Origin of the sequence: Marinitoga sp. 1138 (genome assembly GCF_013363265.1) — a bacterium.
In the GTDB taxonomy this organism is placed as follows: domain Bacteria; phylum Thermotogota; class Thermotogae; order Petrotogales; family Petrotogaceae; genus Marinitoga; species Marinitoga piezophila.
In genome coordinates, this window is the sequence record NZ_LBFA01000006.1 from 230,686 (window position 1) to 288,356 (window position 57,671).

56 protein-coding genes and 2 tRNA genes (2 of these 58 only partly in view) are annotated in these 57,671 nt (G+C 29.3%); 42 read left to right on the forward strand and 16 right to left on the reverse strand.

The genetic code is table 11. The features are described 5' to 3' along the window. Positions 1-34, reverse strand: partial view of a GGDEF domain-containing protein gene (locus tag XO11_RS02995; protein ID WP_075780354.1) — the beginning only. Its footprint begins 1,439 nt before the window's first position; only the first 34 of its 1,473 coding nucleotides appear in the window; the start codon lies at positions 32-34; the stop codon falls past the left edge of the window. A gap of 151 nt (positions 35-185) precedes the next feature. On the opposite strand from XO11_RS02995, the gene XO11_RS03000 reads away from it, so the two are divergent. Together XO11_RS03000 and XO11_RS03005 are read left to right on the forward strand one after the other, a co-directional pair. Continuing rightward, on the forward strand, positions 186-1,301 hold the full coding sequence (locus XO11_RS03000) for a DUF362 domain-containing protein (protein WP_175418148.1): 1,116 nt from the start codon (positions 186-188) through the stop codon (positions 1,299-1,301). A 2-nt stretch (positions 1,302-1,303) separates the two neighbouring features. Then, positions 1,304-2,041: a PfkB family carbohydrate kinase gene (locus tag XO11_RS03005; protein ID WP_075780356.1), complete on the forward strand. Its 738-nt coding sequence runs from the start codon at positions 1,304-1,306 to the stop codon at positions 2,039-2,041. 49 nt (positions 2,042-2,090) lie between these two features. On the opposite strand, the gene XO11_RS03010 is transcribed toward XO11_RS03005, so the two are convergent. Further along, complete coding sequence (locus tag XO11_RS03010) at positions 2,091-2,459, reverse strand: hypothetical protein (protein ID WP_254873291.1); 369 nt, start codon at positions 2,457-2,459, stop codon at positions 2,091-2,093. A 474-nt stretch (positions 2,460-2,933) separates the two neighbouring features. On the opposite strand from XO11_RS03010, the gene XO11_RS03015 reads away from it, so the two are divergent. From XO11_RS03015 to XO11_RS03030, 4 genes are all read left to right on the forward strand, one after another. After that, the gene (locus XO11_RS03015; protein ID WP_175418149.1) at positions 2,934-4,883 is read left to right on the forward strand and encodes an ABC transporter ATP-binding protein; all 1,950 of its coding nucleotides are present in this window, start codon (positions 2,934-2,936) and stop codon (positions 4,881-4,883) included. Positions 4,884-4,918: 35 nt separating this feature from the next. Then, positions 4,919-5,878 carry an ATP-binding cassette domain-containing protein gene (locus XO11_RS03020; RefSeq protein WP_014296105.1) on the forward strand — a complete coding sequence of 320 codons (960 nt, stop codon included), beginning with the start codon at positions 4,919-4,921 and terminating at the stop codon, positions 5,876-5,878. Next, positions 5,856-6,152, forward strand: a complete 297-nt coding sequence (locus XO11_RS03025; RefSeq protein ID WP_148265133.1) for a hypothetical protein — start codon at positions 5,856-5,858, stop codon at positions 6,150-6,152. Before XO11_RS03020 ends, XO11_RS03025 begins: the two co-directional genes overlap by 23 nt. Positions 6,153-6,434: 282 nt before the next feature. Further along, a complete protein-coding gene (locus XO11_RS03030; protein ID WP_075780360.1) occupies positions 6,435-7,241 on the forward strand; it encodes an ABC transporter permease in 807 nt (268 codons plus the stop codon). Between the two features lie 128 nt (positions 7,242-7,369). On the opposite strand, the gene XO11_RS03035 is transcribed toward XO11_RS03030, so the two are convergent. From XO11_RS03035 to XO11_RS03065, 7 genes are all read right to left on the reverse strand, one after another. After that, complete coding sequence (locus XO11_RS03035) at positions 7,370-8,050, reverse strand: YjjG family noncanonical pyrimidine nucleotidase (protein ID WP_014296108.1); 681 nt, start codon at positions 8,048-8,050, stop codon at positions 7,370-7,372. A gap of 1 nt (position 8,051) precedes the next feature. Further along, positions 8,052-8,648 (reverse strand): class I SAM-dependent methyltransferase, encoded by a 597-nt coding sequence (locus XO11_RS03040; protein WP_014296109.1) that lies wholly within the window; start codon positions 8,646-8,648, stop codon positions 8,052-8,054. Between the two features lie 18 nt (positions 8,649-8,666). Continuing rightward, positions 8,667-9,797, reverse strand: a complete 1,131-nt coding sequence (dxr, locus tag XO11_RS03045; RefSeq protein ID WP_368494255.1) for a 1-deoxy-D-xylulose-5-phosphate reductoisomerase — start codon at positions 9,795-9,797, stop codon at positions 8,667-8,669. A gap of 37 nt (positions 9,798-9,834) precedes the next feature. Next, positions 9,835-10,605, reverse strand: coding sequence for a DUF3919 family protein (locus tag XO11_RS03050; protein ID WP_014296111.1), 771 nt, complete (start codon positions 10,603-10,605; stop codon positions 9,835-9,837). Continuing rightward, positions 10,598-11,893, reverse strand: coding sequence for a cell wall metabolism sensor histidine kinase WalK (locus tag XO11_RS03055; RefSeq protein ID WP_217671806.1), 1,296 nt, complete (start codon positions 11,891-11,893; stop codon positions 10,598-10,600). The genes XO11_RS03050 and XO11_RS03055 overlap by 8 nt, the downstream gene beginning before the upstream one ends. 118 nt (positions 11,894-12,011) lie before the next feature. Then, a complete protein-coding gene (locus XO11_RS03060) occupies positions 12,012-12,704 on the reverse strand; it encodes a response regulator transcription factor (protein ID WP_175418152.1) in 693 nt (230 codons plus the stop codon). Between the two features lie 64 nt (positions 12,705-12,768). Further along, entirely contained in the window at positions 12,769-13,659 is an 891-nt protein-coding gene (locus XO11_RS03065; protein ID WP_014296114.1) for an HD-GYP domain-containing protein, read from the reverse strand. Positions 13,660-13,780: 121 nt separating this feature from the next. Here XO11_RS03065 and XO11_RS03070 point away from each other — a divergent pair. The 28 genes from XO11_RS03070 to XO11_RS03205 all read left to right on the forward strand — a co-directional run bounded on the left by XO11_RS03070 (position 13,781) and on the right by XO11_RS03205 (position 40,755). Then, positions 13,781-13,855 (forward strand) — tRNA-Thr (locus tag XO11_RS03070). 119 nt (positions 13,856-13,974) lie between these two features. Next, complete coding sequence (gene tilS, locus XO11_RS03075) at positions 13,975-14,925, forward strand: tRNA lysidine(34) synthetase TilS (RefSeq protein WP_014296115.1); 951 nt, start codon at positions 13,975-13,977, stop codon at positions 14,923-14,925. Next, positions 14,912-16,819 carry an ATP-dependent zinc metalloprotease FtsH gene (gene ftsH / locus XO11_RS03080; RefSeq protein WP_075780365.1) on the forward strand — a complete coding sequence of 636 codons (1,908 nt, stop codon included), beginning with the start codon at positions 14,912-14,914 and terminating at the stop codon, positions 16,817-16,819. The genes tilS and ftsH overlap by 14 nt, the downstream gene beginning before the upstream one ends. Then, a complete protein-coding gene (locus tag XO11_RS03085; RefSeq protein ID WP_014296117.1) occupies positions 16,794-17,216 on the forward strand; it encodes a thioesterase family protein in 423 nt (140 codons plus the stop codon). Before ftsH ends, XO11_RS03085 begins: the two co-directional genes overlap by 26 nt. A gap of 30 nt (positions 17,217-17,246) precedes the next feature. Next, entirely contained in the window at positions 17,247-17,975 is a 729-nt protein-coding gene (locus tag XO11_RS03090) for a response regulator transcription factor (protein ID WP_014296118.1), read from the forward strand. Between the two features lie 89 nt (positions 17,976-18,064). Then, complete coding sequence (locus XO11_RS03095) at positions 18,065-19,330, forward strand: cell wall metabolism sensor histidine kinase WalK (protein ID WP_217671808.1); 1,266 nt, start codon at positions 18,065-18,067, stop codon at positions 19,328-19,330. Beyond that, on the forward strand, positions 19,305-20,624 hold the full coding sequence (locus tag XO11_RS03100; RefSeq protein WP_014296120.1) for a pyrimidine-nucleoside phosphorylase: 1,320 nt from the start codon (positions 19,305-19,307) through the stop codon (positions 20,622-20,624). Before XO11_RS03095 ends, XO11_RS03100 begins: the two co-directional genes overlap by 26 nt. Then, on the forward strand, positions 20,624-22,486 hold the full coding sequence (locus XO11_RS03105; RefSeq protein ID WP_014296121.1) for a phosphodiester glycosidase family protein: 1,863 nt from the start codon (positions 20,624-20,626) through the stop codon (positions 22,484-22,486). The genes XO11_RS03100 and XO11_RS03105 overlap by 1 nt, the downstream gene beginning before the upstream one ends. A 27-nt stretch (positions 22,487-22,513) precedes the next feature. Beyond that, complete coding sequence (fusA, locus tag XO11_RS03110) at positions 22,514-24,595, forward strand: elongation factor G (protein WP_014296122.1); 2,082 nt, start codon at positions 22,514-22,516, stop codon at positions 24,593-24,595. Between the two features lie 233 nt (positions 24,596-24,828). Then, a complete protein-coding gene (locus XO11_RS03115; RefSeq protein ID WP_014296123.1) occupies positions 24,829-25,140 on the forward strand; it encodes a helix-turn-helix transcriptional regulator in 312 nt (103 codons plus the stop codon). A 79-nt stretch (positions 25,141-25,219) separates the two neighbouring features. Then, positions 25,220-25,705 carry a Na+/H+ antiporter subunit E gene (locus tag XO11_RS03120; protein WP_083635636.1) on the forward strand — a complete coding sequence of 162 codons (486 nt, stop codon included), beginning with the start codon at positions 25,220-25,222 and terminating at the stop codon, positions 25,703-25,705. Continuing rightward, the gene (locus XO11_RS03125; protein WP_014296125.1) at positions 25,702-25,950 is read left to right on the forward strand and encodes a cation:proton antiporter; all 249 of its coding nucleotides are present in this window, start codon (positions 25,702-25,704) and stop codon (positions 25,948-25,950) included. Before XO11_RS03120 ends, XO11_RS03125 begins: the two co-directional genes overlap by 4 nt. Next, a complete protein-coding gene (gene mnhG, locus XO11_RS03130; protein ID WP_014296126.1) occupies positions 25,947-26,291 on the forward strand; it encodes a monovalent cation/H(+) antiporter subunit G in 345 nt (114 codons plus the stop codon). The genes XO11_RS03125 and mnhG overlap by 4 nt, the downstream gene beginning before the upstream one ends. Next, entirely contained in the window at positions 26,278-26,523 is a 246-nt protein-coding gene (locus XO11_RS03135) for a hydrogenase subunit MbhD domain-containing protein (protein ID WP_014296127.1), read from the forward strand. The genes mnhG and XO11_RS03135 overlap by 14 nt, the downstream gene beginning before the upstream one ends. Continuing rightward, positions 26,523-27,278 carry a Na(+)/H(+) antiporter subunit B gene (locus tag XO11_RS03140; protein ID WP_041638790.1) on the forward strand — a complete coding sequence of 252 codons (756 nt, stop codon included), beginning with the start codon at positions 26,523-26,525 and terminating at the stop codon, positions 27,276-27,278. Before XO11_RS03135 ends, XO11_RS03140 begins: the two co-directional genes overlap by 1 nt. Beyond that, the gene (locus XO11_RS03145; RefSeq protein ID WP_014296129.1) at positions 27,279-27,623 is read left to right on the forward strand and encodes a sodium:proton antiporter; all 345 of its coding nucleotides are present in this window, start codon (positions 27,279-27,281) and stop codon (positions 27,621-27,623) included. Then, the gene (locus tag XO11_RS03150) at positions 27,616-29,016 is read left to right on the forward strand and encodes a complex I subunit 5 family protein (RefSeq protein ID WP_014296130.1); all 1,401 of its coding nucleotides are present in this window, start codon (positions 27,616-27,618) and stop codon (positions 29,014-29,016) included. Before XO11_RS03145 ends, XO11_RS03150 begins: the two co-directional genes overlap by 8 nt. Position 29,017: 1 nt before the next feature. Then, positions 29,018-30,859, forward strand: a complete 1,842-nt coding sequence (locus tag XO11_RS03155; protein WP_175418153.1) for a proton-conducting transporter membrane subunit — start codon at positions 29,018-29,020, stop codon at positions 30,857-30,859. Further along, complete coding sequence (locus XO11_RS03160) at positions 30,856-31,767, forward strand: respiratory chain complex I subunit 1 family protein (RefSeq protein WP_014296132.1); 912 nt, start codon at positions 30,856-30,858, stop codon at positions 31,765-31,767. The genes XO11_RS03155 and XO11_RS03160 overlap by 4 nt, the downstream gene beginning before the upstream one ends. Before the next feature lie 38 nt (positions 31,768-31,805). Further along, on the forward strand, positions 31,806-32,351 hold the full coding sequence (nuoB, locus tag XO11_RS03165) for an NADH-quinone oxidoreductase subunit NuoB (protein WP_041638792.1): 546 nt from the start codon (positions 31,806-31,808) through the stop codon (positions 32,349-32,351). Next, the gene (locus XO11_RS03170; protein ID WP_014296134.1) at positions 32,335-32,850 is read left to right on the forward strand and encodes an NADH-quinone oxidoreductase subunit C; all 516 of its coding nucleotides are present in this window, start codon (positions 32,335-32,337) and stop codon (positions 32,848-32,850) included. The genes nuoB and XO11_RS03170 overlap by 17 nt, the downstream gene beginning before the upstream one ends. Continuing rightward, positions 32,847-33,959 (forward strand): NADH-quinone oxidoreductase subunit D, encoded by a 1,113-nt coding sequence (locus tag XO11_RS03175; protein ID WP_014296135.1) that lies wholly within the window; start codon positions 32,847-32,849, stop codon positions 33,957-33,959. The genes XO11_RS03170 and XO11_RS03175 overlap by 4 nt, the downstream gene beginning before the upstream one ends. Positions 33,960-33,972: 13 nt before the next feature. Beyond that, positions 33,973-35,826, forward strand: coding sequence for an FAD-dependent oxidoreductase (locus tag XO11_RS03180; protein WP_014296136.1), 1,854 nt, complete (start codon positions 33,973-33,975; stop codon positions 35,824-35,826). Between the two features lie 114 nt (positions 35,827-35,940). Then, on the forward strand, positions 35,941-37,446 hold the full coding sequence (locus XO11_RS03185) for a bifunctional ADP-dependent NAD(P)H-hydrate dehydratase/NAD(P)H-hydrate epimerase (protein ID WP_014296137.1): 1,506 nt from the start codon (positions 35,941-35,943) through the stop codon (positions 37,444-37,446). Next, positions 37,439-38,536 carry a DNA-directed RNA polymerase subunit sigma-24 gene (locus XO11_RS03190; RefSeq protein WP_014296138.1) on the forward strand — a complete coding sequence of 366 codons (1,098 nt, stop codon included), beginning with the start codon at positions 37,439-37,441 and terminating at the stop codon, positions 38,534-38,536. The genes XO11_RS03185 and XO11_RS03190 overlap by 8 nt, the downstream gene beginning before the upstream one ends. After that, positions 38,523-39,176 (forward strand): thiamine diphosphokinase, encoded by a 654-nt coding sequence (locus XO11_RS03195; protein WP_014296139.1) that lies wholly within the window; start codon positions 38,523-38,525, stop codon positions 39,174-39,176. Before XO11_RS03190 ends, XO11_RS03195 begins: the two co-directional genes overlap by 14 nt. 128 nt (positions 39,177-39,304) lie before the next feature. After that, a complete protein-coding gene (locus XO11_RS03200) occupies positions 39,305-39,727 on the forward strand; it encodes a MarR family winged helix-turn-helix transcriptional regulator (protein ID WP_014296140.1) in 423 nt (140 codons plus the stop codon). 26 nt (positions 39,728-39,753) lie between these two features. Beyond that, positions 39,754-40,755, forward strand: a complete 1,002-nt coding sequence (locus XO11_RS03205; RefSeq protein WP_014296141.1) for an NAD-dependent epimerase/dehydratase family protein — start codon at positions 39,754-39,756, stop codon at positions 40,753-40,755. Between the two features lie 8 nt (positions 40,756-40,763). Here the strand turns inward: XO11_RS03205 and XO11_RS03210 are convergent, their stop codons facing one another. The 3 genes from XO11_RS03210 to XO11_RS03220 are packed head-to-tail and all read right to left on the reverse strand — an operon-like array spanning position 40,764 to position 44,389. Next, the gene (locus tag XO11_RS03210; RefSeq protein WP_014296142.1) at positions 40,764-41,615 is read right to left on the reverse strand and encodes a methyl-accepting chemotaxis protein; all 852 of its coding nucleotides are present in this window, start codon (positions 41,613-41,615) and stop codon (positions 40,764-40,766) included. Between the two features lie 5 nt (positions 41,616-41,620). Then, positions 41,621-42,388: an MBL fold metallo-hydrolase gene (locus XO11_RS03215; protein WP_175418154.1), complete on the reverse strand. Its 768-nt coding sequence runs from the start codon at positions 42,386-42,388 to the stop codon at positions 41,621-41,623. 24 nt (positions 42,389-42,412) lie between these two features. After that, positions 42,413-44,389, reverse strand: coding sequence for a hypothetical protein (locus tag XO11_RS03220; protein WP_014296144.1), 1,977 nt, complete (start codon positions 44,387-44,389; stop codon positions 42,413-42,415). Positions 44,390-44,519: 130 nt separating this feature from the next. On the opposite strand from XO11_RS03220, the gene XO11_RS03225 reads away from it, so the two are divergent. From XO11_RS03225 to XO11_RS03235, 3 genes are read left to right on the forward strand one after another with little or no spacing between them, the layout of a single operon-like run. Then, a complete protein-coding gene (locus tag XO11_RS03225) occupies positions 44,520-45,686 on the forward strand; it encodes a chromate transporter (RefSeq protein WP_075780372.1) in 1,167 nt (388 codons plus the stop codon). A gap of 19 nt (positions 45,687-45,705) precedes the next feature. After that, complete coding sequence (locus XO11_RS03230; RefSeq protein WP_014296146.1) at positions 45,706-45,978, forward strand: acylphosphatase; 273 nt, start codon at positions 45,706-45,708, stop codon at positions 45,976-45,978. 13 nt (positions 45,979-45,991) lie between these two features. Beyond that, positions 45,992-47,212 carry an alkaline phosphatase family protein gene (locus tag XO11_RS03235; RefSeq protein ID WP_014296147.1) on the forward strand — a complete coding sequence of 407 codons (1,221 nt, stop codon included), beginning with the start codon at positions 45,992-45,994 and terminating at the stop codon, positions 47,210-47,212. Here the strand turns inward: XO11_RS03235 and XO11_RS03240 are convergent. Further along, positions 47,198-48,304, reverse strand: a complete 1,107-nt coding sequence (locus XO11_RS03240; RefSeq protein WP_175418155.1) for a hypothetical protein — start codon at positions 48,302-48,304, stop codon at positions 47,198-47,200. The genes XO11_RS03235 and XO11_RS03240 overlap by 15 nt on opposite strands. Before the next feature lie 101 nt (positions 48,305-48,405). Here XO11_RS03240 and XO11_RS03245 point away from each other — a divergent pair. The 5 genes from XO11_RS03245 to XO11_RS03265 all read left to right on the forward strand — a co-directional run bounded on the left by XO11_RS03245 (position 48,406) and on the right by XO11_RS03265 (position 51,926). Continuing rightward, positions 48,406-48,481: transfer RNA gene (locus XO11_RS03245), tRNA-Pro, on the forward strand. A gap of 106 nt (positions 48,482-48,587) precedes the next feature. Continuing rightward, positions 48,588-50,603 (forward strand): hypothetical protein, encoded by a 2,016-nt coding sequence (locus XO11_RS03250; RefSeq protein WP_014296149.1) that lies wholly within the window; start codon positions 48,588-48,590, stop codon positions 50,601-50,603. Between the two features lie 105 nt (positions 50,604-50,708). Further along, the gene (locus XO11_RS03255; RefSeq protein WP_014296150.1) at positions 50,709-51,269 is read left to right on the forward strand and encodes an RNA polymerase sigma factor; all 561 of its coding nucleotides are present in this window, start codon (positions 50,709-50,711) and stop codon (positions 51,267-51,269) included. Next, on the forward strand, positions 51,266-51,472 hold the full coding sequence (locus XO11_RS03260; RefSeq protein WP_014296151.1) for a hypothetical protein: 207 nt from the start codon (positions 51,266-51,268) through the stop codon (positions 51,470-51,472). Before XO11_RS03255 ends, XO11_RS03260 begins: the two co-directional genes overlap by 4 nt. Position 51,473: 1 nt before the next feature. Then, entirely contained in the window at positions 51,474-51,926 is a 453-nt protein-coding gene (locus tag XO11_RS03265) for a SoxR reducing system RseC family protein (protein WP_014296152.1), read from the forward strand. A gap of 33 nt (positions 51,927-51,959) precedes the next feature. Here the strand turns inward: XO11_RS03265 and XO11_RS03270 are convergent, their stop codons facing one another. From XO11_RS03270 to XO11_RS03280, 3 genes are all read right to left on the reverse strand, one after another. Beyond that, positions 51,960-53,210 (reverse strand): MFS transporter, encoded by a 1,251-nt coding sequence (locus tag XO11_RS03270; RefSeq protein ID WP_014296153.1) that lies wholly within the window; start codon positions 53,208-53,210, stop codon positions 51,960-51,962. 17 nt (positions 53,211-53,227) lie between these two features. After that, a complete protein-coding gene (uvrB, locus tag XO11_RS03275; RefSeq protein WP_175418156.1) occupies positions 53,228-55,201 on the reverse strand; it encodes an excinuclease ABC subunit UvrB in 1,974 nt (657 codons plus the stop codon). An 86-nt stretch (positions 55,202-55,287) separates the two neighbouring features. Then, positions 55,288-57,671 carry the 3' portion of a PQQ-binding-like beta-propeller repeat protein gene (locus XO11_RS03280; RefSeq protein ID WP_175418157.1) on the reverse strand. Its footprint extends 982 nt past the window's final position, so only the last 2,384 of its 3,366 coding nucleotides appear in the window; its start codon lies off the right edge, out of view — the gene reads right to left on this strand; its stop codon occupies positions 55,288-55,290.

The window sequence follows — 57,671 nt, forward strand, 5'->3', positions numbered from 1 at the left end:
TTATAGCCATAGTATTTAAAATACTCTTTTTCATAACTCACCTCAAATATTTGAATATATTTTATATTTAATATTATATCATAAATATAATTTCACAAAAAATCAAGGTATATTATCCATAATATTCAACACATATTTTATGTTATAATTGATATTGAATGGATTTAAATACTGGAGGTGTTAATATGTCATCAAAGGTTTATTTTACCAATTTAAGAACAAGACCTGGAATGAATTTGCTTGATAAACTCGAAAGATTGGTGAAAAAAGCTGGAATTGAAAATATAGATTTTAAAAATAAGTTTGTAGCAATAAAAATTCATTTTGGAGAACCTGGAAACCTTGCTTATATACGACCTAATTACGCTGCAAGATTGGTAAAAATTATAAAGTCATTGGGCGGAAAGCCTTTTTTAACTGATGCAAACACGCTATATACTGGAAGACGTTCAAATGCTTTAGACCACTTAGAAAGTGCCTATGAAAATGGTTTTAACCCACATACTCTTGGTTGTCATGTTGTAATTGCAGATGGTTTAAAAGGGACAAATTATAAAGAGATTCCAATAAATCTTGAATATTGTAAAACCGCAAAGATTGGAACTGAAATTGCAGAAAGTGATGTAATAATTTCCATGGCCCATTTCAAAGGACATGAACAGGCTGGTTTTGGTGGAACATTAAAAAATCTTGGAATGGGTTGTGCATCACGTGGTGGAAAACTCGAATTACATTCTACTTCAAAACCTGTTATAAAAACCAAAAATTGTGTGGGTTGCGGTATTTGTGTAAATAGCTGTGCTTATGACGCTATTCATTTAAACGAAAATAAAGTTGCTGTAATTGATTATGACAAATGCGTGGGATGCGGTCAATGTGTGGCTGTTTGCCAATATAATGCAGCTCAGGTAGTATGGGATGAGGCTTCAGAAATTATGAATAAAAAAATTGCTGAATATACTTATGCTATTGTAAAGGATAAACCTGCATTTTATATTAATTTTATTATGAACGTCTCTCCAGATTGTGATTGCTGGTCACATAATGATTATCCACTTGTTCCTGATATTGGAATTGCTGCATCTTTTGATCCAATTGCTCTTGATATGGCCAGTGTTGATCTTGTAAAAAGTGCTCCGGTACTTCCTGGAAGTAAAATTTATTCACACGAACATCAACAAGAATTTGTAGGCGAGGATAAATTTAAATTTGTTCACCCAAATGCCGATTGGGAAGCTGGTTTAATTCACGGAGAGAAAATAGGACTTGGATCAAGAAATTATGAATTAATTGAGGTATAATTATGAAAATAGATGTATATGGCGCTATATTTTATGACATTTATATTTACGGAGAAGAACCACATAAAAGTGAGATTTTAGAATTTCCTGGAGGTTCCGGTTTTAATATTGCCTATACTTTATATAAATTAGGAAATGAGGTTTATTTCAATGGAGTTATAGGAAATGACTTTAAGGGAAACTTTTTAAAAGAAAAAACACCTTTTAAGAATATAAAGGAAATTAAAAATCAGGAAACAGCTGTTTTCATTTCCAAAAACGATATTCCACTGGCAGTAAAAAGAAAAATAAATGATATTGAATTTTCTGATTTTGAAAAACATGGCGAAGTTGCTGTAATAACAAGTGAAATATCTATAAAAAATATTGAAAAAATATTAGCTTTAAACTATGATTATATATTTATAGATATAGGACCAAGACCTTTTTTAATTAATGATATTTCCTTTTCTGAAAATGTCTTTATTTTAGGAAATGAAAATGAAGCTAAATTATTTAATAAAAAAATTGATATTATAAAAGCAGGAATACGCGGCGTTTATTATAATAATAAATTATATCCTTCAAATGGTAAAAAGGCAAAATACACCACCGGACTTGGAGATATTTTTGATGCTTTTTTTATCGATAATTATATTAAAAATTTCGATATTGAAAACTCTGTATATAATGCTATAACCGCTGTTGAAAAAGTACTTGATATACCTACTCCATATCAAAAAATTGAATCCTGCACATAGAAGTGCAGGATTCTTCAATCTGATAACCCTTCCAGAAATTCTGGAAGGTCTATTTTAAAAACCTCTCAATAATATTATCAAGTAAAATTCTTTCATCATCTTCAAAAAAATAATATCCTAAAGCAACACGCTTATAACCTAAACCATATTTAAGGGCAAAATCGCGAACCTTCCCTTTTGGATAAGGAGTAATTGGCCATTTAATATCGTATCGAACGCAATTTTTTAAAAACATATCAAAAACTTTCATTTCCTCATCGCTGAGCTTAAAATAATTAAAAACAAATTCCTTAAAGTTCTTTGGTTTCTTAAAAAGCTCAGTGATGAGTTTTTTTCTTGCTAAATAAAATGGTGAAATATTATATTCCGCATCTTCAACATCTTCAGAATTCAATAATTTCCTTTCAGTTTTCTTCAAATACTCTTTTAATCTCCAACTTACAAAAAGTTAAAACTATTTTTACTAATCTTTTTTGAAAGTAAGAAACTTTAAAATTAACATTCTCTTGTAACATAATAAAAAATTAAGAAAAAGACAAAATAATGAATATAAAAGTATTTTAAAAAACGAAATAAAATCCCGGATTTTTCGATGTTACATGAGTTAATTAAAATGTAATAAAAATCAACTTCTGAAATACTGATAAAAAGCGGATTTTTATTTTTGAAAAAACACTTGCAAGTCATGTTAGAAATGGTAAAATTCAAAATAAGAGGTGAAATTTAAATTATCTAAATAAATTTCATTAAATAAATGCTTTATATTTCTTTAAATATATAAATCGGCCTGACCTCTAAAAAATGGAAGAGAAATAAAAAAATTACAAAAATTTAAATATTAACTGACAAATACACGTTTTTGTTTTTTATATTCTCTTGAAAGGAGTTGAATATGAAAAAGATAAAAAATATTATAAATTTCATATATTCAAGATTAGGAAATAAAATAAAAAGGAACGTATTTTTAATAATAATAGTCTCACTAATTGCAAATATTCTTGCCATTATTTTGCCATTGTTCCAAAAAAATATAATAGACGCTATTGTTAAGAGTAATTTAGAAAATGGATTAATATTTATTTTTCTTATATCAGGATTAACCATTTCGTTGATATATATAATTGAATCATTATTATTAGAAAAACTATTTAGAAATTTGAAGGGACGCGTACAATATGAATTATTGACTTCCATAACAAGACAAAATAATAAAATTATTGACCAAAGAGGACCTGGCGCATATATGACAGGTCTTTTTGGTAATTCAGAACAGATATCTATGCTATTAAAAAAGAATTATTTTTCTATGATTATAGGTATTATAGTAAGTTTATTTGCATTGATAATTTCGGCAAAATGGACATTAACTTTTCCACTATTAATTGTAGGTTCTTATATATTGATTTTTTCAATAATAAAGATAACAAACAAAATTCATATAAGTAATTTCAATAAAGCAAGAGAATTGGTATTTGAAACAAATCCAAAAGTACTGGAATTTATTGAAAACAAAAGGAGTATAAGCGGATATGGAAATATATTAAAGCTTGAAAATAGGATATATAAATTATTTGAAGAAAGAGATAATTATTTTAAAAAAGCATCATATGCATCAATATTTGGTAATTCATCAATAGTAGCAATAAAAAATATAGTATTGACAATATTTTTTATACTTTCAATGTTTCAAATACAGAAAGGAAATCTTGAATTATCAGCATTTATAGCAATATTATCATATTTCCCTATAGTGTTTAAACCCATAGATTCAATTCAGGAAATATATTCCAATATAAATAAATTCGAAATGTTTTACAAACGTATAGAAGACAATCTTTTAAAGAAACCTAAATTGGATTTACCTGAGAACAATAAAATAAAAATAAGCAATTGTTCATTTTCATATTCTAATACAGAAATAATAGAAAATCTTAATTTAGAGATAAATAAAAAAATAGGGCTTGTTGGATTATCAGGAGAGGGAAAGAGCACAATATTAAAAATGATTTTTGGAGAAATTTCACCGCTTAGAGGATATGTGGAATTTGGAAATAAAGATGTAAGAAATATACATAAACCTTTTGTTTATTCCAGTATAAGATATTATTCACAGGAAATGGAAATATTCGATGAAGATTTAAATTTTAATGTAACCCTTGGAAAAATTGGACTATCTAAAAATGAATATATGGAAAAATTAAAAAATTATGAAGCACAATTATTTAAACTTATAAAAAAAATAAAGACAATGAAAGAGCCTTTAAATTTAAAAAATCTTGATTATGAATATATAAATATGATATATGAAATCTTTAATATTAATGATTGTTATGTAGAGAAAGAAAATCTTCTATATGAAATAATTGAAAAAATAAAAGATAACAAAATTAATGTCTCATTTGTGGCTGAAATATTATTCTCGCGTGATTACTACATACTGGAAAAATATGAAAATATAATAAAAGAATTGGAACTTGAGAAATTGGGAAATAGAAAATTAGGGCAAAGAGGTAAAAAAATATCCGGTGGTGAAAAAAATAGAGTATGTATGGCAAGATTTTTGTTGCCAGAACATAATGGGCCATTTATAATAGATGAACCATTTACAAGTCTTGATGCGATATCTGAAGAAAAAAATCTCAAAATATTAAAAGAATATATAAAAAACAAAAATGGAATAATAATATCGCATAAGATAAATATTATAAAAGAATTAGCAGATGAGATAATAGTTATAGATAAAGGAAAAATAATTGAAAAAGGAACACACAATGAATTAATTCAAAATCAAAAGCTTTATAGCAAAATACATAAAAACTTTGTGAAAATGAAAAATGTATAATTAATATATGGTATTAATAAACAGGAGTGAAAAAAATGATAAAATTTGAAAATGTTGTAAAAGAATATAAGTTAAAAAAAGATAAGGCGGTAACAGCACTTAAAGGAATTTCATTTGAAATAGAAAAGGGAGATATCTGTTTTTATCTCGGGCCAAATGGAGCTGGGAAATCAACAACAATAAAATTATTGCTTGGAATATTAAAACCAGATGATGGAAAAATATTAATAAACAATAATGAATTAAAGAAAAAATATAAAAAAGAATATTTGAAAAGAATCGGAATAAGTATAGGTAACAAGTCCCATTTAATATGGGACATTCCAGTTATAGAATCGCTTAAATTGGTGGGGAAATTATATAAAGTCCCTGAAAAAGTATCAGATGAACGGATAAAATATATGGCCGAAAAGTTAAATATCACACATGTACTGAATAAACCTGCAAAGTTTTTATCTCTTGGTGAGAGAGTAAAATCTGATATGATATGTGCTTTAATTCATGAACCTGAAATTGTATATCTTGATGAGCCAACAATAGGGGTTGATATATTATCAAAAGAGATAATATTCGAATTTATAAAGGAACATAATGAGAAAAATAAAACCACATTCTTTATAACCACGCATGATATAAGCTGGGTGGAAAAGGTAAATACAAAATTAATTTTAATAGATAAAGGAAAGAAAATATATTCAGGTGAGGTTGAAAAATTAAAACAAAATTATAAAATACCGGAATCATTTATGATTGAATTTGATAAGAAGATTGATATAAATAACTTTTTAGATTTTAAAGATAAATTCCTTGAGTTTAAAACAAGCGATAATAAAATATCTTTTGTATCAAATAATCATAATGTCCATATTGAATTTATAAATTATTGCTTTAAGAATTATAATGTGGTGAGAATAAATGAAATGACAAATAAAAAACTTGAAGATATAATAATTTCAATCACAAAAAAGGAAAGTGAAAAATATGGCCAATTTTAATTATTATTTTGAAAATTTCAAAATAGAATTAAAGCGATATTTTTTATATACACAGGAATATATAATGATGCTGATAATGAATGTAACAATGGTCTTTATTCAGTACGCTTTGTTTTCCAATCTTTTTTATGCTAAAAAACAAGTAATAAACGGATTTACAAAAGAAAATCTTTTACAATACTTTATTATAAATTTTCTGATTTCACAATTGACCTTTACAGAAGTACATGCCTCAATTAAAAATGATTATTATAATGGAAAAATGGTATTATAAGTTTTTCAAATACTTATGGCCTTATGGTAAAGCATATATATACAATGATATATTCAATATTCTCCGGTTTTTTAATACCGTTAAATTTCTTTCCTTTATGGTTGCAAAAAATAGCCAGTATTTTACCATTTAGATATATGGCATATGAACCAATAATACTTTTTATATCTTTTAATAAAAATATATTTTTCAGGATTATAGGAATTCAAATATTCTGGATAGTAATCTTATATATTATTGTAAAGTGGATACATAATCATATAGGAGAGAGGTTGTATATAAATGGATAGCGAAATAAGATATTATACAACAATATTTATGGAATATATAAAAATAAAATTTAGGAAGTTAAAAAGAGCTAAAAATATGGTATATATATCTTCCCTGCAAACGCTTGTATTTCAATTAATGAATTTAATTTTGATATTTACTGTATATAAAAACGATATAATCATTAATGGCTGGAGTCAGTATGAATTATTGTTTTTGTTTTCTTATACCAGTATAATACTGGATATATATTATATATTCAGCGGTGGATTATTCACATTGCCATATATGTATATTCATCGCGGAAAATTTGATAAATTACTTGCATATCCATTTAATACATTAAGCCTTTTAATATTTGAAAATATATCTCTCTATAGATTAATTCCATTAATTTTCAATATAGCGCTTACAATAATATTTGGGATAATGATACATGTAAAATTAAATATATTATCTTTATTTTTAATGTTTTGGAATATAATAACAGGATTTTTAATACTTTTTGGATTGACAATAATTCTAACTTCATTTAGTTTTGTGATGAAAACAAGGCAATCACCAGCATCATTTTTAACGCTTATAACAGGATTTGCAAAGTATCCATTAAGCTTTTTTGATAAGTTCATTCAGATATTGCTAACCTATTTTATTCCATATGCTTATATATCCTATTTACCAATTTCTTTCATACTGAATAAAAATGTGAAAATAAATTATTTATGTATTTCAACACTACTGGCTATAATTTTATTTTTAACAGGAATAATATTATTTCAAATCTTTACTGAAAAATACAGGTCAGTAGGTTCAAACTAGTGTCTCAGCATAGTTCTATACATTATTGATGCAGGTGTGTCAAATATTAAAAAAATAAATCCTGATGAAATTTGCGAGAGTGTTGGATATTATTATAAAAAATCCTGCACTTCTATGTGCAGGATTTTTTATAATAACTCCCTTAATATTTCTTCATAATTTCTTACTCTTTTGCATTGTAAATCCTGATGAATATCTTCTGGATCATATAGTATAAAATCCATTCCGGCGTTTTTGGCTCCCAGATAATCAGAATCAGGATTATCACCAATATATATTGATTTTTCAATTGGAACACCAGAAATTTCTGCAGCTTTATAAAAAATAATGGGGTCAGGTTTTGGTTTTCCAGCTTTTTCAGAAGTTAAGACAAATTCAAAAAAACGATCTAATTTTAAAATTTTGCTTCTTCCCTGTTGAACCTTTTCAACACCATTTGTAATTGCTGCCATTCTTTGTCCCATTTCTCTTAACTTAAATAGAAATTCCTCAGCTCCATCAAAGAAAAAACCGGCTTTTGAAAGGTTTTCAAGATATAAATTAGAAATTTTTTGAAAATCCACATCTTTATTTATGCCCGCTTCTTTAAAAAATTCTTTAAATCTTTCTACTATAATCACTTCTTTAGGATATTTCCCTTCAGAAAATAATTTCCACCATTTTTCATTTATAGGTACATATATTTCTATAAATTCTTCTTTAGGTTCAACATTTAAAGATTTTAACACTTCAAATAATGCGTATCTTTCAGATTTTGGAAAATCCAATAACGTATGATCTAAATCAAAATATACTATTTCATATTTCATTTTAAAACTCCTTCCTTACAATAAAATAATAAAAAGAACCTTTAAGATATCCATATTCCTTTATTTGAAATTCAGCATGCTTAATATAGTCAAGAGGTTTTCTAACCATCGAAGAACCTGCAAGCGGATAGGTAATAAGCGTTGTAAGATATAACATAAAATCCTTTAAAATATTTCCTGTTAATCCATGTTCAACAAATATCCCGGTTCCACCGTTTTTCAAAACTCGTTTAACCTCCAACATAGAATTAAATGGATTTTTTACCGAACAAAATACGTCTATAGATAATATAGTATCAAATGTCTCATCTTCAAAAGGCATATTTTCAACAGATGTGTTTATAAATTTCAGATCCAGATCTTTTCTATCTAAAGACTTTTGTTTTGCAATTTCCAGCATTTTAACACTTTTATCTATTAAAACAACTTTTGAATTTTCAGGATAATATTTTATATTATTCCCGGTTCCAACTGCAAGATCGAGTGTATATCCTTTTATCATCGGTACAAATCTTTGTCTGAACATATCCAATGTATTTCTTTCAAGGCTTCTTAAAAATGTATCATAATGTTTTGAAATAAAATCATATCGGGTCATTTAAATCCCCTCCACAAATTAAGAAAATATTTTTTCAGCGTATATCCTAACTTCTCTATCAAGATTAATAATATCCTCAAAGTCATTTAAAACTATATTTTGCTTTTCAAAATAATCAACACTGTTCTTTACAATTTTATAGATGTCTGTATATTTAATCTTTCTTTCGAGAAATAATTTAACTGCAATTTCATCGGCTGCATTAAAAGTTATCTGAAGCTTTTGATTCCCTAAAATTTCAAAAGCAAGTTTTAATGCCGGATATCTATTATAATCCACCTTTTCAAACTTTACAGGTTCTAAGGTTATATCTGGCAATTTATATTCAAATATTCTTTTTGGATATGTAATTGAATATGCAATAGGTATTTTCATATCTGGAATACCGTAATGAAATTTCATAACCCCATCTTTATATGCAATTATGCTATGAATGTGACTATTTCTATTTATTACAACATCTATATTCTTTATTCCAAAAAGATAATATGCTTCTATTACTTCTAATCCCTTATTAACCATTGTTGCTGAATCAATTGTAATCCTTTTCCCCATTGACCATACAGGATGATTTAACACATCTTCAACTGTTACGTTCTCTAATTCTTCCAGTGGAACATCCCTTAATGCACCACCTGATGCTGTTATTATTAATTTATATGGAATATCATCACCGTTTTTTAATTGAAAAAGCGCGCTATGTTCACTGTCAACAGGTATTATTTCAGTATTATGCTCTTTTGCATAATTTAAGAGCATATTTCCACCACATACTATTGATTCTTTATTTGCAAGGCCTATTCTTTTTGAAACTTCAATTGCTTTTAATGTATGGCGTATCCCGGCTGCACCACCAGTTGCAACAAGAGTAAAATCAGGTTTTGAATTTTTAAGCATTTTCAATGTTGCTCCACTGCCAGAAAATATTTTTGTATTGTTTATTTTTTCAGGTAATTCTTTATTTTCTATTGCTGCATATCCAGGATTCCATTTTTTTATAATTTCTATTAATTTTTTATCGTTTGAACCTGCACTTACTCCAACAATTTCAAAATCAAACCCTTTATTTTTAAGAAATTCCAAAACTTCAAGCGTTTGAGTGCCAATAGAACCAGTAACTCCTGTTATAGCTATTTTCAAGACTATCACCTCTAATTATTTCTTTTTAACATTTTATTATATCATACTATTCTTTACTCCCAAATTCCAATACCTTTAATATGTTTCCTTTTCTGAGATACAAAAATTTGTCCATATAATATACAGCAAAAGTCTCTGCATCAAATATTTCAAAGGTTATAACATCTATATTGTCAAAAATAACTTTTACTTTATATATGGAATTTTTTTTATTTTGAAGAATTTTCCCTATCTTTTCTGAAGAATATATTTGAAGCGATGTATTTATTGTATTATATATTTCCATTATTAGCTTCTCATCATTTATTAAAGCACCATTTAATTTATCAAAAAAAATTATTTTAGCCCTATTGTCAAAAAGTAATTTTGAAATATTTGAAATGTTGAATAATTTTTCTTTCAATATCTCCTTAAAGAATTCTATATCTTCATCTGAACCATATATATATTTTCCAATTTTAAGGTCTTTATTAACCAAAAAATCTTTTTTTGAACCATCGAGAAAAAAGATACTTCCAATTATTGTCAAATTAGGATTATTAGAACTTTCTATATATTTATATACAGGAAGTTCTGAAATTCTTCGCCATACATTTAAAATAATCTCCGGCTCTGTAATCTCACATTGAGGCAAATAATCAATCTTAAACGTTATTTTTATTGGTGTTGAAGACATATATTTTTTTAATACTTCATTTGAATCATTTATAAAATAAACTTTATCAAATACTCTATTTAATGAAATAACTCCCCAAAAACCTATAAAAATCGTTATAAATAAAAATATTATTATATATTTTTTTATGGTTTTATTCATTATCTTTGCACCTCTTTTTATCAAGCGGAAACTTTAATACTATTTTTGTTCCGGTATTCAAAGACTCCATTTGAATTTCACCATTATGCTTTGCCATAATCTCTTTTGAAATTGTCAGTCCGAGACCAAAGCTGTTTTTCCCTTTTGACGAAATAAATGGCTGAAAAATTTCTTTTTTTATTTTTTCATCGATACCAATTCCATTATCTGATATTACCAGACAATAATAATTTAACTCTTTATAAGATGAGATAAATATTTCTGTACATTTACTATGTTTAATTGAATTATCCAGAATATTTAATAAAACCTCTTTTATCTTGAGATAATCTATACATAATAATTCTTCTTCAAAATTTTTTATTATTTTAATACCAAACTTTTTAAATCTTGGATTCAATAAAGAGATAACATCATTTATAAGTTCCTCGATTCTTATAAATGAAAATTCAAAATCAAATGAATTTTTGTTTATTTTAGAAAGATATAATACTTCTTCTACCATATCTAAAAGTCTATGTCCTTCTGAAAGGATATAATCTAAGGATTTATTTATATCTTCTTTGTTTTTTAATCTTTTTACTAATTCAGCATGTCCTAATATAGAGGTTATGGGTGTTTTTAATTCATGAGTTACGTTATCTATAAACATTTTTTGTTTTTCTTTTTCTTCTTTCAAAGAATATATATATTTTTCAAGGTTTTCTGCCATTTTATTAAATGAATTAACAAGTGAATTTATTTCATCATTGCTTTTTATATATATTCTTGAGTCAAAATTACCATTTGCTATTTTTTCTGTTTCTAACTTTAATTTTTTTATTGGCCTTACTATACTGTTAGAAAAATAATAATTCAATAATATAACAAAAATTATAGCTATGAAATCAAGAAATATAAGCTTTCTAGCTATAGAATTTATTATTCTAAATTCATTATTCATTGGATATATAAATCTGATAACCCCTATTACCTCATTTTTAAATAATATGGGTGAGGAAAAGAAAAGAATTTTTTCTTTTCCATATTTTTTTATTATATAATTTTTCATATTATTTGATGCATAATGTATATCCTGATAAACAAAATACTTTTTATTTGAAAAAGCAGTATCAAATAACAGTCTTTTTTTGTTATTATACAATTGAACCCGAAGATTGTATTTATTAGAGATATAATCGGCAAGAAATGGCGAGAGTTCTTCAAGTTGAAAATATACATCTTCAAAACTGAAATTTTTTAATGTATCCATTATATATATCTGTGATTCCTGACTATTTTTTATCATTTTTTTTATTACATTATCCAGAATGTTATTCTGAAAAATATTCAGAATAACAAAAAATATAATTAATAATATGGTAAATGTGAGAGAAATATTCAAAAATAATATCTCATTTCTAATGCTATTCTTCATTTGAAATTTCAAATTTATAACCAACTCCATATAAAGATTTTATTAAATATCCACATTTGCCTATCTTCTTTCTTATTCTTTGAACAGTCATATCTACAGCTCTTGTGTCTATAGATGAATCAAACCCCCAGATTTTTTCCAATATAGCATTTCTTGATAAAACTTTGTTTGTATTTTTTACAAGCAAATAGAATAATTCAAATTCTTTCTTTGTAAAATATATTTCCTTTGAATCTATTAATACCTTTCTTTCATCAGGATAAATTAAAATTTTATTCCTCACATTAAGAGCTGTTTTATCATCATTAGAAAATCTTGATTTTTTTATTCTTTTTAATATATTTCTTATTCTTAATATCAATTCTTTGCTGTCAAATGGTTTTGTAATATAATCATCCGCCCCTAATTCCAGACCTAATAATTTATCATTTTGATTATTTTTAGCAGTTAAAATAATAATTGGAATATTATAATCCATATTTTGCAACTCTTTTAAAACCTCAAATCCATCAATATCAGGAAGCATTAAATCCAATATAACAAGATCTGGCATTTCGCTTTTAAACAAATTTATCCCATCTTCTCCTCTTTCTGAGGAAATAACTTCAAAATCTTCTAAAATAAGATTCATTTTAATAAGATCAAGAATGCTTTTTTCATCTTCAATTATAAGTATTTTCATTATATCCCCCCATTTTTTAACAAAAATATCCCCCATCTTTTTGAAAATGGGGGATATTTAATACTTAAATAAATTTTTCTGTCTTAAGAAAATCTTTCATAAAATCTATAAATGATTGTCCAAGATTTGGATCAAACTTCTTTCCAAGATTAAACTCAATATAATTTAAAGCTTCTTCCGGAGATAAAATTCCAAAATGTTCAGAAGTTGCTGTGTGAGTGGCCCAATCAAACCAATCAACAATTCCTATTAAACGTGCATGATATGGAATTTCTTCACCTTTTAGGTGATCTGGAAATCCTGTTCCATTCCAGAACTCATGGTGAGATCTTACTACATCCATGGCATACCAGAGTTCTTTTCTATTTCCTAAAAATACAGAACCTGCTACTGTATGTTCTAAATCCCATTGTTCTAAATCAAAAACCCTTGTTTTTGAAAATAGCATTAATTGTTCAATACCAATTCTTCCTACATCGTGTAACATAGCTACATCATATATTAATTCAATTTCTTCAGGATCTTTTTTCATATATTCCGCCCATTTTTTTGAATAAAATGCTACACGTTGTGTATGACTCATACTTGTCTTTTTATCTTCAACTTCAAGAAGTACTATTAAATTTTTTATAAACTCTGCAACCTCTTTTCTTTTTTCTTCAAGCAAATATAAAAGTTCAAATGGAGCTTCCTCAAATGAATCAGATAACATACTCAATAAGAGAAGTTGAAATGCCTTTTCAGAATTTGGAATTGATTTCGGAAACCTTTCATCATTAATTAACTGTATTTCTTTATCTTTTATCAAAATGTAGGGCATCTCACATTCCATCTGCTTATCGGAAATTCTTATAACCGTATTTTTAGGGGTATCTACATATTCAAATAAAAATTTATTTAAAACCTTTCTACTTAATCCTGTAGGATCGTAGATTTTATGTTTTTCGAATCCCATCTTCATGCCTCCATTCAAAAAAAATGTTATTTCTATATAATTATACCATATTTATGTTTTTTAAGCATAAATACTTGACAAAATCATCTTTAAAATATATAATTATTTCGTCAATATTCTTGCCGGTGTAGCTCAACGGTAGAGCGGCTCATTCGTAATGAGTAGGTTGGGGGTTCGATTCCCTTCACCGGCTCCAGAATCTCCTGTATTAAAACAGGAGATTTTTTTGTTTTTTTCATTATAATAATTCTTTTTTGTATATCATTTTCCTGAGTTAATTTTATGTTATAATTAATTTTGAAATGGAGTGATTTTATGAAAATTGAATTTAAAGTATTAAAATTTATTAGAAAATATAATATGTATTCTCCGGGAGATAGGGTATTATTAGGGGTTTCCGGCGGACGTGATTCAATGGTAATGCTTGATATAATGGATAAATTAAAAGATATTTTGAAAATAGAGATAGGAGTTGCGCACTTTAATCATTCGCTCAGAAAAGAAGCAGATTCTGAAGAAGATTTTGTAAAAAGTGAAGTATTAAAAAGAAAAATTACATTTTATTCTAAAAAAGAAGATGTTAAAAACTATGCAAAAACGCATAAAATTGGCATTGAAGAAGCTGCAAGAACTTTAAGATATAATTATTTTAGGGAAATTTTAAAAAAAGAAAAATATAATAAAATAGCTATAGCTCATTATTCCAGAGATTTAAGCGAAACTGTGGTTTATAGACTGATAAAAGGTACAGGAATATATGGCATTGGAGGATTGCTTCCCATAAACGAAAATGTTACACGCCCGATATTAATTTTAAATTTTGAAAATCTCGAAAAATATGTTACAATTAACAATGTTAACTATGTAATTGATCAGTCGAATTTTGATACAAAATATACCAGAAATAAAATAAGGCATAAAATCCTTCCTTATTTCAAAGAAATAAATGAAGAATACGAAAATGCAATATTTAGATTTGCTGAAATAACATGGGAATACAGGAATTTCGTAGAAAATATCTTTAATTCGCGAGTTGAAATAAAAGAAAACATTTACATTCTTTCTTTAGAAAATGACTTTATTGACAATGAAATTCTAAGGCTTATTTTTTTAAAATTAAACAAGTTACCACCTTCAAAAGAAGAAACAGAAAAATTATTAAAAATGAAATCAAAAGGAAAAAGAAAAATCAACGGATTAATAATAATAAAGAATAAAGATAAGTTAGAGATATCAAAGGAGGTAAATTCTCTTGGCGGAAAATAAGAATAATGATGGAAAAAATTTCAAAAAGCATATAGGAATTATTTCTGTATATTTAGTAATTGGTCTGATTATATTCTTTATTATAAAAGGTATGTCAGTTGATACAACAAATCTTACTATTAGTTACACACAGTTTTTAGATCTCGTTGATAACCATAAAGTTTCAAAGGTAATTGTTGAAGATACAGGTAAAGTAAAAATAAAAACTATTGATGGTCAGAATTATGAACTTTTTGCTCCAGTTGTTTTAAAAGATAACGACTTTATTGATAAACTCATTCAAAATAAAGTGGAAGTTGATTTCAAACAGGATGTAACTTCTGGATGGATATATGGAATTTTAAGCTATGTAGTTCCATTTGTAATACTAATATTCCTGTGGATGATAATGTTAAGACCTCTTACCGGTAGAGGACCACAGGGAATGAACTTTACAAAAAGTCCTGCAAGAAAATATGATCCAGAAAAGGAAAGAGTTACATTTGATGATGTTGCTGGTGTTGACGAAGCAAAAGAAGAATTACAGGATATAGTAAAGTTTTTAAAAAATCCACAATCATTTAACAAACTTGGAGCAAGAATGCCAAAGGGAATTTTACTTGTTGGACCTCCTGGTACAGGTAAAACATTGGTTGCAAGAGCTGTGGCAGGAGAAGCCAGAGTACCTTTCTTTTATATAAGTGGTTCCGATTTTGTTGAATTATTTGTTGGTGTTGGTGCTGCAAGAGTTAGGGATTTATTCTCTCAGGCTAAAGCTAATGCTCCAGCAATTATATTTATTGATGAAATAGATGCCGTCGGTCGTCAAAGAGGCGCAGGACTTGGTGGCGGCCACGATGAAAGAGAACAGACACTTAACCAATTACTTGTTGAAATGGACGGTTTTGATCCAAGATCAGGTATAATTATAATGGCTGCTACAAACAGACCGGATATTTTAGATAAGGCATTATTAAGACCTGGAAGATTTGATAAAAAAGTTGTCCTTGATATGCCTGATGTAAAAGGAAGAGCTCAAATATTAAAAATACATATGAGAGGAAAACCTATTTCTCCAGATATTGATGTTGATGTACTTGCAAGAAGAACTCCAGGATTTTCAGGTGCAGATCTTGAAAATCTTATTAATGAAGCGGCATTACTTTCTGCAAGAAAGGGTAAAAAGATTATTGAAATGGAAGAAATGGAAGAGGCTATTGATAGAATAATTGCAGGTCCAGCAAGAAAAAGCAGGGTAATATCTGAAAAAACCAGAAAGATTATTGCCTATCATGAATTAGGTCATGCAATAGTTGGTGCATTATTGCCAAATGCAGATCCAGTCCATAAGGTTACAATAGTTCCAAGAGGTCATCAGGCTTTAGGTTTTACATTGCAATTACCTCTTGAAGATAGATATTTAATGACAAAAGAAGAGATATTGGATAGAATAACAGGTATTTTAGGCGGAAGAGCTGCAGAAGAACTTGTATTTAATCAAATAACAAGCGGAGCAGCAAATGATCTCCAGAAAGCTACAGAATATGCAAGAATTATGGTTTTAAAATTTGGAATGAGTGAAAGACTTGGTCCAGTAGCCTGGGGTGCTGAAGAAGAAGAAGTATTCCTTGGTAAAGAATTAGCAAAAATGAAAAACTACAGTGAAGAAACCGCTAGCGAAATAGACAATGAAGTAAAAAGAATTATTATAGAGTCTTATGAAAAAGCAAAAAAGATTTTATCTGACAATAGAGATAAACTTGATTCTATTGCTGCAATATTGCTTGAAAAGGAAACATTAAGCGGTGAAGAATTAAACGAGTTATTGGGTGTATCAAATTCCAAAAATGAAGATTCACCTATTGAAGATTCCGAGGGGGTGGAAAACGATGGAGGTGATCTGGAAAGAAGTTAAGGAATTAGAGGGGAAAGAATTTAACTACTCTTTTTCCGTTAATGATGAAAGCTTCTTATGGTCTGAAAAAGAAGAGTTTAAAGATTTTCATCTATTATCAACAACAGCATTATTAGAAGAGGTTTTTAGGGCTTCTACAGAAATAGTCAGTCCTTTAATTCCTGAACATGTAATGGTTGTATCCTCGGCTAAAATAAATCATATCGCTCCAACACCATATGGTTTTAAAGTATATATGAAAATAAAGATTGTATATGTAAAGGGAAATAAGATAAAATTCTTTGTAGAAGTTTTTGATGAAATGGAAAAAATTGCAGAAGTAGAATTTAAACGTGTAATAGTCAACAGCAAAGCTTTAAAAAGAAGAACAAACGACAAATCAACAAAATTAATGTAAATTTTCAATATTCGAAGGGAGGAAATTAAAATGGGTAAAAAGGTTATTATGATCATTGAAGATGATCCAGCAATTTCCGAAATGCTGAATTTTAATTTAACAAAGGAAGGTTATGATGTTGTATTAGCTTCAGATGCAGATGAAGCAGTAAAGGTAATAGAAGAAAAGGATGTAGACTTTTTCATAGTTGATATTATGTTACCTGGTTCAATGGATGGATTTGATTTCATAAGAACAATAAAGAGCAATGAAAAATTCAAAAATGCACCTGTTCTTATTTTAAGTGCAAAAGATGATCCAGCTGATAAAGTTGCTGGACTTGAACTTGGAAGTGATGACTACGTAACAAAACCTTTTAACGTAAGAGAATTAATTGCAAGAATTAAATCAATTTTCAGAAGACAACAACAGGCAATGCAAATAAAAGAAGAAGGTCCAAAGAAGATTATTGCAAAGGATCTTGAAATTGATACAGAAAGATATGAAGTTCTTATTAGAGGTAACCCTGTTGAATTAACACCTCTTGAATTTGAATTATTGACCTTCCTCGCTAAAAACGAAGGAAAAGTATTCAGCAGAGATGTATTATTGGATAAATTATGGGGTTATGACTATTTTGGAGACACAAGAACAGTTGACGTACATATAAGAAGATTAAGAACAAAAATCGAAGAAGATCCTTCAAATCCAAAATACATAATTACAGTTAGAGGAAAAGGTTATAAATTCAGAGATCCTGGAAAGGAAAAATTAGACTAATAAAAAACTAAAAGCGGCAGAAGGATTTCTGTCGCTTTTTTGAAATAGGTGATAAAATGGTGACATACTTTTTATTAATATCCATTTTTTTGGTTGTACTATATTATGTTGTAACCGCATATATGTCTTTAAAAAAAGAAACTTCGAAATTAAAATCATCTATATCAAGAGTATTATCAATCAGTGCCAGCGATCCTGCCACTGAATTTTTGGTACATTCTCTTGAAGAAAAGATAAAAGACTTAAATAAAAAAATGGATATAGAAAAAAGAAAAAGAAAAAATATCTATTCTATTTTGAATAATATCTCTGAAGCTATAATGCTCGTCTTTTATAATGAAAGTTCTGATAGATTAATACTTGATTATGCCAACAAAGGAGCTCAAAATCTTTTCATAACTTCTGATTTTTTAGGGAAAACGTTATCAGAAATCCTTGAAGATCATACACTTATAGACTTAATTTTAAAAAGTTATAGAAAAAATGAGAACTTAAAGGAAGAGATCATTATATATAGCCCTAAAAAATCTTTCTTTAATTGCGAGATAAAAAAAGTAACTTTAGATACAGAACATGAACAAAACTATAGAATAGTTATTTTACGAGATATCACGAAAGAAAAGGAACTCGATTTAATGAGAAGAGAATTTCTCACCGTTATGTCACACGAATTAAAAACACCACTTACTGCTATACATGGATATGCAGAAACATTGCTTATGAGCGATGAAAATATGTCTCCACAGGCAATTAGATTTTTGAGAATAATTGAAGATGAATCTTCAAGACTAACAAGATTAATTAATGATTTACAGGATATAAGTCGTCTTGAAAGAAAGGACTATGAATATCATTTCAAAGAATTAAATATTTCCAATTTAATAAAAAAGGTATATATGATATTTGAATCTCTGGTAAAAGATATGGATGTAAAACTTTATCTTGATATAGAAAAGGAATTAATTATTACCGGTGATGAAGACAGGCTTATGCAAGTTGCCTACAATATTCTCGATAATGCTGTGAAATTTACCTATATAAAAGAAAATGGTCCAAAAGAAATATTTATTAGATTGTATTCTGGAAAAGAAGATGAAATAATATTCGAAGTTGAAGATACAGGTATTGGAATTCCAGAAAGAGAAAGGAATAAAATATTTAATCTATTCTATAGAGTTGATAAATCAAGATCAAGACAAATTCCAGGAACCGGTATAGGATTGTATATTGTAAAACAAATACTTGAAAAACATAGAGCATATATTGAAGTAGATAGTGAAGAACAACAGGGTACGTTAATAAAGATTATATTTAAAGGGAGGAGTTTAAATGAGACCAGTAGACATAATTCATAAAAAAAGAAATGGTGGAATTAATACAAAAGAAGAAATAGAATTTATGGTAAATGGATATGTAGATGGAAGCATTCCAGATTATCAGATTTCTGCATGGCTAATGGCAATATATTTTAATGGAATGAATAAGGAAGAAAGATATTATCTTACCATGACCATGAGAAATAGCGGGGATATAATAGACTTATCAGGAATTGAAGGAATTAAAATTGATAAACATTCTACCGGTGGTGTAGGAGATAAAACAACTCTTGCTGTAGGACCGCTTGTAGCTTCTGCTGGATTAAAGGTATCAAAACTTTCAGGAAGAGGGCTTGGTCATACTGGTGGAACTATAGATAAGTTAGAATCCATACCTGGATTTAAAACAGCTATCTCAAAAGATGAATTCTTTAAAATTGCCAATGAAGTAGGAATGGTTGTTGCTGGCCAGACAGGAAATATTGCACCAGCAGATAAAAAATTATATGCATTAAGAGACGTTACAGATACTGTAGATGAAATTTCATTGATTTCTGCAAGTATAATGAGTAAAAAACTTGCTGTAAATTCTGATGGAATTGTTTTAGATGTAAAAACTGGAAGTGGAGCTTTCATGAAAAATCTTGATGATGCCGTTGCTCTTGCAAAATCAATGGTTGAAATTGCTGAACTTAATAATAGAAAAATAGTTGCTGTTGTAACAAATATGGATCAACCACTTGGTGAAATGGTTGGTAATTCCCTTGAAGTATGGGAAGCAATAGAAACATTAAAAGGAAATGGTCCTGAAGATTTCACTGAATTATGTCTTGAACTTGCCGCAAGCATGATTGACCTTGCAGGTATATATGAATATAAAGAAGCAAGAAAAATATTAGAAGAAAACATCAAAAATGGAAAAGCTTTAGAAATTATGAGAAAATGGATAAAAGCTCAAGGTGGAGACGAAAGAGTAGTTGACAATCCAGAAGAAATATTGCCTATTTCAAAAAATATCGTTGAATTCAAAGCAGAAAAATCTGGATATGTATCACATATAGATGCAGAAAAAGTTGGAATTGCTTCAATGGTGTTAGGTGCTGGAAGAAAGAAAAAAGAAGATGAAATAGATTATTCAGTTGGAATAAAGGTTATGAAGAAATTAGGTGCAAAGGTTGAAAAAGGAGATACTATTGCTTTATTATATGTATCAGATAAAAGTAATGTAGAAGAATCGCTTGAATTAATGAAAGAAGCATATGAAATTACAGACAATCCTCCAACAGAACATAAAATGAAATTAATATATGAAAAAATTTCAGGAGGTAAATAATGCCTAAAAAATTGCTTTTTATATTAAGCATTTTATTATTTGCTATTATTTCATATGGAAAAATAATTTATGTTGATTTAACAAAAGAATCTACAGAATTAAATTATATTACATTTTCCAATAACAAATATCTTGAGGTTGAAGAGATTTCCAAAATCTTCAACCTCAAGAAAAGTCCTTCTAAAAACATTATCTATCTCATCAGACATATTGGAAGTAAAATGGATGTTCTTGAACTAAATTTAATAAACGGAACTGTTAGAATCAATTTTAATATTAATGATTCTTTTGCATCTGCAGTGTTAAAAAACAATGATCAATATTATCTTCTTGTTGATGCTTTTGTGAAATTTATGGGATATCAAAAATTCGATTATAATGGAAATACTTATATTTATGCTTCTATTCCTCGAATAATAAAGATAGACTATTCGGTAAATAAAATTATCTTCTCAGTGAGTCATATAGTACATAAAGAAATGGTAATAAAAAATAAAAACGGTATAGTAATAGTTCCAGCTATTAATGAATATTCTGTTCCATCAGATATTAACTTTAAAATGCTGGGAGATAATGTTGTTGAATATGAAATAAAAGATTTTAATAATTATGATATTCAAATTTCAGGAAGAAGTATAATCTTAACTTTAAATCAGAAGAACAATAATTCTCCTGAAAATATTAAAACTGTCAATTCAAGCAATAATGTAGTTGAGAAAAAAAATATCGAAAACAATATCAACGAAAAAACTGAAAATAAAAATGATATTGAAACCAAAGAAAATGATTTAGTAAATAATTCTAACACCATAAATGAAAATAAAAAAGCAAACAATAATAACGCAAGTGAGGAAAAAAACTCTAAAAAATTGCAAATTGATACAAAACTTTTAAAAGTGGAAAATAAAATGATAGACTTAAACGGTCGAATTGTTCCTGTGCATATCGCCACAATTAATCCAAAAGAATTAGAAATAAAGGTTATGTTCAACAATCTTGGAAATCCTGAAGACGCTGAAAAATATTTAAATGAAGAAAATCCATTAGTTGCAATTAATGCTGGATATTTTGATGTTTCAACTCTGGAACCAATAGGAAAAATAATTACAGATGGAAAAATTCAGCACATTTCTTCATATTATAGACCATGCTTTATTGTTGATGAATATGGAGTTCCGTATATAAAAAAGGTAAATATGGAATACACAATATACATAAGAGGTGTCCCATTCTGGATAAAAGCTATAAATACAGCATGGAAAGGGGATGTAAAGCTATATACCAGTGCATATAAAGGAAAAATAAAAGAAAGTGAAGATGATTATTTATTCCTTTTAATAGAAAATGATTATATTGTATATATTGGTAAAAAAAGACCCATAAATAATCAAAAATTATTATTAATTGAAAGAAAATACCTGAAGTACATAAAAGATGTCGCAGAAGGAGATGAAGTAATATTTGATATAGATATAAATCAAAATATTGCTATAAAAGAGTTAATTGAAAGCGGACCGTTACTTAAAAGTAATGATATAATGCCAGAAGCGATGAAAGAAGAGAAATTAGCCTATTCATGGAGCATTATTAACCGAAAAACACCTCGAACGATAGTTGCAATTAATAACGATGATATGGTATTATTTATTGTAGTAGATGGATACATGGAATCAAATCCTGGAATAAATTATGACGAAGCAATATTGCTCCTTGAAAAAATAGGAAATATAAAACAGGCTATGATGCTTGATGGGGGAAGTTCTTCTATATTCTATTACAACGGGTCCATCTTAAATTATCGATCAGAAAACTGGAGAAGTAAAATACCTGCTTTTTTAGGGGTATTTAAAAAAGATAGATAAAGATTACTACAGTGGGGGTGCATTGATATGGGAATGATCAAGTCAGATAAAAAAAGGATAGTGGGGTTATTTGGACATCATGGATGTGGAAAAACCACATTAATGGATGCCATATTAAAAAACTTTGATAGCGCAGATAGGATTGGACAGCGCTATTTAGACATTGAAGAAGTAGAAAAAGACAAAGGTTCAACATTTTCAAATCATATTGTGTCAGTAGATTATAAAGATTCAAGATTTTATTTCTTTGATACTCCAGGAATGGCAGATTTTCTCGGAGACATTGATGTTGCAGTAAATGCTGTTGACAACGTTGTTCTTGTTGTAAATGCTTCATCAGGTGTTGAAGTTACAACAGAAAGAATATGGAAAATTGCAAGGGAAAATAAAAAGCCAATCTTTATTTTAATAAACCAGATGGATAAAGAAGGCGTAAATTTTGGTAATGTAGTTTCTGAATTAAAGGAATTATTTGAAGATGGTGTAAAGGTTGTTCCTTTACAGGTTCCAATTGGCGAAGGACCTGAATTTAAAGGACTTGTAAATCTTTTAACACATGAAGCATTTGTTTATGAAACCGATCAAAGTGGAAAAGATAAAAAATTAGATGAAATACCAGCCGAAGCAAAAGAATATTATGAAGCATATCATCAGGAATTAATGGAAGATGTTGTTGAAACAAATGAAGCATTAATGGAAAAATATTTAGAAGAGGGAGAAGAAGCTTTAAATCCTGAAAATGTTTTTAAAGCTTTACACGTAGCATTTGAAGATGATGAAGTTGTACCAATAGTTGTTGCTTCAGCAGAAAAGAATATTGGTTTAGATAGATTTATGGAAATGATTTATCTTGTTGGTATGCATCCAGATGAAAGAACATTTAATGCAAAATATGAAGATAAAGAATTGGTAATAGAAGGAAAAGAAGATGAGCCATTTGTAGGTCTTGTTGTAAAAAATGCCGTTGATCCATTTGTGGGAAAACTTACATACATTAGAATACTTGCTGGAACGGTAAAATCAGGTGATTCATTTGTTGAAGTTCAGGAAGATTCCAATGAAAAAGTATCTCATATATATATACCTAGATTTGATAAAAATGAAGAAGTATCAGAAGCTGGAGTTGGTGATATAATCGTTGTTCCAAAACTTAAAAAGAGTAAAATCAATGATACTGTAGCTCATAATTCCAGACAGGTAAAAGTTGATGTACCTGAATTCCCTGAACCAATGATTTCTAAATCAGTAAAACCAACTTCCAAAAATGAAATTGACAAAGTTAATAATGCACTTTCCAAATTACAGGAATCAGATCCTACATTCTCATGGGAATTTGATCCAGAAACAGGTGAAACAATTGTTTCTGGTCTTGGAACTACACATCTTGAAATTATGATAGAAAGATTAAAGAAAACATTTAAGGTAAATGTAGAAGTTGGAAAACCTAAGATTGCTTACAGAGAAACAATTAGAAGAAAGGTTAAAGCAGAATATAAACATAAAAAGCAAACTGGTGGTCATGGGCAATACGGTCACGTAAAAATTGAATTAGAACCACTTCCAAGAGGAGAAGGATATGAATTTGTTGATAAAATCGTTGGTGGTGTAATTCCAAAGAACTTTATTCCTTCAGTAGATAAAGGAATAAAAGAAGCTATGAAAAAAGGTGTTGTTGCTGAATATCCAGTTGTTGATATTAAGGTTACACTATATGACGGTTCTTATCATGAAGTTGACTCATCAGATATAGCATTCCAGATTGCAGCAAGACAGGCATTTAAAGATGGTATGAAGAATGCAAATCCTGTTATTCTTGAACCAGTAATGAAAGTTGAAATTTACACACCAACAGAATATACCGGTGATGTAATGGGTGAAATCTCCTCAAAACGCGGAAGGCCAATGGGAATGCAATCATTAGGTAGAGGAACTGATAAAATTGAAGCAGAAATTCCTCTTGCAGAAATGCTTGATTTCTCGCCAAGATTAAGCTCAATTACAAGTGGAAAAGGATACTTTACAATGAAATTTTCAACTTATCAGGAAGTAACACCTGATATACAACAAAAAATAATTCAGGAAAGAGAAAGAGAGAAAGAAAATCAGTAATTAGGATATAACTGGTCTTAGATTAAATACCTGTAAAAATATGATTAAAGAGCGCATTTTGCGCTCTTTTTTTATTTTTTAGCATTTCTTATGAATATAGCAGATTAAAATGTATTATAGGTAATTATAGATAATAACAGTTTAAAATCATAGTTTTAATATCTGGTGTTTTTGTAATATAATAATATTAGAATTTTCTAATATTCTTTTATTTTCTATAAGGGGATGATATTTTGGATGAATGCAAATTAATATCAAACGTTTTCAAAAGTCTCGCACATCCTATTCGTTTAAGAATCGTAAAATTATTAAGTGAAAAAGAACTATCTGTATATGAAATTGTTGAAAGGTTAGGAACAAGTCAATCAAGTATCTCACAACATCTTAAAATCCTTGAAGAAAACGGTATCATTGTAAAAAAGAAACGAGGAAATTCTGTATATTGTATTCTAAAATATCAATGTGTACTGGAACTTTTATCCCACGGAAAAAGAATAATTTCACAAGAATTGAATGAAGCTCATGATATCATAAAGAATTCCTGATTGCTTTTTGTGAAATAAAAAGTGGTTTTATCAAAAATAAAGATATTTTTCACAAATTTTTCCTAAAGGAGGGAGTACATTGAAAAAATTTATTTCCACATTTTTGACCCTATGGGTTATCTGGATTGCTCTAACAAATTTCAGCACTCCAGAATTACTTACAGGGCTAGTTGTATCTTTAGTTTTAGCTGGAATTATAGCTAAAACTGTAGATTATGAATTTGGTTTTTCTGTAATTCCAAAGGTTTTAAAGTTTGTTTTCATCTATGTTCCTGTGTTTATTGTTGAAATGGTAAAGGCGAATTTCGACGTTGCAGCAAGGGTTTTAAATCCAGCATTACCATTAAACCCTGGATTTGTTAAGGTTCCAACAAAATTAAAAGGAAACGTTGGAAAATTAACTCTTGCAAATTCCATTACATTAACTCCAGGTACATTATCTATTGATGCTGATGATGATTATATTTACATCCACTGGATTGATGTAAAAGGTGAAACTCCCGAAGAATATCAGAAGTATGTTTCTGGAAAATTTGAAAAGATTTTGGGAGGGATTTATGAATGAATACATTAATAGGCTTATTAATCGCAATTGGAGCTTTTTTCTCTATTATCAGATTAATTCAAGGTCCAACGACACCTGATAGAGTTGTTGCTATCGACACTTTAAACGTTATTATCACAGGATCAATAGTTTTCCTTGCTTTCTTATTCAAAAGTGAGTTATATCTTGATATTGCATTAGTTTATGGAGCATTATCATTCCTTGAAACAGTGGTAATTGCTCGTTATTTGGAGGGGAAAAAATGAGTGCTATAGGATATATATTAATGATAATAGGTGCGCTCTTTTATGTTTTAGGTGGTTTGGGTTTATACAGAATGCCTGATGTTTACAATAGACTTCAGGCAGCAACAAAAGCTACAACTCTTGGAACATTTTCATTGGTTTTAGGTGTAGGTATAGCTCAACCAGCATGGTTTATTAAAACTTTGTTAATTGTTGTATTTCTTACAATTACCAACCCTGTTGGAAGTTCTGTATTAGCTAAGGCTTCATATATTTACGGCGCAAAACCTTTTAAATTAGTAAAAAATGAGTTAGACGAACTCTACAACAAAAGTAGAGGTGATGAAAATGCAGATAATTGAGTTATTAGTAGGTATTACATTAATAGTATTCGCAATATTGGCAATTGAATCAAAAAAGATTATTACTTCAGTTATTTATTTATCAATATTAAGTATGCTTTCTGTTGTTTCATTTATCTTTATGAAGGCTCCTGATGTTGCAATTACAGAAGCAGTAATTGGTTCAGGTCTTGTAACCGCTGTATTTATCTTTACACTCTTTTCCATGAAAAAGGCTGGTGATAAAGAATGATGAAAAGAGTTATTGCAGGTTTAATTGTAATAGTTTTAGGAATATTTATCTTCACAAGCCTTTATGCTCCAAAAAGCAGTGAAGGAAAATTCTTTCCAGAATTTGGAAAGGCAAATTTAAGTGAAAGGGTTTCAGACAAATTTGTAAAAAAGAATGTAACCGGTGATAACGGTGAAGTTGTTTATAAAGAAACAAAAGACCCAGAAAGTGGTTCAGCAAATATGGTTACTTCTATTGTCGTAAATTACAGGTCTTTTGATACTTTAGGAGAAGTTACTGTATTATTTGTTTCTGCTCTTGGTGTTGGATTATTATTAAGCGGAAAATCAAGAATGAAATTTAAAACACCGCCTAATTTCATTTTAAAATCTGCAGTTAGGGTTATTGCTGGAGTAATATTAATTACAGGTGTTTACATTTTCATTCATGGGCATCTTACCCCTGGTGGAGGTTTTCCTGGCGGTTCTATGATCGCTTCAGCAGTATTATTATTCTATTTATCAGATGATGAATTTAAAACAAAGATGAAATCATTTAAATTATTAGAAGGAACTGCTGGAAGTTTATATCTTATATTCGGTTTATTAGGATTAGCATATGGAGGATACTTCCTTTATAACTTCCTTCCAACAGGAACTGTTGGTGAATTGTTCAGTGCAGGTATTGTTCCAATTATTTACATCTTTGTTGGTTTAAAAGTAGGATCTGAGCTTTCAAACTTGATCTCAGATTTTCTCTCAGAGGAGGGGAAATAAATGATACAATACATATTTATAATTTTAATATTAATTGGTATATATGGTCTTTTAACTCAAAAAAATCTAATAAAGCTTGTTGTAGCTTTAAATGTTTTGGAAGTAGGAGTTAATCTTTTCATAATCTCAGTTGGTTATGTAAATGATGGTGTTGCTCCTATATTATTCAACGGTGTAAAAACAACAAACAGTCTTTTTGTTGATCCATTACCTCAAGCATTGGTACTTACAGCTATTGTTATTGGTGTTGGTGTAACAGCATTGGCATTAACAGTTGTAAGAAAATTATACGCAAAATACGGCACATTAGAATTGGACGAGATGGGGAGTGAAAGCAATGATTAATCCTATCTTATTAATCGCGATACCATTACTATTCGCATTTTTATCTGTAATGTTTAAAACTTTAGATAAAACATTATTAATAATTGCTGTTTTATTTAATGCATTTGCTTCATTTGCTTTACAACAGGGAACTATTATCGTAGGTGGTTGGAAGCCTCCTTTCGGTATTAATCTTGTTGTTGATCAATATGCAGCTTATGGATTGATGATAGTAAATGTTGTATTTGCACTTGCAGTATTAACTTCAATGTCATCAATTAAAAAATATTCAACTGTATTATTGGTTTCATTAACTTCATTAAACGGTTTGCTCATGACAGGTGACTTATTCAATTTATTCGTTTTCCTTGAAATTGCATCAATTTCAGCATATATTCTTTCTACAATGACAAAAAATTACAAAGGAACATTTAATTACATTATCCTCGGTGCATTGGGTTCAAATTTATACCTTTTAGGTATAATTATCCTTTATGCCACTGCAGGAACATTAAATATGGCTGACATGCACGCAAAACTCTCTGGAATAAATAGCGATGTATTATTATTAGCACTTACATTTATCTTTGCTGGTTTTGCAGTAGAATCTAAATTATTACCATTTAACGGTTGGGTAAAAATGGTTTATGGAAACACAAATGACTTAAATGGCGCTATTTTTGCTTCAGCATATGCAACAACGGCAATAATGGTATTTGGTAGATTATTTACACAAATCCTTGTTGTCGATGGAACACTTAAAACAATATTCTTAACAATTGCAGTATTGACATTTGTGTTTGGAGAAATTGCAGCATTTGCTCAAAGAAATGTACGAGGTATTCTTGCATTTTCAAGTGTTGGACAGGCTGGTTTAATTGCAACATTGTTCTTATCAGGTGTAACTGGCGGGGCAATGATGCAGGTTGCTAATAATGCATTAGCAAAATTAATAATGTTTACAATAGCCGGTGCAATGTTTGTATATACTGGAACAGATAATGTAGAAAAATTACAGGGATTATTTAAAAAACATAAATTAATTGGTTTTGGATTTAGTGTTGCAGCATTATCATTGGTAGGATTACCTCTATTCTACGGTTTCTACGTAAAGGTATTTGCTTTATCAACATTATTTACATTAAAAAGTTTCTGGATTCCTGCATTTATCTTATTTGCAAGTTTAATTGAAGGTATTTATTACATCAGAATGTTGGTAAAACTCTGGAATCCTGGTGAAGAAGGAAAAGAATCAAAAGACGAATACACAACAAAATTATCCTTGGAAAACACATTTGCTTATGCACTTTTAGCTGTTGTAGTTGCAGCATTTATCATTTATGTAAGTTTTAATCCTGAATTTATTACTCAAGGCATAAGCAATTACCTTTCCAACATAGCGGGAGGGATGTGACGTGGCTTTAAATACATTAATCTTATTTATATTACTCGGCGGATTGGTTACATATGCAGTTTCAAAGTTCAATGATAAAGCAGGAGCTTATTTAACAATATTAATCTCAGTTGTTGCATTATTTGTTGTATATACATTAAAGGATTCAGCAGGTGAAGTACTTAATGTATTTACATACGGGAATTATTCACTTGATCTTGTAACTTCATCATATGCATGGTTCTTCTCAATTGTAATGGTTATTGTATATGCAATGGTTTCATTCTTTAATCCATACTGGATGGAAAAGGTAATACATCCAGCAGCATATAATCTTTTCTATGTATTATCTTTAGGTGGAACTATAGGTGTATTTTATTCAAAAGACTTTTTAACTTTATTCATCTTCTGGGAATTAGTAGTTTGGTCATCAATGTTTATTATTCCTTTAGGTAAATCCAGAAGAGCTTCAGTTGTATATTATGGAATTAGTACAATAGGTTCATTCTCAATGTTATATGCAATATTATTATTAAATTCAAAATACGGAACATTTGATATCTCAACAACAGTATCAAAAATGGCTGAAGATCCAAACTTTGCAGTTTTATTCTTCTTCTTAATTGTAATGGCTGGTTTAACAAAATTGGGTATTTTCCCATTCCATACATGGTTACCAATTGCACACGGTAATGCTCCACATACATTCTCACCTGTATTGTCAGGTGGTCTTGTAAAAATGGGTGGTTTTGTTGCATTTTTAATGACAGCTGTATTCCCAACATTTAAAGTATTCTCAAATCATTTCCAGATTATGGGTCACCCATTTGAAAATTATATTTTAATGTTACTCGGTGGAATTAGTATAATAATTGGAACATTAATGGCTATAAAACAGGACGATGCAAAGAGATTAATTGCTTACTCAACAGTAAGTAATAGTGGTTATATATTAATAGGTCTTGCATTAACAGATCAAACAGCATTTGCTGGAGGTATGATGCACGTATTTAATCATGCTATGGCTTCAGCAGCAATGTTCCTTGCTTTTGCAGCAATAGCTTACAGAACAGGAACAACAAAGATCTCAGAACTTGGTGGATTAATCAAAAAAATGCCTGTAACATTTGCTGCATATCTTATTGCAATTATTTCATTAGCAGGTATACCACCTATGAGTGGATTTGCATCAAAGTGGTTAATCTTCCAGGGATTAATTAGAAAAGGAAACATGTTCATTGCATTTGCAGCATTCTTTGGAAGTGTTGGATCATTTATGTATGTATTCAGACCATTAGCAGGCGCATTTTTAGGACAATTATCTCCAAAACATGAAGATGTAAAAGAAGTTCCTTTCTTAATGCAAATACCAATGTTGATCATTTCCGGTTTAACATTGTTATATGGTGTATATCCAGGATTAATGCTAAGATATATAGCTAAAATTCAGGAAGTTGTAGGAATTAAACCTATTGTAATTGATGGTTTTAAAGTTATGACTCCAAATGGTATGTGGGATTCATGGATAGTTACATTGGTATTTGGTGCAGGATTTATTGTAGCTACAATACTTTATTTTGTATTGCCAAAATCAAAGTCCGTAGGATTAATGGATACTTATACATCAGCAGAATTTATTCATGATCCAGATTTATATCACTATTCAGCAAATTACTATGCCCCATTTGAAAGATTATATGCAAATCATCCTTCTGTTGAAAAGTTCTATGATGCAATTGCATTAAGGGTAAAAGAACTTGGACAGTTGGTAAGAACATGGTTCTTCAATGAAAATCCAGCATTTACTGTTTTCTGGATTTCAATTGTAATAACTGCAATATTTATGTGGGGTGATAAAATATGACAACATTCTTTATGGCCACAGGGTTAGTATTATTAGCCTTCTTCTGGCAGGTAACCCTTTCAGGTATTCAAAGAAAAGTAGTTGCTAAAATACACATGAGAGTTGGTTCTCCATGGTACCAGAACTTTATTGATTTATTCAAAGCTTTCAGTAAAAGTTCAATTTCACACGGTTTTATATATGATTTCGGTGTTTTAATGGCTTTGGGAGGAACAATAGCAACTTTAATTTTCGTTCCAGCGGGAAATATCGTTGTATTTAAAAATCTCGATAATTTCTTTGTTATTGTATATCTTTTAGCAGTTGGTTCATTGGGTATGGCTATGAGTGCTGTTGGTTCTGGAAACCCATGGGCTTCAATAGGTGTTATGAGAGCTTTAACTCAGATGCTCGGTTATGAATTACCATATATAATGACAGTATTTGGAATTATTTTTGCAAATAAAACTGCATCTATTTCTGCTATTGCAGCAGCACAACAAGGTATGGGCATTTTAGGTTGGAATTTATTTAGAATGCCTTTAGGAACAATAGTTGGATTTATATCATTAATGGGTATGCTTGGTAAAAAACCATATGATACACCTGTTGCACCTGCAGAAATTGCTTCAGGTCCATTGGTAGAATATGGCGGAAAACATCTTGGTATGCTTATGCTTCAACACGACTTTGCAACATTTGTTGAAGTTGGATTATTTGTAAATTTATTCCTTGGTGGTGGAACAATTGTAGAATTTTTAATCAAATATTTTGTAGTATATATTTTTGCAACAATGATTTCTTCAGTAGTAGCAAGGTTTAAAATTGATCAATTAGTTGCATTTTACTATAAAGTACCTCTTGCATTAGCCTTTATTCAAACAGCAATTATAATCTTCACCGGTTTGGGGGTGAGCATATGGCTTTAAATGAAAATGAAAAGATAAATGAAATAGACGTTAATGAAATGGATTGTACTGATACATTAACTTTCTGGGAAAAATTTGGAAATATATTCAGAAGCAAATCAATCTGGATGCTTCACTACTGTACAGGTTGTGGAGCTATGGAATTGCCTCCAACTATGACTTCAAGATTCGATATGGAAAGAATTGGTATGGCACCAATGGCAACACCAAGACAGGCAGATGTATTATTAATTACAGGATATCTAAGTGTAAAAACATTAAGAAGAATTATATATACATATGAACAGATGCAGAATCCAAAATATGTAGTAGGTTTTGGTTCATGTACATTAAATGGTGGAGTATATTACGATTCATATGCAGTTATTTCAAGGCTTGATTACTATATACCTGTAGATTTATATATTGCAGGTTGTATGCCAAGACCAGAAGCTGTAATGAGTGGATTTAAAAAACTAATGGATTTAATTAAAAAGGGTGAAGCTGTAGGATGGAAAAGATATCAAAAATATTATGACTGGTATAAAAAGAATCAGATTCGCGCCCTTGGGGAGGTGTATGTAAAAGATGAATTCCATGAATAATATAATTGAAGATATAAAAGCAAAATTTAATCCAGAATTTCATGAAATACCAAAGAAAAATCAAATATCCTTTGATTTTAAAAGCGATCAAATCCATGCAGTATTATCTTACTTAAAATCAAAAGGCTGGAAGCAATTAACAATGCTTACATGTGTAGACTGGATAAAAGAAAATAAATTCCAGTTAGTATACCTTCTTTTCAACTGGGATGAAGGTATTACAATTCAGGTTAGAACAAAAATAGATAGGGATAAACCTAATTTCAGAACTATAATAGACATCTTCCCTGGAGCAGAATATTACGAAAGAGACGTTCATGAATTCTTTGGTGTAACCTTTGAAGGTAATGAAAATGCAAATAAAGAACTATTCCTCGAATTATGGGATGATATACCACCTATGAGAAAAGATTTTGATCCACTTGCATATTCAAAGAAAAAATTCGATGTAAGAGATTATAAAGTTGATTTTATTCCGAAAGAAGGTGAAGCAGAATGAAAAGACAGGTAAAGTTATTCTTAGGTCCTAACCATCCAGGTATGCATGGTAACTTCAGTGTTCATCTATACGTAGATGGTGATATAGTTGAAAAAGCAAGACCATTACCTGGTATGCTTCATCGTGGATTTGAAAAATTAATGGAAAGAAGACTATGGATGAATAATCTTGCTTTAATACCAAGAATCTGTGTTCCTGAACCAGATATTAATGAAATGGTATATGCTCAGGGTGTTGAAACTCTTGCAAATATAGAAATACCTGAAAGAGCACACTGGATCAGAATGATAATTCTCGAATTAGCAAGAATTGCAAATCACTTAATGGCTTTAGGTGGAATTGGTGGTCCTACAGGATTGTATACAGGTCCTAACTGGGCTACATCAGATAGGGATTTAATACTTGATATGTTTGAAGAAATTACAGGTGCAAGGGTATACCATATGTATATTGTACCTGGCGGAGTTAGAAAAGATCTTCCAAAAGGGCTTGAAATGAAATTAGAAAAATACTTAGATTATTTAGAAAAGAGATTGCCAGAATATGAAGATTTAATTCTTAAAAACCCAATGGTTCAGGCCAGAACAAAAGACAATATAATCCTTCCAGAAGAAGTATGTTGGGAACTTGGTGTAACTGGTATTGGATTAAGGTCTTCATCAGGAAAACCATATGATATAAGAAAAGTTGATCCATATGCAAGATATGATGAAGTTGAATTTGACGTTCCAACAGCAACATATTCTGATGCATATACAAGGTTAACAATAAAATACAAAGAAATACAGCAGAGTATAAGAATATTAAGACAGGTATTGGATAAAATGCCAAAAGAAGGTCCTGTAAGAGTTAGTTTCTCAAGAGGTAGCGCACTAAGATGGAGAGTCCCAAAAGGACAGGTATTCAGCCATATTGAATGTGCTCGTGGAGAATATGGTTATTATATAGTATCAGATGGTTCAAATAAACCATACAGAATTGCGGTTAGAGGAGCATCATATCCACAGGGATTGCTTGGAATTGAAAAATATTTACCAGGAACAAGAATTGATGACGTTGCAATATGGTTAGATACTATGGGCGTATGTGCTCCAGAAATCGATAGGTAGGTGAGGTGAGAAAATGTCTGAAATAAATAAAAGTTTCTTTTCACCAGCAAAGGCTTGGAAATATTTAACAAAGAAACCTGTTTCAATTCCATTAGAAAATATTATTGATAATCCAAGAGAAGCTGCAGATAATTATAGAGGATTTCATACTAATGATTGGCAGACATGTATAGGTTGTGGTACATGTTCAAAGATCTGTCCAGCTGAAGCAATAAAAATGATAAGAATTCCTGAATTACCAGATGAGGAAGGTTCAAAACCAGAAAGACCTGCTTTTGATTATGGTAGATGTACTTTCTGTGGGTTATGTGTTGATATCTGTACCACAGGTTCTTTAAACATGTCAAAAGAATATGTACATCTTTCTCAGGATCCAAACTCATTCTTCTTCTTACCAAAAGAAGATGGTATACATCATATTAAATTCGACAAAGCATATCAGAGAACCGAAGAATCAGAATTACTTGATCTCGAAAGAGTTCCAATGGAAATACTTGATGCAGATACAAGAAAGAAATCTTTCTTAGAAGTTGTAAAAGGATTCTCAAAACAACAGGCAATAGAAGAAGCTGCAAGATGTGTGGATTGTGGTATATGTACAAAAACATGTCCTGCACATATGGATATTCCAGATTACATAAGAACAGTATATGATGACAATGTAGAAGAAGGTATGAGATGGTTATATAAAACAAACCCATTACCTTTAGTTTGTGGTAAAATGTGTACTCATAGATGTGAAACTGCATGTACTATTGGTCATAGAGGTGAAGCAGTTTCAATAAGATGGTTAAAGAGATATATTGTAGATCAGATTCCTGCAGAAGAATATGATAGAGTATTACAGCACAAACAGCAGATAATCAAGAAAGTTGACAAAAAAATCGCTGTTGTTGGTGGAGGTCCTGCAGGTTTATCAGCAGCTTATTATCTTGTACTTATGGGATATGAAGTTACAGTATTTGAAGCAGAAAAGAGACCTGGTGGTGTTTTAAATTACGGTGCACCTACCTACAGATTGCCTCTTGAATCATTTGAAAAAGACTGGAAATACATTGAATCACTTGGTGTAGAATTTAGATTAAATACAAAAGTTGGCGTAGATGTAACTCTTGAAGAATTAAAGGATAACTATGATGCTGTATTCCTTTCATCAGGTTTTGTTCTTGGAAGATCAACAGGAGTACCTGGAACAGATCATCCAATGGTAAAACAGGCAATGGTAATATTGAAAGATATGAAATACTATCTCACTGGCGATGGACCAAAACCATATATTCCAAAGAAACTGGTGGTAATTGGTGGAGGTAACGTTGCAATGGACGTTGCCAGAACAATGGTAAGATTACAGAACATAGAATATGGAAAATCAGAAGTGCATGTTGTAAGTTTGGAAAGAACTTTAGATGAAATGCCAGCTGATTGGGATGAAAAACATGAAGGTGGAGAAGAAGGCGTAATCTTCCATCCAGGTTGGGGTCCAATTGAAATAGTAACAGACGGAGACAAAATTAAAAAGGCAAGATTTAAGAAAGTATTATCTATCTTTGATGAAAATAGAAGATTCAATCCAAAATATGATGAATCACAGATTCTTGAATTAGAAGCTGACATGGTAGTTGAATCAATAGGTCAAATGCCTGATTATTCATACTTACCAGAAGAAATCAAAGAAAAAATTGAAATAGTAAGAGGAAGAATTAAAACAGATGAATATAACCAGGTTGTAGGTGTTCCATGGTTATTCGCAGGTGGAGACATTGTTCATGGTCCTGATATTATCCACGGTATAGCAGATGGTCATAAAGCTGCTCAGGGAATAGATTTCTATTTAACTGGTTATAACAAAGACAAAAAAGAACAATAAAAACATTTGTTTAAAAACCCGGGAATTAAATTTCCCGGGTTTTTTTTAGTCTTTATTATGTGGTAAAATTAAATTGAGACCTAAATTATACCATCCAAAAAGGGGGCTTTTTCTATGCATGTTTTAACCTCAACTGAAATGAAAGAAATTGATAAAAAAACTTCAACAGATTTTGGAATCACAGAAGAAGTATTAATGGAACAGGCTGCCATGGCCATTGTTGGTGAAATTCAAAAAGACTTTAATAAAAATTCCCATTTATTATTTATGGTTGGAACTGGAAATAACGGTGGAGATGCTTTAGCTGCAGCAAGGATTCTACACAATGAAGGATATGAAAACATAGAGGTATGTATTATAGGTGATGAAAATAAAGGTAGTAGATTATTTAAAAAGCAATTAAACACTTTAAAACAATTTGGATTCTTAGACTTTTTTGAATTTAATGTTGATTTCAAAAATCATGTTAGCACTGCAGATTGTATAATTGACGGTTTAATTGGTATTGGTTTAAATGGAAATACAAATGATTTAATTAAAGGCGTTATTGATATAATAAACACATTTAAACGTGGAAAGGTATTATCTGTGGATATTCCTTCCGGGATTAATGCAAATACTGGAGAAATAATGGGAAACGCTATTTTAGCCGATAAAACTATTACTTTTGGCAGTGTTAAATTGGGACATATATTCTTCCCAGGCAGAGAATATTCCGGAACTATAAAAGTAGCTCCGCTTTCTTTTCCAAAAAGTTTATTCAATATTTCCCATAGGGAATTAGTAACACCAGAAATGGTAAAAAAATTACTTCCCAAAAGACCTAAATTTTCTCAAAAATATGACTATGGAAATGTATTAATTTTAGCCGGTTCTTCTGAATTTCCTGGTGCATCTATTTTATCTGCAATTGGAGCTCAAAAAGTTGGAGCTGGACTTGTTAAATTAATTACTCCTACACCATTATCTTCATATGTATTAAATCATGAACCGGGAATTATATATAAATCATTAATGAAAGACAAATTCTCTTTAAAAGATTTTGACTTAATCTCTAAAGAACTCAAAAAAGCTTCTGTTATTGTTATAGGACCTGGTCTTGGACGCTCTGATGAAACCATGCAATTTGTAAGAAATGTAGTTGAATATTCAAGAGTACCTATTGTCGTTGATGCTGATGCATTATATGCAGTTGATTCATTAAGTTTAAGAAAAAATATAGTATTAACTCCTCATGTTGGTGAAATGAAAAGAATTGTAAGAACAGATGAAATTAATATAAGACAGAATTACGAATACACAGAAAAGTTTGCAAAACATAAAAGAGCCACTATAGTATTTAAAGATGCTACAACAATTATTACTAACGGCGAACGAACATATTTCAACATTACAGGTAATACAGCTTTAGCAAAAGGCGGAAGTGGTGATCTCTTAACGGGTATTATTGCAGGTTTGGTTTCTCAAGGACTTGATGTAATGGAGGCAAGTATTGTTGCTTCTTATCTTTCTGGAAGAACAGCAGAAATTATAAGCGATGAGATTACTGAATATTATGCAACACCTCTTGATATTGCAAAAAATCTATATAAAGCTATATCGGAGGTACTGAATGTATAAAAGCAAATTATTGCAAAAACTTGGCCAAAAACAATTATTAACTCAAAAACAAATTCAAGCTTTACACATAATACAGATGCCTTTATCAAAATTAGAAGAAGAGGTAAATAATCTGATTCTTGAAAATGTATTTTTAAAAATTGAAAAAAACGATATGGAATTATATAGTCTCGATCGTATGGAATATATAACAGAACAAATAAGCGAAAAAATAAGTTATATTGAAAAAATTAAACCTATATTTCTTGCAATTATACCAGATCATTTAGAAAAGGCTGGAGAAGAAATTCTTAATTATATAGACAACAAAGGCATTTTATCCGTTACGAAAAAAGAACTTTTTAAAAAACTTAAAATATCTAAAAAAGATTTAAATTTATTATTGTATACACTAAAGGAATTAGGTCCAACAGGTTTTGCAGAAGAATCATTGGAAAAAGCCATTGAATTACGAAAAAAAAGCGGTGAAATGGGATTGCCGTTATCTTCTCTGGAAAATCTGGACAATATTTCATATATTAATTCATCTCCAGATATTATTTTCTATAAGAAGGGAAATAAAATAATCTGGGAAATAAATATACCTGAACTTCCAGAAGTTGACGAAATATATTTAAATAATCTAAAAAAATTAAATGACAGAAAAACCCAAAAATATATTGAAAAAGAAATGGAAAAACTTTCTTTATTAAAAAGCTCATTGAAAAAAAGAAAAGAATACATGGAAATACTGGCACAATTTATTATTGATACAAATAATGAATTTTTATTAAAAAATATTAATCCCAGGAAATTTGGAATACGTGAAGTTGCAAATCATCTAAATATTTCACCTTCCACAATGAGTAGAATTGTTTCAACGAAATATTTTATGAATACAAATAATATTATATTCCCTTTTTCTGTTATATTTAATACAAAAGACTCCCAGAAAAACACCAGAAAAATTATATTCGATTTTATAAAAAAACATATGAATCTTTCTGATAGCAAAATATCATCATTATTAAATTCGGAATTAAATATAAAAGTTTCAAGAAGAACAATAAATAAATACAAAAATCTAATAAAAAGAGGTGAAGATAATTAACGCATTTATAATTTCAGGTGGAGAACAAAAAAGTGATTTAAGTTATTATAAAAGATTAATAGACAATTCGGATATATTAATAGCTGTAGATAAAGGCATTGAAATATTTCAAAAACTCCATATTGAACCTGATTATTTAATCGGAGATCTTGATTCTGCATCTCAGGAAAGCATAGAATGGGCTGAATCAAATGGTGTTGAAATAATAAAATATTTGCCAGAAAAGGATTTTACTGATATTGATCTCGCTTTTAAATTTGCTATTGAAAAAGGTGCTGATAATATTTTTGTTTCAGCGTTTCTCGGTGAACGTCTTGACCATATATTAGGAGCTTTATTCTTATTATCAAAATACAGGGATATTGGTATTATTTTTGAAGAAGAATTTATCGAAATATCCAGAATATCCAAAAAATTCTCAAAAACAGTTTCTATTGGAGAAACATGGTCTATTCTTTCACTTACTGAAAAAAGCAATAATATTACTTTAAAAGGTTTTAAATATCCTTTAGAAAATGGAATATTATACTTTAATAATCCCATAGGAATAAGCAATATAACAGAAAATGAAAAAATTGAAATTACATATAGCAATGGAATCCTAATATATATTCGCTGGAAAACAAAAGATATAAAATAAAAGATTTTATAGGGCATTTGTAAAATGCCCTATTTTTTATTTTTAAATTATTAAATTTTTGAACTATTTTAAAATTTAATAGTCTAAATAATTGATTATAAAAAATTACAACTATAGAGGTGATTAATATGCAACTTTCAGAAAAGGATATTTTAAATATGTTATTTGATCTTATGTCCAATTTCACAAAAATAATATCAAATTTTTCAGAAGCAGAAAAATTAAGAACTATAGAATTTTATATAATTGTTTTTCTTGGACTAAAAGGACCTCAAAAAATGGCAAAGATAGCTGAAATATTCAGCACAACCAAAAGCAACGTTACAAATATTATAGACAGTCTTGAAGAAAGGGAATATGTTATAAGAAACAGATCAAAAGACGACAGAAGGGTTATACTAATAGAATTAACAGAAAAAGGGAAAAATGTTTTTAATGAAACAACAGAAAATTTCAAATTAATTTTCGAAGATTTTATGAAAAAAGTATCTAAAGAAGATTTTGAAATCATTGAAAAAGGATTTGAAAAAATAATAAGTTTATACAGATAGTTTTTAAACTTATGGAGGGGGATTTTATGATTTTAATTACAGGAGCCACCGGGCATATTGGAAATGTACTGGTAAAAAAATTATATGAAACGGGAGAAAAAATACGTATCTTCGTTTTACCGGATGAAGATATAAGTATTTTTAATAACATGGATATGGACATTGTCTATGGAGATATTAGAAATAAAGATGATGTGCTAAAAGCAACAGAAGGAGTCAACAAAATATTTCATCTTGCTGCAATAATTTCCATTTTACCCTGGAAAAATGAAAAGGTATACTCAGTAAATATAGGCGGTGTGGAAAATATTTTAAATGCTATGAAATTTCATAATATCAAAGACCTGATTTATGTAAGTTCTGTTCATGCATTTGCAGAAATAGAACGTGGAGCTACGATAGACGAAGAAACACCCATTTCGCCTAAATTAACCACAGGAGCATATGGAAAGTCAAAGGCTATCGCTACGCAAAAGGTTATTGAAGCAGGTGAAAAAGGAGAAATTAATTATAAAATATTATTCCCAAGTGGCGTTATTGGACCATATGATTATAAGCTTTCAGAAATAGGAAAAGTAATAAAAGACTTTTTAGATGGAAAAATTAGATATTGTGTTGATGGGGTATTTGACTTTGTAGATGTTAGGGATGTAGTTGATGGGATTATTGCTGCATCAAAGCTCAATAAAAAAAATGAAAAATTTATTCTAAGTGGTGAAAATATAAGCATGAGAAGATTTTTTAAATATCTAAACTCTATTACGGAGAAAAATGAAAAAATTAAATTTATCTCCCCTGTGAATTCTTACATTATTTCATACGGAAGTGTTTTGCATCATCTATTTTCCAATAAAAACCTCATTTTTAGCCCTTATACAGTTCATACATTAACTGGATATTATAAATTTTCCAGTGAAAAAGCAAAAAAAATTCTACATTATAATCCTCGAAGTATATATACTTCACTGAAAGATACAATAAACTGGATAAATAATTATTATATATTGAAAAACAAAGTGGCTCTCTAAGAGAGCCACTATATTTTTATATCTTTTATCTTTTTTTGCATCATTAAAACATTTTTTATAACTGAGTTTAGCATAGAGATAGTATTTATAAGATCCATAATATCTTCTTTTGACATATTAAGATTTCCTATATTATCCTCCAATATTAATGTATTGGATTGAAGATTATTAACCAGCTCTTCTAAAAATCTCTCATTTTTTTCAAGAATTTCAAGAGAACCTTCGGTAACCCCTGCTACCACACCAAACAATTCTGCAATATAATTAATCTTTTCCAAAACATTCTTTATCTCCTGAGAAAGATAATTAATCTTCTCATTTATCTGTTTGGCACTTTCATTTGTTTCCTGCGATAATTTCTGAATTTCTTCTGCAACCACTGCAAAACCTCTTCCATGTTCTTTTGCCTTTGCAGCTTCAATTGAGGCATTAATAGATAACATATTTGTTTTTCTGGCAATTTTATTTATATTCTTTGTTATTTCCATTACTTCATCAAAACTGCTTAATGCCTCTGATACCATATTTATAGATTCATTTACATCTGTTTTTACCTGTTCAAGGTTTCCACCTATATTCTTTAACTTTTCTATTATACTCTGATTCAGTTTAGATATTTCCTCTTTTTCATCGAAACTGCGTTTAGACATTTCTTCAATCTCATGAGCAATATGATTGGTATTTTCAATTGTTTCTATAATCTTATTACCAACCTGCTCAGTTACATCCTTTGCTGTTTCAAATCTGTCTCCCAATACCTCGTCAAGGTTTTCTATAAATGATGTTAAAACATTTTCATGATATATTCCCTGGGCTAATTTTTCAATTGTATTTTTTAAGGATCTATTGTTATCCGACATAACTATCACATCCCGTATATATCATCTATTAAATCTACCCCACATTTTAAATTTTTAAACCAATCAAGGAATTGCTCATATTCCCTCTTTTTAAATAATAATCCGTGTTGAGGTGTCATCATTTCTACATCAAGTTTTGATACAATGGACACCCATTTTTTTGCTGCAATATTTGAAGCCATGTATCTTTGATGGAAGCCTACCATATGTTTTGAGTAGTCGTCAAAATTCTCTACAAAATACTTACTTTCAGACGGCTGAACAACTCCAACACCAATATCTCCAGAAAATAATATTTTTGCAATAGGATCATATACTATAAAATTACCAAGAGAATGCAAGAAATGAGCAGGTATTATATCAAGATGAGCTCCATCTGGAAATTCAATTTTACCCCCTTTATCTTCTAAAGGCACCAGAGACGATGAATCAAAAACACCAAAATGAGGTAAAAATCTTTCCCACAATGCTGAAACATAAAATCTTGCATTATTTAATGTAGAGCTCCACAACGCTATACCAGAGGATACATCTGGATCCTGATGTGAATAAAATACACCTATAATATCATCTGTATCAATATATTCTGATACATTTGCCAGCACCCTTGGAAAAACATGAACTCCTCCAGGATCAAGCAAAATACCTTTTCCCTTGTGAATTATTAAAAACTGATTTGTAAATATCCCTTCAAGGTTATTCTTTTCTACTCCAAGATATATATATTTGTGGTCATCATTTTCAAATAACACTATAGCTTTTGAGTTATCCATTGTTATACCCCCTCAAACTAATTATTAATTTATATTACCAAATGTCATCCAGAAAATCTTTTTTACAAATACAGGATTACCAGGATTTGTAATATTAAATATCATTAAACCATTTTTCCCATCTGCTACATATAGGTAATCATCCTTTACAAATAAATCCTTTACTATTCCAGGTGTATTAACTCTGGAAATTATATTACCATTTACTGTATCAAAAATAACAAATCCATTTTCACCTAATGCTGCAAACCCTATATTATTAAAGATTCTAACTTTATTCACACCCTGATTATTAAAAGAAAATACCTTCTCAATTGATACATTTTCAGGATTTGAAATGTTTATTTTATAAACGCCTGGATTACCAGCTGGAATAACTGTTGAATTTGACAATTTATATTTCCAGTCAACAGCCACATATGCATAATCTCCTGAAACTTCTATATCTTTTGCAAAACCATTTATTCTAAATTTTGGTTTTACTCTTTCAGCTGCTTTACCATCAAACTTAAATACTTCAAATCCAACATCATCTGTTGCAAGGAATATATAATCATTTACTTTAGCAACATCCATGCTTCTTCCTGTTACTCTGTTAATTGATAAAATCTGAGGTTTCTCTTTATTTGTTATATCAAGAATTACAAGATCTTTATATCCATCTGCTATAAATGCTTTATTTCCTTCAATGATAAAATTATTTGTATAGCCAAGAATTACATTGTTATTTTCTTTAACGTCTATATAATTGGATAATACTTTAGGTTCCTTTAAATTTGAAATGTCAAAAATTGTAAAACCATTTTGTCTATCTGCAATATAAGCATAATTATATTTTGAAAATACATTTACTGCATCATTTAATGTTTTTTCAAGACGTCGAGGCAAAAATTTAAGGTTTAACGTCTTCTTCGATGAAATTTCAACAGGATTTTCAGGATTGCTTATATCAAAGATAATCAAACCATCTTTTTTATCTGATGCATAAAGATAATTACCTGATACATAAAGCCCTTGAAGGTCTGTATGATTATTATATATCTTCACAAGTTCAGGCTTTGCAGGATTGGAAAGGCTATATACTTCAAGACCACCCCAGTTATCTGTAACTACTAAAAAGTCATTATCAACAATTTTAAGATCTATAGGTGTATCAAGTGTATAATGCCTATATATAGGTTGAATTTTATCTTTCTTATTTTTATTAACTGCTGGACTGTTTATATCGTTTAGATTGTATACTTCAAGACCATACCATCTGTCAGTAACGTATAAATAATTTCCATGTTTTAATATTGCATTAGCTCCTCCACCTGTATCAACACTCTTTACTAAAAATGGTAACAATTTAAAGGATATATCAAATATTGAAATACCACTTGCACCATCAAGAGTATACAAGTGCTCACCATCTATATAGATCTTTTGAACATCTCCACCTGTTTTTAAATGCCTCATATATTTATATATACCATTACTCTTTGAATATATTGCCAACCCTTTTATTCCATCAGCAACATATAAATAATTTCCTGCAAATGCAAAATCATATGTTTCACCAATTGAATTTATTCTTAATTCTTTAACCACTTTATTTTCTTTTATTTCAAAAGGTATAATCTCATTTTTATATACAGAAACATATATTTTTCCATTATACTCCTTAATTTGTGTTGGATAATCCTTTAAAGAAAATACTTCTGAATTTCCATTGGTTAAATTAATAAAATAAACTTTTCCGGATTTTAACCCAATGATTATATATTCGTCATTTTTATAAAACGTAGTTACTTTAGAATCAAAGAAAACAGGAATATTTTTTGACTTTATAATACTTGGGTATGAAGCTATTAATTGTGGAGCCATTGGATTTTCAAAGTTTATTACACTTACCCCTTCTTCAAAACTGTTTATAAACAGCGGTTTTGTTGGATTTGCTATTACCAGTATAGATAATAATAGCATTAACGCCATTGAGAATGTTAGTTTTTTTATTTTCACTAAACTTCCCCCTTTCAAAATTTTTATTTCTTATTATATAGTATACCAGAAAAAAGCTAAAATTTGACGATTTTATTTTAAAAATGGTAAAATACTATGGCAAAATATATATTAATTTCAGGAGGTATTTATGAAAAAACATCACAAAGAGATTTTAGAATGGATGAAAATCACATTATATCTTGGAATAATTGGTTTTGGTGGTTTTTCTGTTTTAGCTTATGTAAAAAAACTTCTTGTTGAAGAAAAAAAATATATCACACAAAAATTTTATTTAAATGCAGTTGCTTCTATCTCTCCTTTACCAGGAGCTATGGCCGTGAACATGATAACTTTTGTTGGAGCTGAGTTATACGGTTTCTGGGGCGCAATACTTGGTGTAATAACCTTTATAACCCCCTCATTTCTTTTAATGATTTTACTTGCAAAATGGTATATAAAATACGGAAATACACCATATATTGAATTTCTAACAAATATGTTTATTCCTTTAATTCTTGTATTTATTACCAATGCACTTTTTAAAATCTCTAAAGGTGTTTTTAAAGAAAAAATCTCATATGTTTTCACCATCTCAGCATTTTTAATGTTATTGTTTTTAAAGATAAATGTTATATACGTAATCTTATTATTTGGATTATTGGGTATGATTTTAAATAAAGAAGAAGGACATGTAGAAGATATTCATTTAAGACGTGTCCCAAAAAGCAATAAACTATATGTGACTTTGTTTTTAATTTCCATTGCATTAATAAGCATATATGTATTTTATAAAAATCCATTTATATTTAAAATGTTCTATAATTTTTTCCTTTTAGGTGCAACAGGATTTGGAAGTGGTTACTCTGTAATAGCTGTCATGGACGAATTAATTGTTAGGAAATTACAATGGCTAAATGTAAAGGAATTCACAACAGCTCTAATTGTTGGACAAATAACTCCAGGACCTGTAATGATTACAGCAACTTTTGTCAGTTATTATTTAAAAGGCTTTCTTGGAGCGTTATATGGAACATTAGGAATTTTTCTAACTCCCATGACATTGGCGTTTGTTTTAAGCAAATATCAATCAAAAATCCGTGATAAAAAATGGTTTGTTGGATTTGTAAAAGGAGTTAATCCTGCTTTAGTTGCAATTTTATTGAGGCTTATAGTAAAATATTCTATGATATTACCTTTAAATATATTTTCTATTTTAATATTAATATCGTCTATAATCTTTATTATTAAATTAAACAAACCTCTTTATGCTGTTTTTAGTACCATCGCTCTGGGAACCATAGCTTATTTTATTTAAATTCCAAGGAGGTATTAAAGTGATAGCTAAAAAATTCAAAGTATATGGAAGAGTGCAGGGTGTTGGATTTCGATGGTTTGTAAATCACACAGCAGAATCGTTAGGCATAAAAGGCTATGTAATGAACATGCCAGATGGAAGCGTTGAAATTATTGCTGAAGGAACTTCAGAAGAATCATTAGAAACCTTCAAAGACTATATAATTAAAGGAAACGGCTTTTCCGATGTAGAAGATATAGAAGAAGAAAACATTCCTGTTGAAAATTACCCTGATTTTTCAATAAAATATTAAAAAGGAGACTATTATGTGGAGAGATATTTTAAAGGAAATATACAATAATAAAATAGAAGGTTTAGGCATTTTGCCTCATTATAATAATTATTCAATAGTTAATATTTCAAATTGGATTATTAAAAATTTTGACGGAAAACCTTTTCACAAACCTTATCCTATACCAATTTCACCAAAAAAACACGTAATTTTAATTTTAATTGACGCTATGAGTTATGATACCTTTAAACTGGTATTAAAAGAAAAAAAGCATGAACTTTCTTTAATTAATAAAAGCCATTTTTTTCCTGCAACTTCTGTTTTTCCATCAACAACAGCAAACGCCATAACCTCCATTGTCACAGGCAAAACACCTGCTGAACACGGTATTTTAGGATATATTTTATACTTTAAAGAATTGGGTTCTTTGGTAAATATGATTGATTTTTCTCCTTTATATGGTGGAAATAGCGTATATGAACCATATTTCATAAACAATTTGCTTAATGTTTCAACTATATATGAAGAGTTAAATAAATTAGGCGTTAAAACCTTTACACATACACATTCAGATATAGTCGGTAGTGGATTAAGTAAAATTCATAATAAAGGAAGCAACATAAAAGGATATAAATCGCCTATTGAATTATTTGGGATGATATATGATAAGTTACAGGAATACAGAAAAAACAACGATACTTCGTTTCAATTTGCATATTATGCATATGTGGATAGTATTGGACATAAATATGGAGCAAGAGATCATAAATATAAATCACAAATTTTCTGGTTTTTGAAAATGCTTCAAGAAGAGTTGCTAAAAAAATTATCTCCAGAAATAAGAGAGGATACTGTTATATTAATAACTGCAGATCATGGAATGCTAGAATCTCCCTTACAAAAAGAAATAAGATTCTCCAACGAAGATGAAATTTCCAATTATTTATGGGCTCCACCTGGTGGAGAAATGCGAATGATGTATTTTTATACCAAAAGCAAAAAAGAATTTATGGAATATTTTAATTCAAATTATAAAGATTATGGAAATCTTTTATCTATTGAAGAAAGCGAAAAAATTAATCTTTTTGGCGGTTCTCTTAATAATGATTTTAAAAAAAGAATTGGTGATTTTACAATGATTGCTAAAGATAATTATAGCTTTGTTTTTAAATATGGAAATTCTTTTGTTCATCTAAAAGGGAAACACGGTGGTTTATCGTATAGAGAAATGATAGTTCCTCTAATTGCTTTTTAAACTGAATTTAAAAGCTATTATAAAAACCATAGAAATAATCATAATAAAAACAAACATATATCTTTCTATTTGAGGATATAAAAGATATGAAACAAATGAAGCAAATAATCCACCAAAAATACTCATATGAAAGGCATACAAATAATTTTCCACATCGTCTTTTATACTTTCAAATTGAGAAATAAAACTCCATGAGATACTCTGAAAAACAAAAATCAAAAAGGTTACAAGTATTATAAGCAATTTATCAGATGTATAAAATCCTATAATAGAAAAAAAGATAAGCAAAAGATTCAACGTAATAATAATCTTAAAGACGCTAAAAAAACGAAATATATACTTTGAAAGTTTTATACCTATTAATAATAATACTGTCAATATAAAAATATGAAGATTTGTTAGATACAAATCAGAAAACACATTAAAATATATTAATTTTATATTGGAAATTAATATATAAAAATCAAAGCCGGACAAAAAGAAAAAGAAATTTAAACATATTTTACATTCTTTATTGTTATCAAAATAGCTAATATTTGTATCAAGATACTTATTAAATGGAAATAACAAAAAACCAGAAAAAAGAACTAAAAATCCTGCGCTCCAACCCAGTTGCGGAACAACAATTAAGTTTATCATTGCAGCAAACACATATCCAAGAACAAGTCCAAGTGTTCCAAAATAAAATTTTATTTTTGAATACTCAGATAAAAATGATGTTTTTATTCTGACATAAATCCAGAAAACTCCCAATCCCATACCTGCTAAAAATCTTAAAAATAGAAAATAATCGTAATCAGGAGCTAAAAAAGAAAATGCATTTAATAACACAACCAGTGTAAAAAAGAACCTTCTAACTACTTTATTCATATTTAAAATAATTCTAAACAGCAAAATTCCAAAATTAAAACCAAAAAAAGTAGTAAAATTAATTACATAAAATTTTTTCATTTCAATATTATACTCACCAAGGATCTCAAAAGATATGAAGTTAGGCAATACTAGACTATAAGATATATATAGCATAGAAAAAAATATAAAAGCCAGAGATATATTTAATTTAGAATTCAAAAATATATTCTTATTTTCCATTTTACCTCCTCCTTTTGAATAATTATACCAGAATTTTAAATCTTTTAAACCTTCTATTATTGACTCATTTAATAAAATATGTTATAATTATGTGCGGATTTCGGGGCGTGGCGCAGATGGGAGCGCGTTTGCATGGGGCGCAAAAGGTCGCTGGTTCAAGTCCAGTCGCCCCGACCATAGAACTCCGGTAGTAAATACTGCCGGAGTTCTTATTTTTTAGGGAATAATCAGTTGTTTATAGAATAATTCATTGAAAAAAAATTAAAATCCAGGGGTGAGGAACTTGAAACTAAAATTGATTATAGCTGCCGCTTCAGCATTTGTAATATTGATGACCGCAATTGTTGTTATTCCTATAATAATGAAAAACGAACCACCATCTATACCTGAATTATTCACACCAAAAAACGGATCCATTGATCTGCCTGTAAATATTGTTTTTTCATGGGCCGGGAATGATCCTGATGGTGATTCCTTAAAATATGATTTATATTTATCAACAGAAAAGGATAATCTCACACCCATTGCAACAGATTTAGTTGAAACTTCATTCTCCAGAGTATTAAATTATAACAAAACATATTATTGGAAAGTTGTTGCAAAAGATAAAAAAGATTCCACAGAAAGTGATATATGGTTTTTTTCAACAGAAAATTCTATTCCTTTAAAACCATATAATCCCACACCAAAAGATGGAAGTTCTAATGTTCCTGTGATTACCACTTTATCCTGGCAATGCGAAGATCTTGATGGGGATAAAATATATTATGACGTATATCTTGGCAGATCAATTGATACTTTAAAACTTTTAGCTTCAAACACTACAGAAAATTCTTTAGAAGTTAACTTAAAAGAAGATGCAAGATATTACTGGAAGGTTGTCGCCAAAGATGAACATGGCGGAATTACCTATGGGGAAGTATGGGCTTTCCAGACAAAATCTTTAAAAGAATTAGGAACACCTTTCAACCCAAAACCAACAAATAACGCAACTAATATAGAAACAAATGTAAAATTAGAATGGCAATACGCAGGTAAAGAAGCTTTATTTGACGTTTATATGGGATTAAACCCAGACGATTTTACACCAGTAGCTCAAAACTTAGGATACCAATTCTATGAATTATCTTTAGATCCAGGAAAAACATATTACTGGAAAGTTATTGCAAAATCTGATAATGAAGAAAAAGAAAGCTCTATCTGGAATTTTACAACCAAACCTCTGGAAAACTCTGAAATAATTACCGAAAACGCTACAGAAACACAAAGTGAAGAAGATATTACCATTGAAAGCACCACTATTATAACCAATGAACCCACCTCTACATTAGAAGTAATAGAAACAACAGAAGCAACAGAAAAATTAGAAACTATTCCACAAAAAGAAATACAAAAAGAAATAATTGAAAAGAAATATATTCATACAACAGGTAGCGGAATGGGAATGTTTATTATAGATGTAACAGATCCTAAAAATCCAAAAATTATAAATCATGTTTATACAGAAGGCTGGGCTGTAGGACTTTATGTAAAAGAAACACATGCATATATAGCAGATTGGATAAATGGTTTTGTTGTTGCAGATATCACCGATTTAAAACATCCGAAAAAAGTTGCTAAACTAAAAACCTTTGGAAAGGTATATTCAATATTTGTAAAAGGAGATATTGCATATATTCTTGAAGGAAACTCTGGAATGGAAGTTGTAAAAATAAATAAAGATTATTCTTTAGAATCATTAAGTTATCTCGATTTAAAAGGAACTTCTGGAAGAATTTTTGTAGAGGATAATTATGCATATATTTCAATGGGATATGATGGATTTGTAATTGTTGATGTTTCTGATCCAAGAATCCCCAAATTAGTAAGCTTCTTTGACGCTGATGGTTTTGCATATAATATTGTAGTTCATAATAACATAGCTTATCTTGCTGATGGCGATCACGGGTTAAAGATTATAAATGTAAAAGATAAAATACATCCAAAATTAATTTCAAAACTAACTATAAAATCAGAATGGGGAAGAGTATTTTATGATAATAACATTGTATTCTATGCCAAAGGAGAAAAAGGGTTTGCTTTAATAGATGTATCCAATCCTGAAAAACCTGTATTATTATCTCAAATAGACACAAAAGGATTCTGCTATGGAGGATATATTTATAAAAATTATTTATACGTTGCAGACGGAGAAAATGGATTATTAATTTATGATATTTCAGATCCTGAAAAACCTGTATTTTTATCTCATCTTGGTAATTTATATCTTCAAAACGTAATATTGGAAATCAGAAAATAAATTATATTAAACTTTTTGAACAAAATAAAAAATTAAAAGTCTAATAATAAGGAATAAACCTCTTTTGTGGTATAATATTTAAAAACCACAAAGAGGTGATCTTTTTTGACAGAAAAAAAATTAATTGAAAGATTAAAAGCTAAAGATAAAGAAGCTTTTGAAGAGTTATACAATCAATATGCACCCAAAATATATGTAACCCTCAAAAATTATGTTGGACCAAATGAGATTGAAGATGCTCTTCAAGAGGTATTTTATAAGATATTTAAAGGAATCCATACATTTAGAGGGGATTCAAAGCTTTCGACATGGATTTATCAAATCACTATTAATGTTGGAAAGGATTTCATAAGAAAGAAAATTAAAAACCCTGTGGAAAATATTGATCTTACTGAAAATTATACAGAAGGCGTTGGAATCCAACCACATTCTGATGTAAACGTCTCAAATGAAGTTTTTGATGAAATGGAAATGGATAAAATCATTAAAATCATGGATAAATTATCCGAGGAAGATAAAACCCTTATTAAATTAAGAGATATTGACGGTCTTAGTTATGATGAAATTGCCAAGAAATTAAATAAACCGCTTGGAAGTGTAAAGAGCCGTTTGCATTATGCAAGGAAGAAATTCCAAAAACTTCTCAAGGAGGAAGGCCTCTTATGATAGACGAAAAGAAATTAGAATTAATTAATATGATATTAGATGGTGAAAATGTGGATTTCGATGAAAACTTAGAAGAGGATATTGCAAAATACAAATCATATGTAAGAGCTTATTTTTTAACTCAGGAAAGTTATATTATTACAGAAAAATATAAAAGTACTATTATTTCAAAAATAATAGTAAGCATTGACGCGGAGGAATAATATGCGAGAAGTATTTATGGTTGGAAACATAGAAGACAATAATGTATATCTTATTAGCAACATGAGTTCCGCATGTGAAACATGTACTCTAAATGGAGCATGTAGTGCTGGAAGTTCACAAAGAACCATGAAAATTAATAAATCTCAATTTGAAAAAATGCCTTCAATTGGAGATTATGTTGTAATAGAATTACCGGAATTTTCTGTATCCAAAATTTCATTCATTATATATGGCTTTCCTCTTATAATGTTTATTCTATTTTTAGTTATTGCATATTTTATTACAAAAAGCGATACTTATGCTTTTGTATCAGGGATAATTGGAATATCAATTTCATATGGAGTAATTGCCTATCTTGATAGAACCGTCTTTAAAAAGAAATATCAACCAAAAGTTATTGAAATACTTCCAAAAAGAAATAATATCAATTTATCTGTTGGTATAATAAAATAGCGAGCTTGTTTATTCAAGCTCGCTATTTTATTATTAAATCTCATTATGAGCTGCAAACTTTAAAGAAATAAGAGTCAAAACTATTAAACCAATAGAGACTATACTTAATGCATAACCTATTCCTATCAAATCTGCTAAATATCCTATAACAGGAGTTAATATTGCTGTTAAAAGAGTTTTAAATTGCGATTCAACTGAAAGTACAGAAGCAAGAATATTATTATCTATATTATTTGAAATATAGGCTACGCTTATAGGCTTCCTTAAATTTTCTATTAAATATATTCCAAGGTAAAAGATAATAGAAATTGTAAATAATTTAAATTCATAGGTTATTCCACTTAATATTCCAAAAACAAACCCAAGACTCATTGTTAATACCAGCGGCTTCAAATATGTTTTAAACTTTTCAGCAAACTTACCAGAACGTCTTGATACAAAAGATGTAAGAAAATATATTACCGAATATACTATACCAATTACCAGCGAAGAGCGTTTATCTTCACTTAAACTCATAAATATTGGTAAAGATATTGCAAATGATTTCAACATAGGTTGCAAAAAGTCTTTTACTGCAGAATAATAACCTGTATATGATGAACTTATTAAAATGCTTCCAAATAATCTTGCACTTTTAAATGCTACAGCAAATTCTTTAATTACCTTTTTAAATGAATTGGTAAACTCTTTAAAATCAAATCTTTCAAGCGTTCCATCTAATTCCTTTGGATAAGTGAGCATTAGAATTAAATCAAAAATATACGGAATTATCGTAAATAAAAATATAGTTTGATACTTTCCAGAATAAAATACAATACCACCAGCTATTAAAGATGAAATAGCAGATCCCAGCTGTGAACATGATCTTGTATTACCATAATAATGAACCTTCATCTTTTCCCAGCCTTTGATTTTTAAATATTCAAAAATCATAGCTTTATGCGTTCCTGTTCTAAATGCCTCACCAAAAGCATAAAGAATCATCGCAAATGCAAAAATAGTATAACTTTTAGAAAAATAAAAAATAATGAAAGAAATTATATAACTTGAAAAAGAAAATACCATAGATCGCCTTCTACCAACAGAATCAGCAATAATTCCAGTTGGAATTTCAAGAATATTTGTCGCAATTTTCATTATTGAATAAAGCGTACCTATTTGAAAGAAGTTAAGCCCTTTTTCAAGAAAAAACAAAACAAGAAAAGGCTCAAAAAATCGCAAATTTTTCAAAAATCCATAAGCACAAAACTTATAAAACTGTAAATCCTTGTACTTTTTATCCATCTTTAACCTCCTATCTTTTATTTTATTCTATATTTTTTCTTTACCCTTTTTATTTCATCTCTATATTTTGCAGCATCTTCATATCTTAATTCTGAAGCCGCTTTAAACATTTCTGCTTCTAATAATTGAATATATTCTTCCGGTGTTGTTCCTTCTGCTACTTCAAAGATAAATTCCGGTTTTTCTGTTTTTTCCATGAATTGTTCAAAAATATTTTTAGGTAATTCCTTAATAATACTTTTAGGAATTATATTATTTTTTTCATTATAATACATCTGAATCTTTCTTCTTCTATTTGTTTCATATATTGCCTTTTGCATTGCTTCAGTAATTTTATCTGCATATAATATTACCTTTCCATTTATATTTCTTGCTGCACGTCCTATAGTCTGAATTAATGTAGTTTCTGAACGTAAAAAACCTTCTCTATCAGAATCCATTATAGCAACTAGCGAAACTTCTGGTAAGTCAAGACCTTCTCTTAAAAGATTAACACCTATTACCGCATCAATTTCACCACTTCTTAGTTTTCTAATAACTTCAGCTCTTTCTATTGCATCTAATTCAGAATGAAGGTAGGTAGCTTTTATTCCGAGCAAATTTAAATGATCAGAAAGCATTTCTGCATCTTTTTTGGTTAATACAACAGCTATTGCTCTTTCATTTCGAGATATTATTTTCTTTAATTCTGCAATAAAATCGTCCACCTGACCCATTGTAGGACGAACAATTACTTCTGGATCAATAAGGCCTGTAGGCCTGATTATTTGCTCTACTACTTGTTCAGAATGCTCAAATTCAAATGATCCCGGTGTTGCAGAAACAAAAATTGTCTGGCGAATTTTCGATATAAATTCATCAAATTTCAGCGGTCTATTGTCAAATGCTGACGGAAGTCTAAAACCGTATTCTATAAGATTTCTTTTTCTGGAATGATCTCCTGCCCACATTGCTCTAAGCTGAGGAATAGCTATATGCGTTTCATCTATAAATGTAATAAAATCATCGTCAAAGTAATCAAGTAATGTCCAGGGCGGTTCTCCAGGTTTCCTCATATCAAAATGCCTTGAATAATTTTCTATTCCTTTACAATGCCCCAATGTTTCCAGTAATTCTATATCCATTAATGTTCTTTGTTTTAATCTTTGTGCTTCAAGTAATTTACCTGCTTTTTGTAATTCTTTCAGTCTTTCTTCCAGTTCTTCGCGAATAGACTGAGTTGCTCTCATTATCTTTTCTTCAGTGGTAACAAATTCGCTTGCAGGATAAATGGTAATTTTATCAAAACTTTCAATCTTAGTTCTGTTTAATATATCAAATGAGTATATTTTTTCAACTTCATCATCAAAAAATTCTATTCTAATTCCAAAATCTTCATATGGTGGATATATTTCGAGTATATCCCCTTTAAATCTAAAATTACCGCCTGTATGTTTATCTTCTGAGCGATTATAAAGCATTTTTGCAAGTGATTCTAAAATAAATCGTCTATTATATTCTTCTCCTACTTTTATTTTTAAATTTATATTGGCAAAATCTTCAGGATTTCCAGATGCATATATAGCCGAAACACTGGATACCACTATAACATCCCTTCTGGTTAATACAGATTTTAATGTGGATAATCGCATTTTTTGAAGAATTTCATTTATACTTGCATCTTTTTCTATATACATGTCTCTTGTTGGTATATATGCTTCTGGCTGATAATAATCGTAATAACTTATAAAGAATTCAACTTTATTTTCAGGGAAAAACTCCTTAAATTCTCTGTATAATTGAACAGCAAGTATTTTATTTGGGGATAATATTAAAGTAGGCCTGTTTAATCTCTCTATTACATTGGCCATGGTAAATGTTTTGCCTGAACCGGTGACCCCTAATAACGTTTGAAATCTATATCCTTTTTTTATTCCTTCAACTAATTTATCTATTGCTTCTGGTTGATCACCCTGAGGTTTATATTTTGAATATAATTTAAAGTCTGGCATTATATCACCTTTTTATTTTAAAATTTTACTTATATTATTATTATAACATGAAAAAATAACAGGGACCTGAAAAGTCCCTGTTATTTTCAATAAACACCCATTGAATTTTTGCCTATCATTGGCCAGCTTGACGAATCCGGTCCTGTTATATTATCATATATTGCATAAATATAACCATTATAAGTAGAAAAATAAATTGTTCCATCATTTGATATTATTGGACTTTGAAAATATGTATAGTCTCCAGAATCAAGTGTAAATACCCATTTTTCACTTCCATCTCCTGGATTAAATGCATATAATTTTGTGTCAGTTAAAACATAAATTGTTCCATCACTTCCTACTGCTGGAGAACGTGAAAATATATGATCACCATTTGGTAAGGTTATTGACCATTTTTCAGTAAGATCCGGATTTACTGCATATAATTTATCATAATAAACTGCATAAATTGTTCCATCACTTCCTACAACCGGCATTCCCGGATTAAATCCAACTGATGATGGCGGATCAGACATAATTGTATCTGTAGAAAATTCTGTATCTATATTATAATAAGCAATCGAATAATCATCTCCAGTAGTAAAACTAGTTATAAGATAGTTTTCATTGTTATAATTACTATATATCACTCCATATGCTGCTTTAAATCCTTCAGTTGTTTTTTCACCAAAATAAGCATCCAACTTTATTACACCTGGGTTAGAACCTTCAAATGGTATAAACAAATAATCTACTCCTTCTATTTTAGCTGAGATTATCCCTGAAACATCCGATGTATTGGCATTAATAGTTGTAGTAGAACAGGAACCACTTTCATATGTTACAAATAATGTTGCACCAATAAGATTCCCTGCTGTTTCATCTTTGCCTATAAAATACAAATTACCATCTTCTATACTTGTAAAATATGGGAATAAATTAGAGGCAATATCTGGAATAGACCATTTCACAAATCCCAAATCTGAATCAATTGCAACCATAGAGGAACCGTTTCCTCGTAATGTAGTATAAATATTCCCATCATAACCTTTCATTAAACTATACCCCGCCAGAAAATCGTCTATCATACTACCTTGTACTATATAATAAACAAGCATTGTATTCCATTCCAAATTACCATTTGAATTATACTTTGAAACATATGTTTTTGTATTTTCTGTACTTGAGGATGAATAGGTTATATATATATTTCCTTCATCGTCTATTACAGGATTTGCTGCAATATAATTCCCACCTGTATCTATTTTGAACTTTAATGTTCCTGGAACTATATGTCTTATAGTATATATTTCACTGAAGCTTTTAGCTCCGTGTTCGTCTTTTGCAACTATTTGCCAGTATAGAACATCTGTAGTCAATGAAATAGTATAGGAATTTGTTGTTAAATCCGATGCAGTAATTGCAAGAGTATTTGTAGATACAGTACTTGTATATAAATCATAAACTACAGTATCGTTGTCCTTATCTACTACTTCATTCCAGTTTAAAATAACAGAATTTTCATATACTTTTTCCAGGTTATCAGGAGAAATTAATACAGGATCTTCTGGTGGTGAATTTGTTTTAAATTTATAAATTGCACTTTCTGTTTCTCCACGATTTCCATCATTTGCTATTACTTTCCAGTAATATGTTTTATCTTCTTCTAAATTTGATATAGTTATTGTTGTGCTTTCATAACTACTTTCTACCAACGGTGGACTTGATATATCTCCAAAATATATATCATATTTTATCTGATCTCCATCTATATCCAATCCATTCCATACCAATACTACTGTATCAGTACTTTCTACTGTTTCATTATTCATTGGATTTACTATACTTATTGATGGTACATTGTTTGGTTTTTCGGCAACTGTTACTGAACTTATTCCTGTTTCGCTTATGCCGCCTCGTCCATCATTCACTCTTATTTTCCAATAATATGTTTTACCTCTTTCTACTGGAATTATGTAACCTGTACTTTCACTGCTCACCTGTACTAACGGTGGATTCTTTTGTTCTCCATAATATATATCTGATTTTACTTCATCTCCATCTTCATCACTTATTTCCCATTTTAATTCTATTTCTGTTGTTTCATAACTATATTCTTCCCCATCATCAGGACTTTCCTTTGTTACTACCGGAATATGATTATTTTCTTCCATTTCTTTATTGGTTTTAAATTTATATACTCCACTATCTGTTTCACCATCATTATTATCCTTTGCTATTACTCTCCAATAATATATTTTATCTTCTTCTAAATTTGGTATTGTAATTGTTGTTTTTTCATATCCACTTTCTATTAATGGAGGACTTGATATATCTCCAAAATATACATCATATTTAATCTGGTCACCATCTATATCTGATCCTTTCCATTCCAGTACTACTGTATCAGTGCTAATCAATGTTTCACTGTTTAAAGGACTTATTATATCTATAGCTGGATCAGTATTTTCCGGATTATCCCCACTAT

Excerpts from the sequence above, each read along its gene's own strand:
- XO11_RS03265 (WP_014296152.1), top strand. The coding sequence starts at position 51,474 with ATGCGAGAAGTATTTATGGTTGGAAACATAGAAGACAATAATGTATAT.
- XO11_RS03060 (WP_175418152.1), bottom strand. The coding sequence starts at position 12,704 with ATGAAAATACTTATAATTGAAGATGAAAAAAGCATTCTTGATCTTATT.
- XO11_RS03240 (WP_175418155.1), bottom strand. The coding sequence starts at position 48,304 with ATGGAAAATAAGAATATATTTTTGAATTCTAAATTAAATATATCTCTG.
- XO11_RS03050 (WP_014296111.1), bottom strand. The coding sequence starts at position 10,605 with ATGAATAAAACCATAAAAAAATATATAATAATATTTTTATTTATAACG.
- mnhG (WP_014296126.1), top strand. The coding sequence starts at position 25,947 with ATGAGTGCTATAGGATATATATTAATGATAATAGGTGCGCTCTTTTAT.
- XO11_RS03085 (WP_014296117.1), top strand. The coding sequence starts at position 16,794 with ATGGAGGTGATCTGGAAAGAAGTTAAGGAATTAGAGGGGAAAGAATTT.
- XO11_RS03200 (WP_014296140.1), top strand. The coding sequence starts at position 39,305 with ATGCAACTTTCAGAAAAGGATATTTTAAATATGTTATTTGATCTTATG.
- XO11_RS03215 (WP_175418154.1), bottom strand. The coding sequence starts at position 42,388 with ATGGATAACTCAAAAGCTATAGTGTTATTTGAAAATGATGACCACAAA.
- uvrB (WP_175418156.1), bottom strand. The coding sequence starts at position 55,201 with ATGCCAGACTTTAAATTATATTCAAAATATAAACCTCAGGGTGATCAA.
- XO11_RS03065 (WP_014296114.1), bottom strand. The coding sequence starts at position 13,659 with ATGGGATTCGAAAAACATAAAATCTACGATCCTACAGGATTAAGTAGA.
- XO11_RS03125 (WP_014296125.1), top strand. The coding sequence starts at position 25,702 with ATGAATACATTAATAGGCTTATTAATCGCAATTGGAGCTTTTTTCTCT.
- XO11_RS03270 (WP_014296153.1), bottom strand. The coding sequence starts at position 53,210 with ATGGATAAAAAGTACAAGGATTTACAGTTTTATAAGTTTTGTGCTTAT.
- XO11_RS03140 (WP_041638790.1), top strand. The coding sequence starts at position 26,523 with ATGAAAAGAGTTATTGCAGGTTTAATTGTAATAGTTTTAGGAATATTT.
- XO11_RS03170 (WP_014296134.1), top strand. The coding sequence starts at position 32,335 with ATGAATTCCATGAATAATATAATTGAAGATATAAAAGCAAAATTTAAT.
- XO11_RS03150 (WP_014296130.1), top strand. The coding sequence starts at position 27,616 with ATGATTAATCCTATCTTATTAATCGCGATACCATTACTATTCGCATTT.
- XO11_RS03090 (WP_014296118.1), top strand. The coding sequence starts at position 17,247 with ATGGGTAAAAAGGTTATTATGATCATTGAAGATGATCCAGCAATTTCC.
- XO11_RS03100 (WP_014296120.1), top strand. The coding sequence starts at position 19,305 with ATGAGACCAGTAGACATAATTCATAAAAAAAGAAATGGTGGAATTAAT.
- nuoB (WP_041638792.1), top strand. The coding sequence starts at position 31,806 with ATGGATTGTACTGATACATTAACTTTCTGGGAAAAATTTGGAAATATA.
- XO11_RS03185 (WP_014296137.1), top strand. The coding sequence starts at position 35,941 with ATGCATGTTTTAACCTCAACTGAAATGAAAGAAATTGATAAAAAAACT.
- XO11_RS03040 (WP_014296109.1), bottom strand. The coding sequence starts at position 8,648 with ATGACCCGATATGATTTTATTTCAAAACATTATGATACATTTTTAAGA.
- XO11_RS03260 (WP_014296151.1), top strand. The coding sequence starts at position 51,266 with ATGATAGACGAAAAGAAATTAGAATTAATTAATATGATATTAGATGGT.
- XO11_RS03005 (WP_075780356.1), top strand. The coding sequence starts at position 1,304 with ATGAAAATAGATGTATATGGCGCTATATTTTATGACATTTATATTTAC.
- XO11_RS03235 (WP_014296147.1), top strand. The coding sequence starts at position 45,992 with ATGTGGAGAGATATTTTAAAGGAAATATACAATAATAAAATAGAAGGT.
- XO11_RS03055 (WP_217671806.1), bottom strand. The coding sequence starts at position 11,893 with ATGATAAAAAATAGTCAGGAATCACAGATATATATAATGGATACATTA.
- XO11_RS03190 (WP_014296138.1), top strand. The coding sequence starts at position 37,439 with ATGTATAAAAGCAAATTATTGCAAAAACTTGGCCAAAAACAATTATTA.
- XO11_RS03180 (WP_014296136.1), top strand. The coding sequence starts at position 33,973 with ATGTCTGAAATAAATAAAAGTTTCTTTTCACCAGCAAAGGCTTGGAAA.
- XO11_RS03000 (WP_175418148.1), top strand. The coding sequence starts at position 186 with ATGTCATCAAAGGTTTATTTTACCAATTTAAGAACAAGACCTGGAATG.
- XO11_RS03160 (WP_014296132.1), top strand. The coding sequence starts at position 30,856 with ATGACAACATTCTTTATGGCCACAGGGTTAGTATTATTAGCCTTCTTC.
- XO11_RS03035 (WP_014296108.1), bottom strand. The coding sequence starts at position 8,050 with ATGAAATATGAAATAGTATATTTTGATTTAGATCATACGTTATTGGAT.
- XO11_RS03205 (WP_014296141.1), top strand. The coding sequence starts at position 39,754 with ATGATTTTAATTACAGGAGCCACCGGGCATATTGGAAATGTACTGGTA.
- XO11_RS03030 (WP_075780360.1), top strand. The coding sequence starts at position 6,435 with ATGGATAGCGAAATAAGATATTATACAACAATATTTATGGAATATATA.
- fusA (WP_014296122.1), top strand. The coding sequence starts at position 22,514 with ATGGGAATGATCAAGTCAGATAAAAAAAGGATAGTGGGGTTATTTGGA.
- XO11_RS03225 (WP_075780372.1), top strand. The coding sequence starts at position 44,520 with ATGAAAAAACATCACAAAGAGATTTTAGAATGGATGAAAATCACATTA.
- XO11_RS03210 (WP_014296142.1), bottom strand. The coding sequence starts at position 41,615 with ATGTCGGATAACAATAGATCCTTAAAAAATACAATTGAAAAATTAGCC.
- XO11_RS03105 (WP_014296121.1), top strand. The coding sequence starts at position 20,624 with ATGCCTAAAAAATTGCTTTTTATATTAAGCATTTTATTATTTGCTATT.
- XO11_RS03175 (WP_014296135.1), top strand. The coding sequence starts at position 32,847 with ATGAAAAGACAGGTAAAGTTATTCTTAGGTCCTAACCATCCAGGTATG.
- XO11_RS03145 (WP_014296129.1), top strand. The coding sequence starts at position 27,279 with ATGATACAATACATATTTATAATTTTAATATTAATTGGTATATATGGT.
- XO11_RS03020 (WP_014296105.1), top strand. The coding sequence starts at position 4,919 with ATGATAAAATTTGAAAATGTTGTAAAAGAATATAAGTTAAAAAAAGAT.
- tilS (WP_014296115.1), top strand. The coding sequence starts at position 13,975 with ATGAAAATTGAATTTAAAGTATTAAAATTTATTAGAAAATATAATATG.
- XO11_RS03015 (WP_175418149.1), top strand. The coding sequence starts at position 2,934 with ATGAAAAAGATAAAAAATATTATAAATTTCATATATTCAAGATTAGGA.
- XO11_RS03135 (WP_014296127.1), top strand. The coding sequence starts at position 26,278 with ATGCAGATAATTGAGTTATTAGTAGGTATTACATTAATAGTATTCGCA.